Genomic DNA, 56,106 nt, shown 5'->3' with positions numbered 1-56,106 from the left:
TGCGATTCGGCTGTCGAACGGTCGGTGGTATCATGTATCTATCACGCGCGACAATACGACATCACGAGTACTGCGAATCGAGTAAACGACCTCAGACGCTGCAGGCCGAGCGTTTTCCTGGTTCCCGTAGCTGTCTACTCACACTCCCTTCGTGGCAAGCGCGGTGGACGTGGTTGAACGGCTCACCAACCTCGGCCGAGACAGACGCACTGACTGAACCCGTGGGAGGGGTCTTAGAGGGCGGTAATCAGACTGGATTTCGCCGAGGGGCGCCGTCTCGAGCCCCTGCCAGACTCACCGTCGCCTTCCGGTCGGCGCGATCGAAATACTGTCACTATACTATCGCTCGTCAGTTTAAACCACACTCCGGGAAGCACTTGCTTGAACGTTACTCGGAGCTTCGTGACGAGTATTCCAGAGCTGAGGGATTCGGAAAGGGTATCTCCGACGTGGAACTTGCCCTCGATAGTTCTTTAGAACAGACCGTCTACGTCCGCTTCTCGAGCCTGTCGCCTTCCGACGTGAGCCGTGAGTCGTTTGAAGACGATCCCCCGATGCTCCGCCTCACGGACGAAATCGAACAACAGCGTGATGAATCGGCTGCCGTCTGCGCCATCCTGGAGGTCCTGTCGTGCGTACGCACACGCTTGTTCGACGGGTTCCTCTTCGTAACCGAATTCCTCGGCAAGGACGACCGCCGCTATCGCCGTCGGCTCGAATCCAATATCCGCCAGCCTCGGCGCAGTGCCCTCATGTTCGATCCGCGTCGGCGGCCGTCGCTCGATTACTTCGGGATCGGCTGCAAGTCGAGATAACGACGACCGTACCGGCTCGAGTTGGAGATCGCGATAGTCAGCGGGCAGGTCCGCGAGATACTCTCCGGCGCTCTCGGCCAACCCGACTGCGCCCTGCCAGTTTCGCTCACGAGCGTGATAGACCGCAGCGCTGTACTGAATGAGGCCGTGGAGCAATCGCTCGTCGTCAGTGCCGGACTCGAGGTCGAGCCAATGGTCCTCCCAGGCGTCGTGGGCCGCGTGATAGTGGCCGTCGTTGAATATAGCGACGCCTGCTTTGAGCCGATCGCGCATACTCATCGTTCGGCCTCGAGACCCGAGAACGTGACGAAACCGACGATCATTGGAGAGGCTCTCGGGCACACCCGGGCCGTTCTGGCAGTAAACGACGCCGCGTAGCGGTCACGCGTCATCGACGGGTCCACTTCCTGCAGGCCTGCAGACGAAGGTAGATACGACGTCTCGATTCGAACGCGACGACCGAGAAGGAGCGACTACCGTATGGTGGTACTCGAGGGAGCGTACGTATCAGTATGGATCGGCTTCGGTGCTTCGGCCCGGCCTTCGGGATCGTACGCGGCCCCTACGATCCGTCGCCCGATCTATCCGGCACGGGCCCTACCCCTCGAAACCATCCTCAAATAGAAAGACTCCGTCCCGCTGGACGACAGTCCCGTCGATCTCGAGACGAGAATCTTCGCTCACGTCTGTGATCAGATCGACGTGAACGGCCGATTCGTTGCCGGTCTCTCCGGTGGGGAGACAGGCGTCGTATGCTCGACCGAGCGCCAGGTGAACGGTATCACCCATTTTCTCGTCGAAGAGAATGTTGTCGGTGTGCCGGTCGATACCGCGGTTCATTCCGATCCCGAGTTCACCCAGTCGGCGTGCGCCGTCGTCGGTTTCGAGGACGGCATCGAGTACCTCTTCGCCTCGTTCAGCTTCGAAGTCGACGACTTCGCCCGCTTCGAACTCGAGACGGACGTTTCGAACCGATTCGCCCCGAATCGTCATGGGTACGTCGAAGGTCACCGCACCGGCGGCGGCCTCGGGGGCGGTGAAGACTTCCCCGCTGGGCAGGTTGTGGGAGTCGTACGCGACAGACGCCGCGCTGTTGACCGCCGTGCGACCGTCGATCCGCATCCGCAGGTCGGTGTCGTTCGACACGAGGCGCACCTCGTCGCCGTCGTCGAGCAAGGTTTTGAGCTGGGCCATCTCCTCGGCCAGGGACTCCCAGTCACGAAGGATCGCGTCGTATGCGAACTCCCGGTACTCCTCGTAGGCCATACCGGCCTGCTGAGCGAGCGAGCGTGTCGGGTGCACCGTCGACACCCATCGCGTCCCCAACCGGGTCTCACGAATCTCCGTTCTGGCACTATCATACGCCTGTCGCTGCTTTCCGGGGATATCGGCCGTTGCACTCGTGTTTCGCCCCCCGCCAAGCGAGAGATAGACGTCTGCGTTTTCGATTAAGCCGAGTTCGTGGGCCGGATCCGTATCGAAGTCGCCATCGTGGCCACGGAGATACGCCCGCATAATCTCACCCGAACTGTAGGTCGCGAGCAGATTCGCACCGCGCTCACCGAGTTTCTCCGCCACTGCGACCGCCAGTTCGTGGGCATCCGGTCCCACGGAGCAGACGACGTTGTCGCCAGCCTCGACGCGAGCGCTCCAGTCGACAAGCACCGCGGCATGATCGCGTACTCGTTCGTCCATATTCGTCACTCTCGAGCGGGCTACTAAACGCTCCTCGTTCGATGTGCAACGGGAACGACCAACGACGACTGCAACCCGGGACGGAAATCAAACGAACGGAGCATCTTCGGCCGTGAGGCCCTCTCGAGAGCGCACGAGCGCGACGATGGCGTACACGATCGGCGTGTCGAGGACGGCAATCACGAGTTTCAGCAGGTACTGTCCCACGATGAGCGAGAGAATGACGTTCGTGGGAAGAACGACACCGACACCGAGAACGGCGGGTGCGATAGCGAACGCGACCGCGACGAAGATGACGGTATCTATCGCCTGGCTGCTCGCCGTCGACGCGATGTTACGAAGCCAGAGCATCTCGGCACCAGTGCGCGCTCGTATGCGGTGGAAGACGATCACATCCCAGTTCTGGCTGACGATATAGGCGAGTAGGCTTCCAACGACGACGTTCGTCGACGCGCCAAGCGCCGTGGAAAACGCATCGGGGTCGACGCTCGAGTCGGCCGCCGGTGCGGCGATCGTCGACCAGACGAGCGCGAGGACGACGAAGTTCAGTACGAATCCAACGTTGACGACGATCTGGGCGGCACGCCTGCCGTACAGTTCGGTATAACAGTCGCTCGCGAGAAAGGTAAGCGCGTAGGCGAGTGCCGCACCGGGAAGCGCGAGTTGCGTCCCGGTGATCGGGAACGCGAACGGAAGTTCGAATGCGAGCACTTTCGACGCGGTCAACTGTGCAGTCACCAGCGCCGTCACGAAGAGCCCGATCAACGCAACCTGCGCTATCGTCGGTACGTTGCGGATCTGTGCCTCGGACATACCACGGCGTATCCATTGTACCCACCTAAACGGTACTATTTGGAGATTGCCTGGGTATGAATAGCGCCCGTACAAGATATTCGAGAGCGAGGATTCACGACTGTCACTCTCGATCCGACTCACTCGACCAGCGGTACGATCAGCCGTTCTGGACGAACGGTCGGTTAGAGTCGGTTCTAGAGCGCCAATGTCGGCCGTCTCTCGGCTGGTTTCCCCATCGACGACACACCCCTGACCGGCAGTAAGGTGGCAGTGGTGCTGTCTCGAGGGCGTAACAGGCGAAGTTCGTCGCTCGAATATCTCGGTGAAATAGAAAAATCGGACTCGTTGTTTCAACGATTTGTGGCGCCCCATTGTCGTATTTTGCACGCCGGATATTTTGTTTCGACAATCGATCTATAGCAAAACTGTTATACGTATCGGTGGTCTCTCTTGAGATGCAATGGCGAAAGGAAACGTTGATTTCTTCAACGACACAGGCGGCTACGGTTTCATTTCGACGGACGACGCGGACGATGACGTATTCTTCCACATGGAAGACGTTGGCGGTCCGGACCTCGAAGAAGGCACAGACATCGAATTCGACATCGAACAGGCCCCAAAAGGCCCCCGCGCCACCAACGTCACCCGCCTGTAATACGGCTTTTTACGTTCGGTAACGGGTTTCACATTCGAATTTCATTCTTCGGAACACTATCACTGTCAGTGGCAACCAGTATCTGTAGTCGACATCGTTCGCTCCGAAACCGAACTGCAAACGATAACTCTCAACGCTGAGTCAGTTCATTTCAACCAATACGTTCCGTGACGATTTATTAGTCAAATCAGTAAGATTCGCCATCCGGTTATCTACAGAAATGCGGTCGAACGAGGGCGAAAACCGGTTACTGTAACCTCTGATTACTCCGCGAAATGTGAGACAGTGACAGATCGTGTTCAATTAGCCCCACTAAACGCATGGGAAACGGTTGATACGAAATCGATAACAAATAGTCGTGTTCCCGTTCGTGCACCTGAATACAACAATGGACGATCTGACAGGGTTTCAACGAGACCTGCTGTACGTGATCGCAGGAGCCGATCAACCGTCGGGCCAAGACGTAAAGGACGAAGTCGAAACGTACTACAACAGCGAGATAAATCACGGTCGATTGTATCCCAATCTCGACACCCTCGTCAACAAAGAACTCGTCGAAAAAGGCCAACTCGATCGGCGAACGAACTATTACATGATCAGCGATCAGGGTCAACAGGCTATCGAGCAACGACGAGAGTGGGAACAACAGTACGTCGACTAACCGCGAGCTCGTTATGCGATGGCCCTCCTGCCGGCAAGACATCCCGCACTGCAGAGACGCAACTGAACGCACGTTCCCAACCCGCGAGCGGTCACTTGCCGGTCCCTCAAACTGGACTCGCTCTTTGAAATAAGCATCCTGATCACTGGTTTTGGGGTGAGCGATCATCTCAAAACCCCGCATGGAATTTCGCATCCAGACAGCACCCACACCATCGTGCCGACCCGGTCCTCCGTTCAGACCTGTAACCTCGAGTCGTAGCCACAAGCGGAGTCGACGCCCCCCGGGAGATGCCCCGACCTCCACAGCGATGGCAGCGTGTTCGCTACCGGCACCGAAATGGCTTCGTCGGTATGTAGAGGAAAAGCACACTGGTTCGAATGATAGAGCACATACCTCGAAAGCCGAGACCAGGGTCGGGAATCGACCAAGAACATTGCGTGCAGCCAATACATTCCAGTTGAAATTGTGTGAAATGATGTGGTTGGTTACGGGAGATGTACCCGCCGACCGTGTCCGCAGTCGTTCTTTCGACGTTCGGGAGCCACGCGAATGCAGCCGATGTTACGGGTCTCCTGGGTCAGTACGCATGTGCAATGGATGAGAGAACGGCGGAATCGCCACGGTCGGGGGAGGAGCGATTTTCGTCAATTTCGATCTCTTCAGCTACCAGCCGAAACAAAGCGTCTCTCTCCTGTGTTCGGGTTTTCCGTCTCATCGGTCAGAGCTACGTCCGTTGAAGTGAGGACAGCGGCTTCCGAACAAGTGGGGGGAACTGGGCGGCAACAATATCGGCAGGGAGCCGTTCTACATCATCACCTACGCCGATTCGCGGTGCCTCTGGCTTGCGATGCTGTTGGTTGTCGGCGACGGTGAATTCGCGATCCGCACGGGTACGATACTTAGCGATCAGCGGCTGTGCCAGTTGCCGGACCTCCCGCTTTCTGGGACCGATTGTACGCAGGCCATCGTTGTCGACTTCGGAGGGGGGTCGGCGCTGCCACAGCGCTACTGGTCGGTGACTCGGTTGGGCTCACTCTGGCCGAACGTCTCGTGACCGTGTCGTTCGTCTCCGCAGCAACCGCAATCTCGCTCGGAGCCTTGCTTACTTCGGGTGTCGATACTCCGTTATTGGCGTTTGCAGCCTTACCGCCCCTCGTGATTCGCGCGCTCGTCTTCGCCTCTCCTCACGGTGCCGTTCTCATCGTTCCCGCCATCTCTTTTGGACCCGGTTTCGCGGCTGGAACGATGGTCGATTCACTGGTCGCGCGAATTGGTCGTGGATCACAGATGAGCGGCTACCGAACACAACCAAGATGAATGTGAGCGCCGGTGACAAATCTCCGTCGACCCATGGTCACCTGCGTGAGACGTTCTGGTCCGATTCGCTCGGCCTGTCGTCTTCGGACCGGGCACGTCGTCTTACTTGTCGGGATTGTAGAGTGATCGATGAGCGCCGAACCCATGTCCACGTCACTCCCTACCAGGTCGAGCAAGCGGGATGGCGGTGACTGTGACTCATCCCGTCCCTTGTTACGGACGTGTTACCGTGCTCTATTACACCCGTGTACATCGGTTGGATTCCCGACGGAAGGCTAGGGATGATCGCCCGATCATCGGCAAAGTGTGCCGTTTGAATAGCTGTAGTATCTTATTGAAACAATAGTAATCAATAGATACAGAAAATAGATACAGGAGGCATGCGGGAGAAGAAAATAATCGTTCCGATATGTGTCGTTATAGTTGTCGCTGGAATCGCAGCGGTACCGCTGTCAGCAGTCGCTCAGGATGGTCCCCCAGCGGGAGAAGCCCAACTCTTCGAATCGATGAAAACGGAATACGTGGTGACAGCAGATGGGGAATTCAAAACGGTGGAAATAGAGTACGAATTAGATGCCGAAACGTACGAACTCATGAAAATAGGCGTTCGCAGCAACGGCTACGACAACGTATCTGCTGCGATAGCCGCTAATTTCTCTGAAAAGGGAGAAGAAATAGTGAAAGCCGAGGACAAACGGATTGAGGGCGGCTACGTTATCGAAATCGGCTTCGGTACTGCGGACCCGTCCCACTACGATTGGAACGTGACGACAACGGGCGATACGATAGCCGCTCACAAGGACACCCCATTCGATCCCGCTGCAGTAGGCGGGCTTGACGAATACGAAACGGTCGTCCATATGCCCACTGAGATAGCGCAAACGAATGGGGAGGTAAGTAATGGAACGACAGTCACGTGGAATTTTAGCGACGGGCCACCTGATAATTTGTCAGTCAAATCGGCTATAGAATCCGACGCCGATTCAGGGTCCGACACCGGTGGTGATTCGAACTCATCAAACTCGAGTAGTGATGACGCCAACGATAGGATTCCCGGCTTCGGAATTATCGGCGCAATAGCGGGAATAGCCACATTGCTCGCACTCGGCCAGCGACGGCAGTAAACCACACTGATAGTCACTACTCGAACACCGATTCGATCGAATAGTCTCGAATCGACGGAACGCAGCGTCTCCCTCTTCGATCGCCAGCGCGCCAAGAATTCGTTCCACAACTTCGCTCGTAGCACTCTATTGGCCCTGATGGATTCGAACCGCCGTCGCGGCGAAGTCGATCCCTGATTCGAATCCGCAGGGTTCCAGTCCGCGAGACGCTTGAATGCTCGTCTCGCTCCATGGCCCTGACGGGGAACGTCCAGAAAGTTCGAGGTTTTCAGCCAGCTGTTAGTGCATGCGAGAAGCGTTTAGACCGGCGTTTAGAGATTTCCGTCTCGGGTCTTCGGTGAGAGAACCATGACAGACGAGCTCGAACCCCTCGCGCCAGCAGCAGCGATGCAAATGGACCTCGATGAGCGACGCCACGAACTTGCGGACGCGACGATACAATCGCAACGGTACCGTCTCAGGCAGTTCGTCCAGTGGTGTGAACAGGATGGCATCAATAATCTCACCGAATTTAGCGGGCGAGACATCCACCGGTTCCGTGTGAAACGACGAAACGAGGACGGGCTCGCAACAGCCAGCATGAAGGGCTAGCTGGCAACCCTGAGAATGTTCCTCCGCTTCTGTGGGACAATCGATGCAGTCGAACCAGGACTCGACGAGAAGATTATCCTCCCGACAACAACCGAGGATGATACTCGAACAGAATTGCTGAATCCTGAGCGTGCCCAGCAGATACTGACAGTTCTCGACCAATATCGCTACGCGCGCTGAGAACATGCGCTGATGGAAGTCCTCTGGCACACTGGCCTGCGCATTGGAGCAGCCATCGGACTTGATAAAAACGGCTACATCGCCGACGAGCAGTATCTCTGCCCTGTTCATCGACCTGAGGAAGGCACCGCGCTCAAGAATGGTCGAAAGAGCGAACGGCTCGCTGCACTGAGTGACCCAGTCTGCGAGGTGTTAGATGACTGGTTGTCGGTCAATCATCCAGGAGTCGTTGATCAGTATGACCGTGAACCGTTGTTTGCGACGAAAATCGATCGGTTGAGCCGGACCCGTGGTTGGACGATCGTCGACCAGTACGCGCGCCCGTGCGTGTACACCGATAGTTGCCCTCACGACCGGGATAGTTGCCCTCACGACCGGGACTTCGACAATTGCGACGCGATGCCTACCGAGCACTCATATGCATGTCCTTCCTCGTTGCCGGCTCCGACGCGGAACAGCGTCGTTTTGCCCGATCCGTTCGGCCCTAGAACGACGTTGAACCCCGGATCAAATCTCATTGAGAGTCCGTCCAGTGCCGTCACGTCGCCGTAAGCGAGTTGAACGTCGTCGATTTCGATCGTAGCCATGGTTACAGTCCCTCCATCATTGGGTTGCGGTTGTGCTTTCGGCGAGGTGCATTCGCGCTCATCGGTTCTCTCCTCTGAGTTGTGCTATGCCCGGTATCTCACCGCGAGCGAGAGATTCCCGACCGAAGTACGCCACAATAGCGAGGGCGACGAGTAGTTGGACCCCCAGTTGTGTTGCCGTGACTGTTGCGACGGCGGTCTCATCGATGACGCCATCGACGACGAGTACATCCGGTGCCAGTGGGAGGAGCACGTCAGCGGTGTTCACCATGGCGTGGAGGACCATCACGATAAGCACGCTGCCCGTGTTATTGTAGGCCCATCCAAGAATAACCGACAACAGGATGATACCAGCAAACCACCCGACCTGATTTGCGATCGTGAATCCGGAGTGGGGTGTGACGGGAATGAGAAAGTATGGGAGATGCCAGACAGCCCAGACCACGCCGATGATGAGACTCGCCGTCAGCGCACTGTACCGATCGTTCAGATAAGGTTGTGCAAACCCTCGCCACCCTGGTTCCTCATTCAACCCACCGCTGACCGTGAGTCCGAAGAGGAAGATAATGGGGATAAGAACGGGTGACTGGAGGGGGTGATCGAGATCGACCGGACCGCCGATAGCCATGAGAACGACTGTGGTGACCGCGACGATAGCAACCGGTAGCCCAAAGGCGGCGACCCACCAGGGCCAGCCGACTCGCCAGTGAACGATCTGGCGTGCCCAGGCCCTGACGTCGTCGCCCCGCAACCACGTTACCATTGCTGCGCTCACCGGTGGCCCGAAACTGCCAATGACGACGAGAATCCAAGCGGTCCAGCTCGCTTCCATGAACACGGCCGGTGCCGAAACAATCCACGTGTAGGCGTATGCGCCGACGAAGAACGCTGCGACTGGATGCGCTTCGATCCATGGTATCTGACTGCTCATTATGCCGAAGATAGTGTAGACTACGCTGATAAATATATCGAATTTTTAACAGTTGGTCAGCCATATCACGTTACTGTGTTTGAGTTCATTTATTGACGCGAAAGGATAGGGATCGCACCGAAAACACTTCCTCAGCATGCTTCCTGCTATTGACAGTGGGTCAGGAGATTTCGAACGTCGAGGACGCGTTTTCCGTGTGAGGGAACCGCCTCCGGGTTCAGATATTGGAGGCGCTCGCGGACGACTCCGACCAGGAACCGTTGTCGTTCACGGAACTGTACGAGGCGGTCGATAGCTCAAACACGTCACAGTTATCCTACCATTTGAAGGAACTCACTGGTCGGTACGTACAGCAGACTGATGAGGGATATGTCATTTCTAACGACGGTCGTCGTATCGTCCAATCGGTCAAAGCGGGTGAATACACGCTTCATCCAGAATTCGAACCCGTAGAAGTTTCGACTCATGCCCGTTTTGTGATGGAACGTCGGCAGAAGCGACGTCCAATGGACAACTCGCCACGATAGACTGTCTTTCGTGTGGAAATACAGTCCTGCGATACGATTTACGGCCTGGACACGTGGCGGACCGGAATTCCCTCCAGGCGTTGAAAGCAGCCGACCGACAGATGCGTGCAGAAGTCAGTTCAGCGCTTGACGGCGTCTGTCAACGTTGTGGCGGGTCTTCGATATTGAAATTCCTCTCGGGATCAGAAGCCGAACCTGTAGCGGTACTCGTCGTCTGTGATTGCCAGCAGTGTGGGACAAGACTTTCCGCACCAATAGAGATCGCATTTCTCCGCCACCCCGAGGTGGGTTCTCGGTACTGGGATAACAGTGTACAGGTAACGACTACGCCCATATGGGAAATGCTTCCAGCGCTCTCCGATTAGAACATCGAACTGGACGAATCAGACGTCGTTACCGTAGTGATCCCGGTGGAAGAACAACTCCGATTCAGCGTACGGTGCGACGATCAGGTTCAGACTAGTTTGATGAATGCCGTTAGTCGGGGGCAACCAATCCCCCAGTAGAATTATTTGCGAAACCCCGCCAACGAGGGTCGGCACGATTCGCCCCGTGTAGTTTGCGATCGAGAATTCCTGTGGCATATAACACGGTATCGGCGGCTCTGGCACCTTCCACCGGCATCAATTCACGAAGCTCCGATTCACGGTATCCCGTACTCGTTCGTCCTCTATGCTCGCTCTCGGCTACTCGAACAGGTGTTACGCGTTCCACACCGCTTCGATTCGCTAGTGTGGTGTACTGTGTCACAAATCGTCTACGACTCACACGAGGTGGCCGGCTTTGCGTTCATCGTACTCGCCGAAATCGTCGGATAGCATGTGTCTGTTCACCGGGCCACGTGTCGGTGTGAGAAAGACGATCGTTCCCAATGGCGTAGAATTGACTCCTATACTTACCATTGCACGCGACAAGTAATACGTCAAATATGAAACTCCTGCACAAATTCGAGCGTACAACTGACGAAATGTCTGACCAATCAACGGACGAAAAAGAGCCAATTAGTGATTCGAAATCACGCCGAACCAAGTTCCTCCAGGGAGTAGTTGTCTTCGTCGTGATGTTTGTCACGCTCTGGCGGCTACTGTCCAGCGGTAGAGAACACACGGAATGACTGCCATGGAGAAGAACGTCGGCGGAACGGATCGAACGATTCGAATCACTGTCGGCCTCGTTCTAGTCGTAACGATGATAGCGACGATTGCCTTCGGAGACCCACTCGGCGAACCTACGCAAGGAATCGTTGCCGCCGTCCTGCTACTCGTCGCCTTCGTACTGTTGGGGACAGCGGGTGCTGAAAAGTGTCCGGCGAACCGTGCACTGGGTCGGAACACCTACGACGAACGTAGTCCCGAAGACCGACCGTGACAGACGGCCAGAATACCGCTCCATCGATGAGAACGCGGTATCGACGTTTTCCCGGAATTATCAGTAGATACGTCAATAACGAGAACGTCTTCGTGAGAGCCGTCGCGTTCTGGGGACTCTGTGCAATCGTATTTTTCGTCACGTGGACCGGCAGCTATCACCTCCTCCCGGAAGGACTCCTGCGAGGTACGTCGCTGGCCTACTTCACCCCCGTCGAAACCGGCGATGCCGAAAGGGCGTTCCTGCGGATCTTTGCGTGGAATCTCTTCATTGCCGGCGGAATTACCGTCATAGCCAATATGTTCCGGTCGGTGAACACGCCACTGGGATATCTGGTGGTCCTGGTCAGTACCGTGAACGGCGCGCTCGTCTGGGGGACTGGATCGCTCGCACTCGGAACCGGACGGATCGAACCATCGCTGGCGACGGTACTGGGGCGGAGCGGAACTTTCGAATTGTCCGCGTTCGTGCTCATCGCAGTCGCCACGAGAGAAGTGATGATCTGGCACCAGCGATCGCCGCCCCGGTGGCGTGAGGATTTCGAGCGCGTCCGTTCCCCGAGGGACTGGACCGTTTCTCGCCGTGAACTCGTCGTTCTCGTAGCAGGTATCGCACTCCTCGCGGTCGCGAACTTCCGCGAAGCCAGCCAGATTGTCGCGGTCACGGGTTACTGACAGTAGAGAGTAACGTATGATGAGCTACGAAGAGATGGGGATACGAGACCGATGAACAGACACGAACTCATTGACGTTGCGACGATCTCGATGAGTGGGCTACTCGTGCGAAATTCCATGTTCTTTTCGCGGTCACTCTCCAGCGCTCCGATTGGTGATGTCGTCAGTGGTACCGCGATCGATATCGAAGGCGTTCGAACCGGGAGTGTTCAGGAAGTATCTGCATCCACTCCAGTTGGGACGTTTCAGGCGGCATATCTCGTCGCTCAGTGGCGAGGACCAGACGTACCGACTCTCCTGTACCATCACGGAAGCGGCGAACAGCCGTTCGACTTCGGGCGATTCAGTTCAAACTCGTTCCGTCGTCTCTTTGGGACAAACGCCGACCCAGACGTCAACCTGATTGCCCTCCGAGCCCCGTTTCACGACCGCTCGAACAGGGAGTACATACGAGCGATGCGCGACCTCGAAAACTTCGTTGGGATGCTCGCTACGTCGGCTGCGCTCATCGAGGCACTGGCCGATCGATTGCGAGAGGCTGGCTGCCCTGCTATCCTTGCCGCGGGTATCAGCCTCGGTGGCTGGGCTGTCAATCTCCATCGCACCTACTGTGCGGGTATCGATCGGCACATCCCGATGTTTGCGGGGGCACGACTTGGAGAAATGTTCGTATCGTCAATCTATCGGAAAATGGCAGCTGAACCGGCGCTAACCAACCCGGAAGTACTTCGCAACGTCCTCGACTTTGAGGACCGCTTCACCGACGCCGATTCCGACGACTGTGATCCGCTACTCGCTCGCTACGATCGGATCATCGAGTTCGAGAAGCAACGATCAGCATACGACGGGATCGATATTGCGGTTGTGGAGAAAGGCCACGTCACCGGCTCACTCGCCACTGCCGCACTACGGACTCACATCCAGCGATCGATTGCCGAGGTGTGAGTGAGTCCTCGAAGACCACTGTTTCGTCTCTCACACCCACGGAGACAGCGGGCGTCCAGTCATAATACGTTCGTCTGCGATGATTCTGTCGTGGACGACGCAAAGCGCAGTAATGAACACCGCAGCACCGATGCCAGCGACGCCGACGGGAGCGGTTGCGAGGTTTCCGGCTCCCGTGAGGTAGACCAGCGACAGTGCTCCCAGTCCGTTGAACGATCCATGAAGGACGGTCGCAGCGAGTACGGATCGAGCGCGGAGGGTCAAGTACGTGTAGATCGGCGTCATCGCAATCGTCGCGGCAGTCATTACGAACACACCCGCAAGCGGTGCGTCGGGAAAGTTGTGGCCCTGAAGGATGATCGGCGCGTGCCAAATGCCCCAGACCGCGCCTGTGAATAGGGAAAATTTCCAGAATCCGAGCGGAGCGAGTTCCGTGAGTAGTAGCCCGCGCCATCCGAGTTCCTCGCCCAGCGCCGCGAGGGCGTTGATCGTCAAACCCGCGACGAGACCCTGAACGACGAAGAGAACAGCAGGTGGAACAGGCACCGTTTCCAGTTGCGCGACCGTCTCGGCGGCTTGTTCCTGTGGTAACCCCAACTCAAGCAGATACGCTGTGTAATCCGTGGTAAACGACACACCCGGAAAGGCGGTTCCGACACCTATCGTGGCGGCAACGAGAGCAACCGGCGTTACCCACGCGAGTCCGACCCATCGAAGCCGTCCCAGAGCGAGTCCACACCCCTTCCGAATAGACTCACCGTACCGGAGTTGTGTTCCGATCGCAGCGAACGCCGGTGCCCACATGACCACCACGACCACCAACACGAGTCCGGCGAACGTCCTGAGTTCAATCCCAACGAGGGAGAGGACGATGGCACCGGTCCAGGCGATACCGAACGCAAGCGCGAGAAAGAGCCCTACTTTTCGAGTGTGTATTCTGGACTCGCTCGTTCCCCGGTCAGGAGTCGCATGAGAATCCATATCCCTCCCTTTGCGTCGGATATCTTAAGGGTGGGTCACAGTCCTTCGCTCACGACTCCGACGAACCGAGCGGTTGGGAGCGCAATTACCTGTCGATACAATATTGTATCACAGAAATCGAGGAAACGGATAGGATGGTCGTTTCGCTCTTTATGGGCTGGCGTCACGGTCTCTTCGCTAATCGGCCGGTCGATCCGGGCCTCGTTGAGCCACATCTGCCAGAACACCTGATACTCGACACCGACGATGGGCAGGCGTGGGTGTCGGTAGAACTCGGAGTCCCCCGACTGGGGATATGAGTAACGGCTGGGTGGCACAGCCCGGAGTCATCCTGTTCGACCGCGAGAGCGGACGGTTCACACCGAAAGAGCAGGGAGGCTGCAAACCGTAATATCTCACCGCTCGGGACTCCTCCGCCTTCAGGCGGCGGAGGATGTCAAACGCACGTCTATTCCTTGCCTGTGACCCTCAGTATCACTCCGGAAGCGATACCGGTTCGAACTCCTGGAGTCCGAAGTACGTCAGTATGACAGCCCCCAGTCCGGTCAGAAGAAGCCCACCCGCGATCAGATCCCCGAGGATCGGAATCGCTCCGATTACCTGTAAGACCACCATGACAACAACGACTCCGAAACCGGTCGCCAGACCGACTCGTGGGGTGTTCAACTGTTGACCAGCCAGATATCCCAGTGCGATGATTCCGTAAGCAACTGTAACCAATCCTACCAGAAGACCGAGTATGCTCACGGGGAGGAGGATCAGGGTGAACGCCATGAAGACGAACACGGAGAGGAACGTTACGGAGAGGAGTGCGCCCACGGTGAGGCTGATCAGTGGATGATCTTGCGCGGCTGCCCCGACAGTATCGAGCAGTAGTTCATGTTTTCGGGAGAGCCACGTTCCTCCGAGCGCTAGTATCAACGTCGTCAGCACGAACGGCGTATACGCGGCGATCGGGCCGGGTTCAGAGGATTCAAACGCGACAGTGGTCCGCTCGGTAATGGTTGCCTCGGTGGACAGTTCTTCGCTCCCACTAATGTGCTGGAGTTCTCCACCAATCGTTGCACCGTCCTCGACGACGAGTGATCCGGAGAGTTGTGTTACGTCACCTTCGATTGTTCCATTGACCCGGAACTCGCCGCCGATAACGTAGACCGGACCGGACACCGCTTCGTCGGCCGGCACCGTGACCGTCGCATCCCCGACGATCAACGCGCCCCGGTGTTCGGTTATCTCGTGGTCGCCCTCAATAACGAATTCGGTGGTTTCGACGTCTGCTCCACCCGCCGAAATCATGAGCAGCGCGATTATCAAAAGCGGGATGAGTTCCAGATTCATGGCGTCAGCCCCCCACGAGCCAATTCAACCATCCGATGCACGTATAGCAGCACTGGCAGTGTGACGACGAACAGCAGTGCCAGCGCGTTCACGTACGTCAGATGGCTCAGCAATGAGAGTCCGATCCCCTCGGAGTACAGCGCTAGCGAGGTACTCAAGAAGGTCGCCAGCCACCCTGCGATTCCGACACCGAGGGCCGTGTGCGTGCCGATCGTCTCGGGCGTGGAGAGATCCGGCCAGAGTGCGAAGTTGAGCGTCGTGTAGAAACTGACGGCGAGCACGTAGAACATCGGCAGTACCAGTGGTGGGGTATCACCCGCTCCAAACTGGATATGGAAGACATACAGGAGGTGCGTGAACGCGAACAGGCCGAACACCCAGAGGAACAGCCAGTTTCGATCGAAATTCGTGTAGATGACGCCAGCGGCGAGCGCCCCGACAACGTGCAAGACAGCGATAAACAACCGGACACTCAGGTCGGGAGATTGCCAGGACGTGTAGATGTACAGCGTCGTCTCGATAATCCGGAGAAAGCCCAGGCTATCGATGAAGAAGACGCCGAACATCAGTAGAACAGGGCCCCAGAATGCGAAACTCGCCGTTCGGACCGATATCGGTCGGCAGAATCGGCCAGTTCCGAACGCATCGCGTTCGTGTTGACTGGCGAGGGTATCGACGAATCGGAATCGCTTGACTGAGAGAATGGCGAGAACGAGGACAGCTGGAACCATCATCGCGCTCATGACGAGACTAAACTCGTCGATTCGCCACTCGATCGGATACAGGGCCGCGACGAAGAACGACAATCCCGCCACGACGGCAGCGACGTATCCGCGGTCCCTCACAGGAACGAAATCGAGCATGAAACTGAAGGACACTGGAATTCCGACGCCGAGTGCAATCGAACAGACGATCACCCAGAGCACGAACAATTCGATCGTACTCACGTGTGGGGCAGCGACCGTCAGAATCAGTTGAGTGAGAACAATCAGAAAGAGCAACCGGAACTTCACGTACAGGTCAGTGCTCCATCCACGCCGGTCCATCAGGACGCCGCTGACGACGGCTGCGACGAGGGTGAGCAGCGCAAGTATGGCCATCACTATCGACACGTCTCCGGGGGGCATACCGATCTTCTGTGTTCCGAGATCGGTCAGTCCCAGTTGGACGAACGTGAGGTTGTAATAGTACCCTGCCGTGAGCGCAGATACGTAGATCAGATATCCAGTGATGGGAACCCACTCGCGCTCACGGGCGAACTCGAAAAGTTTCATAGGGTGCTGTACTCCACAATCTGGCATAAATATTGTCTCCGATTCTACATATTGGCAGGAATGTAACTCAAATATGTTTGAGGCTCTCTGAAGTATCGTTATAGGCAGTAGCAGAATTCACCACATTCTTATGTGTCTGAGCGATTACTTGTGAGTATATTGCCATTATCGCTATTTCAGTTACATACCGAACAGGTATCCATCAGTCGGATCCGCAGACTCGCCGGTACGATCCCAGCTGCAAGGAGGAGCCATGCGACGCCACGTTACTCGCTCAGTTCTGATTCACTGACAGCCGGCGACGGTACACCGAGACATCCCTCGACGAATGCAGCGACATCGGCAGCGAACGCTTCCACTTCGACCCAGTCTGTGAATTCACCGTCTCCGGATGCGTCCGCCTCGGGCATCTCGGAGATCATTCGCCTGGCAATCTGTTTCATCATCAGTCGCTTGAGAAAGCCGCACTTCGAGTACGGAAGCGCGCCGCCGAAGAGGCCGATCCGGTCGGGCTGGCGGTCCGTGTCCTCGAGGAACGTGTCGACGTATTCCGCCGCTTGCGCACGGCCCGCTTCGGTCGAATATCCGTACTGATACTATCAACTCGAATCTCGATTTCGACGCGACCGGTCGTATCGGGGTGACGAAGCTATATCGGTGAGTCTCGTCGGTACGTGCGTATGAACCATAGAGAACGACTCTCGGCAATCGGTGATCGAATTCAGGACCATGCGGGCGTCACCCAGGTGTACGGCGATCCCGTCGAACACGACGGGAAAACGATCGTTCCCGTCGCAAAGGTAGCGTATGGATTCGGGGGCGGATACGAATCGGAGGGCCGCGAGGACGTCGATACTGCAGGCGAGAACCGAGACGCCGGCGAGGGAGGCGGGATGGGCGGCGGTGTCTGGGCTACTCCGATCGGTGTCGTGGAAATAACGAACCAGGAGACCCGGTTCATACCGTTCGGTGACACACGCAAGCGTGCGGTAGTGGCTGGTCTGTGTTTCGTTTTCGGGTATGTACTCGGTCGGAAGTGAGGATCGGCGTCGCTACTGTGTTCGGTAGGTACTGGGGAGAGAGAAGGTCCTGTGGACCGCCGATTTCGTTTATCATCGAATATGATCTACTACTGCCAAGCGAGGGAGAAGAGAACAATGAACCGCAGAAAAAGCACGTTGATCACTGAACCGGAAGCGGGTGAGACAGGATTCAGTAAGACGGTACCCGGAAACGGGGCTGCCTTCACGAACGGAACTATCGCACGATGAACGAACCATCACGGTTCACGATCGGTACGACGACCGTCTCTGTCGCAAACCCGTGGCTGTTCTTTGGCGTGACATTCCTCATAACGTGGAGCTTCTGGCTGTCGGCTATCGTCCTTGAGGTGAGCTTTTCCAGCGCTGCAGGGCTCGTGTTGCTACTAACGGGGCTCGTTGGCCCCGGGATTGCGGGCATCGGGTTCGTGTACCTCGTCTACGACGACCGCGGGCGATCGGATTTCTGGAGTCGCATCACGCAGGTTCGCCGAATCGGCAGCCGGTGGTTTCTGGTACTTCTTCTGCTCCCACTGGCCGTGACGACCGTAGCTGCAGTGGTAGATCTGCTATTGGGTGGTCCAGGCGCAACGTGGGGCGAAGGGGTACAGGAATTTGGCGGAAATCCACTTGCAATCCTGCCAGCGCTATTCTTTGCGTCGCTCCCGCCCATCCTCGAAGAGTTAGGATGGCGAGGCTATGCACTGGACCGGCTTCAGCTGAACTGGTCTGCGTTGAATGCCAGTGTGATCTTGGGAGCGGTGTGGGCGGTCTGGCACCTCCCGCTGTTCTTTATCGAAGGAACATTTCAGCGTGAGATGGTTGGATTCGGAACGCTGGGATTCTGGCTGTTCATGGTCGGGACTGTAGCCCTCTCGGTGGCGTTCACGTGGGTCTACAACCACACGTCGCGCAGCATTCTCGGCATCATCCTGATGCACGGGTGGGTCAATTTCGTCTCCGAAACGATCGAGGTTGCGGACGTAATCTATTACTCTCACTGGGTGCTGCTCGCAGTTCTGCTTACAGCAATCTGGGGAGCGAAGACCCTGACAAATGCTGAAGAAGTGCCACGACCACCGCTTCCTCTCGACCGATAGCGCAGCTCCGATTGTGTTCACTCCTCCCTGTTTTGGCCGTCCAGCGGATGAAGCAATTACCGAGAACCGGCTCGCCGAACGCGGTGTAACACCGTCTTAACGGATCGCAGTGACTATGATTACGGGACGATTTCCATCTGAACGGACTGTCGGCCGGAGCTGTAACTCTCTGCGGATTGCAGTAGAGCTACTATATGTTCTCTGGGATCGAACGAACACTCAGTGACCAGACCATGACTCGGAGTACCGCGTATAGCCAGGCCGCTGGTGAAATCCATGGAACGGCGTTAGATAACCGGAAACGGGCAGGTGCTTTCTTCGTCGCACTCGCCGCCCAGTTTATAACGGTCATCATGCTTGCAGCAGCGATGGCCCCGGGCTACGACTTCGGTGGGGCTGCCATCAGTGACCTCGGCGTCATCGCCGAGACCGCGCTCGTGTTCAATATCTCGCTCACCATCGCAGGCCTGTTCAACCTCCTCGGCGGGTTCTACTTCTACCGGACCCACGGAAAACGCTGGCTCTTCGCTATCTTCGCACTCGCCGGTATTGGTGCGATCGGCGCCGGCGTCTTCCCGCTCGATACCGGCGGCCTCCACTCGCTGTTCGCGCTCCTCGCATTCGTGTTCTTCAACGTGCAGGCCCTCGGGACTGCGACTCGACTCTCCGGGGTAATGCGTGCGATATCGATACTCGCCGGTGGTATTGGACTCGTGTTCGTCGTGCTCATGGCGGTGGGTGATGCCGGCAATACGGCGGCGTTTGGCCCCATCGGCCACGGGGGGACCGAACGAATGATCGTCTACCCAGTGATGCTCTGGCTGGTAGCCTTCGGTGGCTCCCTGCTCGGGAGTCCTGACCGACCTGTTGCAACCGCACATCGAGGCGAGTGAGCGACAGTCCAATGGACTCCGTTTCGCGCCGGGACGTTCTGGGTGGACTCGCGGTCAGTGCTGCCGTCTTCTCGACACCCGTAACTGCTAGCACGGATACTACGAGTAGGGCCGTTGCCCAGCCTGAAACAGGGCCGCTCACCGATCCGAACGCTTTCGAGTCGTTTCTCGATGGTCTCGTACGTGCGCAACTGGACGCTCACGAGATTCCAGGGGCGACAGTCGCTGTCGTCGATGGCAATTCGGAGTTTGCAAAGGGATACGGCGTCAGTGACAGTCGTTCAGAGACACCGGTTCGTGCCGATGAAACGCTCTTTCGTATCGGTTCGGTGTCGAAACTGCTCACCTGGACAGCCGTGATGCAGGGCGTCGAACGTGGGCGGCTCGATCTCGACGCCGATGTAAACCAGTATCTCAATGAAATCGACGTTCCCGGGACGGACGAGCAACCGGTCACACTCGACCATCTCGGGACGCAGACACCCGGGTTCGAGGATCGGGTCCACGGGACGTTCGTCTTAGACGAAACCGACCTCCAACCACTGGAGCAGGCCCTTGTCGAAGAGCAACCTGCTCGCGTCCGTCCACCGGGACAATTTACTGCATACTCGAACTACGGCGCTGGCCTCTCCGGTCACATCGCGGCAACCACCGCTGGGATGTCGTTCGAGAACTACGTTGCCGCGGAAATTTTTGATCCGCTCTCCATGAATCGGAGCACGTTCGCCCAGCCGGTTCCAGACGGTCTCCGGGCAGATCTTGCAAAGGGATACACAGCCACAGAGGACGGGTTCCGAGAAGGCGACTTCGAATTCGTTGGTATGGCGCCTACAGGTGCAATGAGTGCGACCGCGGCCGACATGGCACGATTCGTCCGGGTACATCTTCAGGGCGGAACAATCGATGATGATCGGATACTCGAACCGGAAACGATCGCGGAGATGCACCGCCGTCGGTTCACCAACGACGAACGAGTGAACGGAATGTGCTTCGGTTTCTATGAGATGAGTCGTCACGGTGTCCGGGTGATTGGTCACGCCGGGGATACACAATTGTTTCACAGCCTCCTCTTTCTTGTTCCCGAACGCGACGTGGGGGTGTTCGTTTCGTACAACAGTAGAGGCGGGAGCAATGCCAGAGAGGAGTTCATAGACGAATTTATAGAGCGGTACTTTGACACGGAAGATCCGTCGGTGGCGGTTCCGGATAGCATACCAACGCGAGGAACCGACCTCGAAGGGACGTACAGAACACTCAGGGTTCCGTCTACGACCTCAGAGAAGTTCATCGGCGTCACCGAGTCCGTCTCCGTCTCTCTCGACGATCACGGACGGCTGGTAACGACACACGGCGAGGAGACGAAGCGATGGGGTGAAGCGGAACCTCTCTACTTCCATGAAATCGACGGTCCCGACCAACTCGCTTTTCGTGAAACCGAGGGACACATCACACACCTGTTTCTCGGGAGTCGTCCAGCGTCAGCGTACGAACGACTTCCGATACGAGAACAACCACGGGTTCACGGTGCGATCGTTGCTTTCTGTGTGGTGGTCTTCATGACGGCCGCTGTTGGATGGTCGGGAGCAGCCAGTTGGCGCTGGTATCGTGGTGCGAAACGATCCAGGGTGGACTCCCCACTCCGATTTGCACAGTGGACAGGCGGCATAGCTGGTACCTGTTTCCTCCTGTTTATCATCGGTTTCGCAGGAGCGCTGGCGATGCGACCGACTGCGTTTCTGTCCGGTGACCGGCTACTGTTTCGGCTCCTCACGATCCCCTCACTTGTCGGGGCAGTAGCGAGCGTTTTGACGGTGGTATTCGCCGGTATCGCCATACGGAACCGGGAATGGGGATGCTGGACGCGGGTTCACTACACAGTGGTCGCGCTCGCTGCAATCGTGTTTACATGGCTGCTCTGGTACTGGAATCTTCTCTGGTACCAGCTGTGACTGCCGGATAACTGCTATCTGTTTCTTCCTGTTTGTAATCGGTTTCGCGGGAGGGAATGGTGATGCGACCAACTGTGTTTCTTTATGGAGACCGGCGCACGACATGTGTGGTCCGCGTGAGTCGATCCCGCTCGAGGCGAGCGAACCACTTCGGCGCGCTCGTCGAGAAACGGATGGCCGAGAAGCGACGGTTCGATCTCGACCGCTCGAGCTGGCACGATGCCACCTTCGGGAACGGGACGCCCGTCGAGATCAAATCGACGATGCACGAACACGCCGACGGACAGCCGGGTAACTGGAACGTCTATCAGAGTATCACGAGGAACTCCGCCGTCACGACGGCTGGTATTGCTTCGTCGTCTACAAGCCACACGGCTGCTCCGGTCTCACGATCCTTCGGGACAAGATGGTCCGCTCGAGCGATCTTCCACTACTCAGTCTTCCACTACTCAGGTGGCATGGTGATGGCGATCATCGAGGCACGGCACAGGCAAAGATCTCGATCAGTTCGATAGTGTAACGAGACGGATTGGTGACGGTTCAGACGAGATCTTGCGGTCGCTCTGCACCGTGCTCTCTCAGTTCACCATCGAACGAAACGAGAGTGGCGTCGACGGCATCGGCTGCAGCAAGGATGAGAGCATCCATCGGGTAGAGAAGTGTTTCGTTCTGTAGCTGATTGGCGGCGACCATGTCTGAGGCGTCGGGGAACGTCACGGTAGCTCGGGAACTGATCCGCTGCTCGATCTGTTCGACGCGTTCACGTTCGATGGCTTTCTTTTTCGTCAGAACGCTCCGAAGCTCCATGAGATTCAGAACGGACGTGTACGTCTCGTCGAACTCGTTGAGAACACGAACGGCCGTCTCGGACCGTTCCGTGTCTTTCGTGACCGCCGCGACGATAACGTTCGTATCGAGAAAGATCTTCATAGCCGTTCGCGGACGTCACGGACCTCTTCGACGGCGTCGACCTCGACGTCGACAGCGAGCTCGTTGAGCGCGTCGCCCAGCGGAACCGCCTCATCGTCCTCCGGATCGCCAGCCATGAATTCGGCGAAGTCGTCAGTAGTGAGGCTCATGGTCCACTATTACGGGCCCCTCCGCAAAAGCCTGCTGATGGTGTGAGTCACTACTCGGTCTCGGTAACGATCTCGGTGTCGACCTCGACGCTTACCGCTCGCGTCGACAGCGTCTCAGCGATCTCCCGACGCTGCTCGAGCGTAAGATCGTCGCGCTCGAGGACCTGGTGAAGAGCCTGTACGAAGTGGGGAACGTCGTCACAGGCACTCACAATAGCTTTCGTCTTGTTGCAGTCGTCGAAGTCGGCGGCTCGTTCGATCGCATCTCGTCGATACGCGTCGTCGCCGTCAGTTCGGATTCGCACGCTCGTACACACGACCCCCGAAATCCTCGTTTTTTCGACTCACTGGACGGCCGATTTCGGCCTGAAATCGGCGGTACGTGTCGGCCGGCCAGAGAAGAACGGCGGGTTCGGTGATGGGTCACCTCGAGATCTGCCCACGACGTCTCCCGTCTCGTGTGCATATTCGGGAATCGGATTCTGTCGACGTGCAACCTCTAGGGGGAGTGTCTGCACGTAACTCCCTCAGACGACAGGCGGGAGTGAGTGATAAAATCTGAAACTATCTACATTTGATCTGTGATCCTGTAGACCCGTTAGAATTAAGCCACTTGCATATCACCTTGGTTACCAACAGACGGCCAACTTAAGATTTCTAACTTATCGCCACAATGTCATCTAATAAATTAGTTGCGTATTGGATACAATTGAAGGAAAGAGGATCAGATAAAAATTATTGGGATTTGTCTGAATTAAGGGATCATGAGGTGGGGCTCTATTATGGTTCAATCGTAGATATTTTTGAGGACGTTTGTAGGTGCTACACGGATTATACATACGTGGATGAAGCAAATGATGAAACATTTACTGTAGAATTTTACGAAAGGTCAGGGAATCTGATTGAAGGTCAATATTTAAAAGGAGATTCTGGCGTCATCGCAAACCATTTCGATAAAAGAAAAGGTAGTAGAGAGTATGAAGCGCGGACGACGGATATCTCCGAAGAGATTCCATTCTACTTTTTATTTTACCTTCCAAGCAATAACACAGACCGCGCTCTGCTTATTTTACGGGAGTTTGAAAATAAGGGTGTAAAACGAATTGCCACAGACCGATTTCAAAAAATCCTCCAAGGCGTCACCCAGTCTGGGATCTACGAGGATTCTAGAGCAGTTACTGAAGATTATTGGTCAGCAATCCAAAGAGCCGATCGCATAAAGAAAATTCGATTGAAAGGGAAGTCGAAGTTAAGATCTATTGATGAGGTTGATGGCGAGAGTGCAAATGTACAAAATATCAATAGAGAATTTGTGTTGCGTCCTCAAACGACTACCTTTCTTCCAGAGGTGCTTAAACCTCTTTTCAACAAAGAAATAAAATATGCGGGGATTGAATTAGATGAGTTTGATGAAAAGAAAATAACTATAGAGCAAGGAGGCTCTGAACTGACTTTCTCTGCTGTTAACCCTCGAGTAGATATGCGAATGATTCTAAATAACACAGACGTAGACATCATTGGTGGTCATCCCACACCAGAAACAATTTCTGTGAAAGCTAGAGAGTTTGCGAACTACATCTTGGATGAGTACGATGATTTGCACATCAGCGATGAAACAATTCTGCATGGTGACTATGAATATGAATATGGAGAAGTAGATGATAGTAGGGGCCGAGATGACCGAAAGACTACTATTTCTGACTTTCAGTGAAAAGTCTCATGAATCTTAACGAATATTTCGGCTTGGTGAACATCACCCCTATAATCAGAAACCACTATTCGAATATTATCAAAGATTCACCCGCTGCTTGGATGGATCTTCTCATTCTTCTGGGCCTTCCAGCAGCAACGGTATTATTGGTCCCATATTACACCGCGACTGTGAACTTTATTATATTAGTTGTTACAGCCCTAACGATACTTTTTGGTTTTACGTTTAATGCAGCAATTCTCTTATCAGGTACCAATACATCAAAGCTTCCTCATGAAGAAAAGAAAGCGATTGAGATTACTAAAAGTAGTTCACTTTATGCGCTTCTAATTTCCTTCATAACTCTCTTGTATTCTTTTATCGTATACTTGTCAATAGACTTTGGTAGCAGTTCCTTTCACAGTATAGAATTAATGTCTGGATTTCTATATTATTTGTTAGCCCATTATCTATTGAATCTCTTGGTGATATTGAGAAACCTGTCCGTTTTGGTGGACAAAGGCATAGTGAATTGAAATTCAGGCCCCAAATTATCCAACTCTGTTAAACTAAGTATAGCTTTCAAACATATGGGTAGTGATACATCTGGCTGTCTTCGGCAGAGAAGTCGTTTCTGACCATCGCTGGGACACCCCTATTTCATATGGATCAACTGGAACGCCGCTGTGTGGAGGCGGGGGCGGGGTGGTGTAATTTTTCGTTTCAGTCCCTTTGGGGACACCCGTCAAGGGGGTTTCGCGCAAAGCGCGAAACGACCCCGCAGGCGTTGCGGTGCGATCGCGGCGATCGCCGTAGCTACCACAAGCGAATACAAACGGAGTTGTGAAAATCAGCTACAGATGAAAGTAGGGTTGTAGAAAAGAAACGTAGGGGAAGTGTTGCCACTACGTGGACCGGTTCAGCGGTCGGCGACAGCACCGACGAACCCGGTTTCCGTTCCGCCGCCTGGTGTCTTCCAGGTCAACTCGGCTCCTCGAAGGACCGTCGGATCATTCCCCGATCGGGACCACTTTTCGAGAGCTTCACTCGCCAGTGTCTGGACGTTCTCGAAGCTGTCCGACTTCAGCCTCGAGAGAATCGTATCAATTCGCATCCGCCGGGGTTCGCCCTGGTCGTCGAACGAGAGTTCGGCGCCGTTCTTCGCGAGCCACTTCTGAAACGGCGACGACTCCGCAACGTGATCGGCCAAGCCCATGATATGCTGCATCCGATCTGCATAGCTCTCGATCGCGTACTCGGCCGACTCGACGAGTGCGCGTAGTTCCTCGCGGTACTTCCGGGTACGGAACGACACATCGCCCTGGTCGAGTTCGAGGACATCGCCGAGATCGGAGATCGCTCGGTAGATCGTCGCAGGATGTTTCCCCAGCTGGTCGGCGAGATCGTCGACTGTCGCGCCACCGTCGGTCGCAACTCGTTCGGTGACGTCGAGGGCAGTCTCGCCCATGTCCCGAAGCGTTGTCATCAACAGGTGATCCGATTTCGCCTCGAGCAGTTGCTCGTGCGCCGCTCGCTTCACGTAGAACCGACCGCGAGTCGACCGGCCACCGTTGCTCGTCTCGATCTGGCAGCCTTTGATCTCGATCGGAACGTCCGACTCGACGAGAACGATCCCGTAGAACGGCAGTGACCGACTCGCTTCGAGGACAGCCGTCGTCCTGGCGTCGTGCCAGGTAGCCGTCCGATCACCAACGTACTCGAGTTCGTCGACAACCTGGACGATCTCGGCCTCGAGGGCGTCGCCGCTAGCTTTCGGACTCTCGAGCGCCGATGCTCGAGAACTCATAGTGGTCCCTCCCGCGCGTCGCGGACGATTCGCGTACAGTCAGCACACAGTCGTCGGAGCGCGTCGATTCGATCACCGCACCGCTCGCACTCGTCTGATTTGACGAGGCAGTTCATCGTGAATCACTCCCCTTAGAGTCGGTATCCGAATCCACTGCTCTCGACGCTGGAACTATATCACATGGCCGACCACAGAGGGTAAATGACCGACACGCTCCGCTTTCAGTGTCAGAACTGCGGAGAGGTGGTAATGCGAAATTCGCGTACTTGCCCCAGATGCGGAGATAGCGTAATGCAGCCTGTCGAAACTTCTGAGCCAGGGACCAAGAAACACGAGATACGGACAGACGACTTTGACCTTGACCAGGCGCTTTCGCGATTAGATACACCTGATCAAACTCAAAGAGAAGAATCGACGAGCGAAGAGACCGCTGTGGATGATTCAGATGACAAATCCTCAGATGATGAAAATAGCTTATTTGATCGGCTGAAGTCGCTTTTTTGAGCCCAAATTCTTCCCTTGAACTGGCCAGCTGATGTCCAGAACTAGGCCAGTTATAATCGATCGAGGATTGTCCACCACCTGCTCGAATTTCCTGGTTTTCGAGCGCCTGCCGAACGTCCGCGTCCGTCGCTTGATAGGCCGGATGGGCTATGGGCGTTCGACTCTCGACGTCGTACAGTCTCCTCGCAGGCACGACCCCGTCCTTACGCATCGATCTCACCCCCGTGACGGCCGGGCGACGTTTCCGGATCAGGAACCGCAACGTCGACGCCAGCAGCGGAGCCACGGCTCAGACGAGCGGACGAATCACAGTCACCACAGCGATGGGCTCGATCATCATCGTCACCAAAGACGCGGCGGAACCGGTCGGTAACGTGGGCTCCGCAGTGCTGACATGTAGATTTGTCGACAGACTACCATGGCGAGACCGTCACGCCGACCACCTCGTTTCGGCTACTAGTTTCGCAAGACGGCGTCGACCCGGAACCAGTGACTGGTTCGACTCCGGTTGAGAGTGGTGTGACTCGAAAAGTGAGTATAAGCCCCTCGAGTAACTCAAGCCCCCCTTATCGGCCGAATCCGTTTCGGCCACACTTCGGGTAGTAAGCGGATGGGCCCTGACGGATTCGAACCGCGGTCGCGGCGAAGCCGCTTCCTGATTCGAATCCGCAGGGTTCCAGTCCGCGAGACTCGTGAATACTCGTCTCGCTCCATGGGCCCTGACGGATTCGAACCATCGACCACTCGGTTATGAGCCGAGCGCTCTCACCAGACTGAGCTAAGGGCCCTCAATCGGGAAAAATCGCGCGCAGTAATTAACACTTGCTGTCCGGTACGCCCGCGAGAAAGCCGAGACGGTTGGAGTCGCTACGCGATTAGCGCCTCGAGTTCGTCGTCGGTCAACGCTGCCTCCAGTTCGGCTTCGTCGTGGGACTCGAGGATCGCCTCGCGTTCCTCTTCATCGAGTTCGGTCGCGATTTCGAAGTGATGACACATGGCATTCGAACGCACGCGATGGAACCCAAAAAATCCTGGTTCAGGGCAGGTGACTGCTCGGCCCGAAGCCGTGGCCGAACGAGTCGATTAGTCCGTTTGATAATCGGCGAGCGTCTGGTCGTCGGTTCCGGTGCGATGGCGCGTCGCGAGCCCCGCGAGGTGTGGCGTCTCGGGGACGATCAACTCTTCACAGGCCGTTTCGCACGCGCTTTGGCTTCCGGGAAGACAAAAAACCGGCGTATCGACGGCGATACCTGCCGTCGCACGGGAGGCTATCGCTCGTGTTCCGACTTCGTCCCACGAAAGCGAGCGGAAGCGTTCGCCAAAGCCCGGTAACTCGCGCTCGAACAGCGACGAGGTCGCCTCCGGCGAAACGTCGTCGGCGGTGACGCCCGTGCCACCCGTGGTACACACGACATCGATATCCCTTCGCGCGACTAGCCTCCTGACGGCGGTCCGGATCGCCGAGTAATCGTCCCGGACCAGCAATCGCTCCTGTACTTCGTGGCCGTCAGCTTCGAACGCCTCCTGGATCGTGTCGCCACCCGGATCGTCGGGATCCGGTTTGGCTGCGCGCGAACTCGAGACGGTCACGATCCCGACGTAGAGCGGATCTACGATGTCGTGGCCGTGATGGTCGGTACTCCGACGATCGTCGCTGTCGCTTGGCATGTGATCACGTCGGTGCCGGACGACGTTAATCCCTCCCCCGAATCGGCGACCGTAGACGGACGGTATGCTCGGCGACTGGACGCCGCTGGTCGCGAATATAGCCGCGGTTACGTTCGAACGACGGGACGGTTCTCGCGAGACAAGAGTTCCGTAAAAGCGCCGAAGCCAGGACTCGAACCTGGGACAACCTCGTATCTGCGGCGAACAGGACAGGCCTGCATCACCGTAACAGCGAGGTGCTCTACCATCTGAGCTACTTCGGCTCGTCCTGTGATAGCCGGGTTGATTTGATAGGGCTTTCGTTTTCGCTTCCCGTGGTTCGATACTCTTTCACGCGGGGCGCGAGTACCCCCATTCGATGAGTGAGGAGGACGACGACAGTGGCGAACGCGATCCGAGTGGTCGACCACGGGCCAACGACGGTGTCGACCACGGTTCGACGTGCAGCCAGCGCGATTCTCGCGCTGACGGACGAGACGGGTCGTCGGATGGAGACACGGATCACTCCCTCGAGCGGATCGTCGCCGAGATTCGAGCCGAAGTGACCCCCGACGCAGACGAACGGTCACATCTCCGTGAGATTGCAGAGCGACTCATCGACCGAGCCGAACGCGCCGCGACCGACCGCTGTGCCGACGCTGACGTCTTGCAGGTCGGCTCTACGGCAAGAAACACCTGGATTAGCGGCGATCGGGATATCGACATCTTCGTGCGCTTCCCGCCGGATCTCGACCGCGAAACGCTTGAGACGTACGGCCTCGAGGTCGGCCACGCGACCCTCCCCGAGGGCCACGAGGAGTACGCCGAACACCCCTACGTGAAAGGAACGGTCGAGGGATTCGACGTCGACGTCGTCCCCTGCTTTCGGCTCGAGTCTGCCACGGAAATCCGTTCGGCCGTCGACCGAACGCCGTTCCACACCCGGTATCTTCAGGCGCGACTCGACGACGACCTCGCAGGGGACATTCGAGTTACGAAACAGTTCCTTACGGGAATCGGGGTCTACGGCAGCGACCTCCGGACGCGGGGTTTCAGCGGTTACCTCACCGAGTTACTCGTCTGCGAGTACGGCGGCTTCCGACCGTTTCTCGAGGCCGCTGCCGATTGGCAGCCCCCGGTCGAACTCGACCCGGAAGATCACGGCCGCGCACGCGAGACGGCAACTCCATCTCGAAACGAGAAGGTCGGCACCACCGACCTCCCGTTCGACGATCCGCTGATCGTCATCGATCCCACCGATCCCGAGCGCAACGTCGCCGCAGTCTGTTCGCCAGACAACGTCGCTCGCCTCCAGCACTACGCTCGCGAGTTCTTGACGACCCCACGCCCGGATATGTTCTGGCCCGACGAGCCTGATCCGTTGTCGAAATCCGACCTGCTCGCACACATCGAGCGCCGGAAAACCACCCCCGTTGCCGTCCGATTCACGTCTCCGGACCTCGTCGAAGACCAGCTCTACCCGCAACTCCGAAAATCGCTCGACGGTATCACGCGTGAACTTGACGGCCGTGGATTCGACGCCTTCCGAGGAACGACGTTCGCCGACGAAACTGCGGTCGTCTTTATCGAGCTTGCTGTCAGCGAACGACCTGCGCTCGAGCGCCACGAGGGGCCGCCGATTTCCGTTCGCGACCACGCCAAGGGGTTCTATTCCGCGTACGTCGACGATCCTGACGCCTACGGTCCCTTCATCGAGGGGGACCGCTACGTGACCGAACGCGACCGGGAGTTCACTACCGCCCGGGCGTTTCTCGAGAGCGACCGACTCTTCGATGTGGGTCTCGGCGCACACGTCGAGACGGCACTCGGGGACGGCTACGACGTGTTGACCGGCGAGGAGGTCACGGCACTGCTCGACGAATTCGCTGCAGAACTCGCAACGTACTTCGAACCCCGTCCCTGAGCCGACGCGGCCGACGCGGCCGACGAGTCCTATCTCTCGTCCAGTTCGACGTCGAGATCGTGCGCGTCGAGAACGTCGTCGAACGTTGGCTTCTCTCCCTCACCGGATTTGTCGTCGGGTTCGATCGGTTCGCGTCCGTCGAAGGTCTCGTGGACTAACGCGACGCTGTCGGCGAGGACGTCGAGTCCGTAGCCACCCTCGAGGACGAACGCCAGCGCGGCGTCGGTCTCGTTGGCGAGCGTTCGCATTCGATCGGACATCAGCGCGTACGCCTCCGTCGAGAGCCTGATTCGCGATATTGGATCGTGGCGGTGGGCGTCGAAGCCAGCACTGATCAACAGCAGATCGGGATCGAAGTCAGTAATCGCGGCGGCGATGGGCCCGTCGATCGCGGCTAGATATTCGTAATCGCCGGCTCCGGCTTGCATCGGTACGTTCATCGTCGTCTCTTCGCCGTCGTCTTCGCCAGTTTCGTCGACGGCGCCGGTGCCGGGATACAGCCCCTTCTCGTGAATCGAGGTGAAGAATACGTCACCCCTGTCGTAGAAGAGGTCCTGCGTCCCGTTGCCGTGGTGGACGTCCCAGTCGACGATGGCGACCCGATCGACGTCGTACGCGTCGTGATCGAGCGCGTACTGGGCCGCGACGGCGACGTTGTTGACGAAGCAAAATCCCATGGCATCGTCGAAGACGGCGTGGTGGCCTGGCGGTCGACCGATCGAAAACGGCGTTTCACGGCCCGATGCCCCCTCGAGCGATTCCTCGGCGGCCCAACAAGCCAGGCCGGCACTGTGACGGGCTGCGTCCCACGTCTCCGTGACGGCGGCAGTGTCGGGATCCCAGCTCCCACCGCCCTGTACACAGAACTCACGGACCGACTCGAGATACTCCCGGTCGTGAACGGACGCCAATGTTTCGAGGTCACAGGGGTCGGCCTCGACGTACTCGACGCCGTGTTTCTTCTTCAGCCGTTCCCGGATCGCCCGTAGCCGGTCCGGCGACTCGGGGTGGCGCGAACCGGGATCGTGTGCGAGACAGGTCTCGCTGTAGCCGAACTGCATTTGCTCACTCGAACAACGAGAAGTACGTCTCGATATCGTCGTCGGTGATCGTTCGCCGATCGGCGTGGTGTGCGAGGATCGTCGCCGCTCGGGCGACGTTGTCCGCATAATCCTCGAGAATGTCGGCGAGGGCAATGCGGGCATCCATCGCGACGCGATACCGATTGTCGATCTCCAGTCTGGCGATCCGGTCGACCGGTGCGACCGGCAACTCGAGGTCGTCTTTGTCGACGACCGTCTCGACACCGAAGTCTTCCGCCATCAACGTTTTGCGGCCGTCTGCTGTTGCTTCCTCGGCCGCATCGATTGCGAGTTCGCTCCCGTGTTTCTGAATCCGCGTTGCGAGTTCCTTCGACGCGTCGGCACTCACACGAAGATCGCCCGCGTTTCGCCGGATGATCGTATCAACCGGGGCGAACGGGAGTTCGACGTTCATATCATGATAGGCGAAGCTGACTCCCTTAACGCTTTTCCTAGGCGGGCGACGAGGTTGCTCGCGGTATCAGAACACGTCGTTTGCTTCGAGGCGGCCGTCGCGGACGACTCCTCGTGCAGTTACTTCCTCACCGAGACCGACGTCGGCGTCGGTCGCGACGCTCATGGTTTTCTCGCCGTCGTCGAGCACGATCGGATCGCCGGCCTGTACCACTACCCCGGTGAATTCGAACGTTTCGCCGTCTGCCGGGTCATCCGTACTGTCGTCGGCGCTGACCGAGTCCCCGTCTTTCTCGTCCTCACCGACGTCATCCGTGTCCTCGCCGGCTCCGGTATCACCAGCGAACGCCGATAACCCGGCGTTCTCGTCGCTCGAGTCGCTGCCACTCTCACCAGCGTTCGTACTACTGGAATCGGATTCAAGGACCGTAATCGTCGATTGCCAGCCGGCGGAGGCCTCGAGGTCATCTTGCCAGCCGTCCTGGATCTCGACGTCGCCGAGGGCGACTTCGTCGCCCGGTCCAAGATCGATGTCGGCTTTCTCGCCCCAGAGTGCGACGCGAATGTCGTCAGTCGCGTCCTGAACGCGAATATTTCGGACCTGTCCTTCGGAGCCGTCGTCACGGTCGAACGTTCGCTTCGGGTCGGCCGAACGGACGACTCCCGCGATGTCGACCGTCTGGTCGATCTCGAGATCCTCGATTGACGTGCTTTCCGGGACGTACTCGACCTCCTCGTCGACTTCCTCGACGGCGCCGCGGTTGCCCACGTGAAGTTCGAGGGTTCCGTCACGTTCTTTCACGTACCCGTCGATCACCTCGACTGTAGTTCCAACTTCCAATTTCGTTGCTTGATCGGCTCGCTCGTCCCAGAGTGTAACGCGGATGCGGCCGGTCGGATCGCCGAGAACGAGGTTCGAAACCTTCCCCTCGGAACCGTCGTCTCGGTCGAAGGTCCGGACGCTATCAGTGTCCAAAAGCACTCCGACGAGATTGACGTTCGAGAGACCGAGCGAGAGCTCCTCGACGGTATGCGTATCGGAAATCGTAACGTCGATCTCCGTCTCGTCGTCGGGTTCCACGTCGTCGACGCTCACTTCGACACCGCTGAACCCTTCCTTCGGTCGGCCTTTGATGCGCAAAACCTGTCCTTCCTCGAGTTCCTCGATAGCCGCTTCGGCGTGATCGTCCCAGAATGCCGCCCGCACAGAACCTGTTTCGTCCGCGACCTCGACGTTGACGACCTGGCCGTCCTCGTCTTCGCTGTCGCGCTCGAACGTACGCACCTCACCGATCGACGTTACTTTGGCGACGAACTTGGCTTCCTCCATTCCGGGCTCGATGTCGGCGATGCCACCGACCTCGCTCTCGCCGATCTCGTGAGCGACGAGCATTGCCGCCGTCTCCTCGTCCGCGAGTCCCCCCATTTGCTCGACTTTCGCCTCGACGGCCTCGCGAAACTCCTCGAGGGAGACGTCGGCCTCGAGGTCCTCGTATACGCCCTCGATGTCGCTCATTCTATGCTCGTGCATGGGTAGCCCCCGCATAAGCGTTATCCATTCGCCGCCTCGACGTCGTTCGACGTCCGTCGCACGGACCGATCGGATCGGTCGGATCGATCGTCACCGGCCTCGCAGGATCAGTACGCCGAAACAGCGCGCCGAGGGGCCTCGAGCGGTAATTCATACCCGCTGCTGGCCACTCCTTCGTATATAAATGTCAGCGTGGGCGCCGCGGTGGATCGGCCCGAGAGCAACCACAGAGCACTCACGGCTACCAGTTCCGTGGACGGGTACGCCCAAGGTCGAGTCGATACCGGGCCCGAATCCTCCGATAGTAGTCGTTGAAACGACTCACCCACCGCTCGCACTGCTGCGGTCAGCGAATACTTGCTGTCCGCAAATTCGCGAGCGAGGTGTGCAATGACGTTCAACGACTACGACAGTGTCGACGGCTACAGAAATCGACGGGCGGCAGCCGGGCCCTTTCGAAAGGGCTTTAATGTCCACGCGGCTACGATGAGTTGAGTCCTGATAGGGTAGTGGACTATCCTCTTGGCTTGCGGAGCCAGGGACCGGAGTTCAAATCTCCGTCAGGACGTTCACTTCGATCACGACCTGACGTGCTCCACGCTCGCTACCGCTCGCGTGGAACTCCGTCAGGACGTTTCTGCTGACACCAAACCGCGAGCGGAGCGAGCGGCTGGTGTCGGCGAAACTCCCTGGAGATTTGAACAGACGAGTTGCAGCCCGGAACGGCCGACCGAAGCGAGGCAGCACGCCCGGAACATCTTGGCGTGTTCAAATCTCCGTCAGGACGTTCACTTCGATCACGACCTGACGTGCTCCACGCTCGCTACCGCTCGCGTGGAACTCCGTCAGGACGTTTTCCCAGACACAACGATCGGTGAGCCGAGCGAGCCGTCCGTATCTGGGAAACGGACTCGAGGAGATTCCTGAAGAGAGATAGAGAGTCCACGGTGGTCGCTGATTCCGATGCGTCGAAGGGGATCGTATCGACGACATTTCGCTATCAGTGACAGCGCAATCGCCAGCTCTCTCCCGTTGGTAGAATGTTGCAAAAATAGAACGACACCAGCGCATCAGTTCCACGTGTGAAACTTCTTATTTCAATGATACTGATAGTGATCACATAACTCTGGGAGAACATGCGTAGTAATACGAGACGGCAATTTCTGATAGGATGTACAACGGCCGTCGCAGCCAGCGGGGTGCTTTCGGGAGCGAACGAAGCGGGTGCGTCAGTCGACGGTAAGAAAGAAACGGGCGGACTACAATCGGAACCCCCCGAAGCGGCCACTGGCTGGTCGACGATGCGTGGAGATTGCGGGCGTACAGCCGCTGTCGGGACCGTCGATGGGTTCGATGAAGGATACGAGTTCGACGCGCTCGAGACCGACTGGAGGACCGACGCCGAAGCGCTCCCCGTCGTCGTCGACGGAACAGCCTACCTATCTGACGAGGGGACAGTACAGGCGCTCAACGCAGCAGATGGCACGCTCGAGTGGCGCAGTGAAGACGTAGCCACCGATGGCCAGCCGACGGCGGCGTACGGCAACGTTTACGTCAGCGGTGACGATACCGTGGCCGCCCTCGACGCTGCAACCGGGGACGTTCGCTGGCAGACCGCGGTCGCTAGCGCCGACGGCGCCGCGATCGAATCTCCGACGGTTGCGTTCGGTATCGTCTACGCGTTCGCCGGAGGGAGCCTGACTGCGGTCGATTGTGAGACAGGCACCGTCGAATGGGTGCGTGAGTCCATTTCGGTTTCGGACGGCGACCCGTGGACAACGCAAACTGCCGCGAGTCGCGCACTCGAGAGCTGTGTAGTTGCCGCTGACGACTGCATCTTTTCGATCGCCGAGGAAGGGACTATCGCCTGTCTCAACCCGCTGACGGGCGAGTGCGAACTGGCTATCGAGACGGACTATTACTATCTGTACGATCTCGTCGCGACCGAAAACAAAGTATTCGTCAGAACGGAATCCGAAGTTGTCGCCGCCTACGATTCATCGACCGGTGAGCGCGACGAGATCTGGCACGGCGGTATTCGACGGGTGGCCGTCCGCGAGGACGTGCTGCTCTTTGCCACTCGCTACAAACTCATCGCGGTCGACCTCGAGACCGGTGACGAGCGGTGGTCCATCGGGAAGTACTCCCACGCGATTGGCGATCCCGTAATCGCACACGACACGGTGCTCGTCAGCGTCGGATTGCAGGGCGGACAGTACGAAAATTCGCTCGTTGCGTTCGACATCGAGAGTGGAGTGGAACAGTGGAGCTATTCTCGGTCGGAGAGCGCCAACGTCGGTGAGCGGTGTGCGGTCGCCGACCGAACCATCTACATCGACGACGATGGACTGACCGCAATCCGGGCCTCTCCGGACGATCGCGAAGACGGTACCGAGGGAAACGAACGAACGCGAAACTGCGGTAGCGAGGCTGAAAGCGAAGTCACGGGAAGGAAGGACGACACCGGCTTCGAATACCGACAGCGTCGAAACCAACGTTCGAGACCGTATCGTCGTTCTGAACGGGTATAGAACTGGGTGAGAGGAGTAAGCCCCCTTCTGTTCGGCCCGGCATTCGGCTGAGCATCCACACCGTCCACGGCTTCGCCGTGGGGTGTTCAGGCTACCACGGTGTGGACTTGCACCGGTGAGGATTCGCCGTTCCATCGTTCCTCGGCCGTCTAGAGGTGGTCGATCGACGGATTCGAACCGTGATCGGTCGACCTGCCTGCTCGGCGACTCACGTCATACGCACGCTGAGTCACCCGATCCCTCTGCGGGTTAGCTCCCCTTCCTCGCGGTCGGGTTCGCACGCGTCATCGGTCGGGCCGAGACGTGTCGTTTCTGTTCCAGAGCCAGCGGTCTCCCGCTCCGGACTTGCGCCCGGTCACCTGCCCAAACAGGTGGGGGGACTTTCCTCGCGGACAGTAGGCTCCCCAGAAGGGGCACCTACGGTACCTGGTGGCCGCGCCGTTGCCAGCGAGACCATCGCGGCAGCCGGGCTCTCTCTCCCAATTATAATTGGAGCCTCTGGAGAATAAGTCCCCCGGTCGCGGATACTCGGCTTTCGAACTCGGTGAATCGGGCCTCTGACCACGCCGCGACGCCCCTCCGCGCCCCGTTCTCGCTCCATGGACTCACATATAAAATATGAAAATAGTGTATATGGTAAGAAAGAAATATAGACCTAAACGTAATTATTATATATTACGTATGGGGGGCATTGGCATGGGGTTCGGTAGCACGGATAGTGGAGAGGAACCGGGTGGACCGACGCGACGGCGAGTTCTCAGGGCAGCCTCGGCTGGATCGGCCGGCCTGGCCGGACTGGTGGGAGCGAGCAGTTCCGTATCGGCAGGTAATATCAAAGATTGCACTAACTGGCCCAACTCGCCAACGGCGTATCCGACGATCGATTTGACACGAGAACGACCAGAGCCAGTGGAACTGGACGGGGACGAGCTCTGTCTCTACGTCCATGGCTGGAACGGAAGGCAATCCAGCGACGACCAGACGTACGCGCTCGATATGGCACTTCAGGAGGCGGGCTACGACGTGCCGATGACGGCTGCTTCATGGGCGTCGGATACGCTCAACTTCTGGGACGCAGAGAGCAACGCCGACGACGCGGGCGTTCGTCTCGGTCGCTGCCTTCGCAGAACATTTCAGGGGCGGACGGATACGAGGTTGCGACTCATCGGCCACTCCCTGGGGACCCGCGTGATACTCGAGGCCCTCTCAGAACTCGACGGTGACGTCGTCCTCGATACCGTCTCGCTGGTCGGAGCTGCTGTCGAGGATACGTCGGTCTGTAACGACGGCCGGTTCTCGGACGGAATACGGAATTCCGCCGACGAAGTCTACAGCTACCGTTCCGAAGACGACACCGTCGTCTGTACGCTCTACGACTTCAGCACGTTCGAAAACGGGCTCGGCTGTGAAGGCTCGGACTGCGGCGGCTGGTGGTCCACCGGGTCAACTCCGGACAACTACTACGAGGTCGACGTCACGGAATCGGTGCCACAGCACTGCGATTACTTCAATCCCGACCGGACGGTCGGGTGCGTGAATCAGCTCACCGACGACTTCACCGCCACCGACTGACGGGCCAGTCGTAGTGCACGGACAGAACGCTGCGTCGCTGAACGACCGAGGCGTGATCCCACAACAGATCGACTGCCCGTCTCACCCAGGACAGCAAAGCCGTCATCCAATTCTCGGGCAGACGGTGGACAAATTTAATCGCTCATTACCGTTGTCACTGCCTCTCGAGTCGAATGGAAGCGTTTTAGGATGACGATCCCCATGTACATCTGTATGTCCCAGCGACAGGGCGTCGACCTCTCCTACGAAGACGGTGCGCGCGCCGTCGAACTTGCGCGCGAAGCCGTCGAATCTTACGTACGACACGGGCAACGAGAACAACCGGGAAGCATGCGTGAAGCCTTCTACGAGCGAACCGGCGCGTTCGTCCGCCTCGAATCAACCCGCGGCCGAGGAAGCCTGAGAGGCTGCGCAGGCGGCTACCGTTCGGGTGATCAGCTCGGCCACGTCATCGTCGACGCGGCGATCGAGGCCGCGAGCGAGGATTCCTGTGGCTCCGAAGTGAGTCCCTCGGAGCTACCGAATCTCACGGTCTCGGTCTGTACGGTCAAGAACGTCGTTCTAACCGATGATCCGTTGGCCGACCTCGAAATCGGCACTCACGGTGTCGCCATCGACGGCGGGGAAGGCGGCTGGCTCTATCCAACGGTGCCGGTCGAAAACGACTGGAGCGCCCGCGAATATCTCGATCGAACGTGTCGAAAGGCCAAACTTTCACCAGGAGCCTGGCAGAACGACGACGTCGTCGTCACGCTGTTCGAGGGCCAAGTCTTCCGTGAGCGCAAGGCCGACGGCAGCATCGAACAGGTATAACTGGAATCCCCTTCTTCCGACGAGTCGTCCCTCGAGAGCCGTCCCTGTCGCAGGAGAGCTGATCCGGGCGTCCCTTCACCATCACGGGTACGGTTACTCTCATGGTCGTGAGACAATTCGAATTCTCGACCATCGATCCGAGTTGATCGTTCGCCACAGCAGCGACGGACGAAGTACGCCAGAATGCGATCAGATCGACGAGAGAAACGAGCGGTACTGACAGTGCGGCGGACTACAATATGTGGGCCACGTATAGAACCCAGAAATCCCGGAAACGAAGACGGTCTGATCGATAGTTCAGTCGCGACGTCGACGTGTGTCGGCAGGGTCGGGTTACTGGCCAACCCCGACGACCTCGGCGTCCTCGAGACACCGGTCGGTCGCCGCATCGAGATCGAACGATCGGACGATCTCGCCGTCGCGTATTAGCGGCTCGAACAGCGGTTCGCCCTCAGTCGGCCCCTCATGGTCGGCGAGTGAGACGTGGTGGCCGCCTTCGGGGGTTCGATAGACGTCCTTGACGCCGGCGAGTTTGCCCCGTTTGGAAATCGGTTCGCCGTCGATTTCGACGATATCGAGGCTGAAATCCACCGATTCGGCCCCGGTGATGTGGCTGCCGACGCCGAAGCCGTCAGCGAACGCACACAGCGGGCGGATGGTGTCCGGATCGAGACCGCCGCTACAAAAGATGTCCACGTCCTCGTAGCCCCGGGCGTCAAGTTCCCAGCGAACTTCGCGGATGATGTGCTCGAAATCGCCGCGTCGGGAGCTCGTCGTATCGATCCGGACGCCGTCGAGGTCGTCACCGAGCGTCTCGGCGGCCAGTAGACTTTCGCTTTTCTCATCCCAGAAGGTGTCGACCAGCGCGATCCGCGGGACCGCCTCGGAGACGGCGTCATCGAACGCCGCCCAGGCGTCTGCCTGGTTGCCCGCGCCGAAGCAGAACATGAGCGCATGCGGCATCGTCCCGCTCGCCTCTCGGTCCAGAATGTCGCCTGCTGCAACGTGAGAAAAACCGTCTAAACCAGCCAGCAACGCCGCTCGTTCGACCGTCGTGGCGATCGATGGGTGAACGTGGCGGGCGCCGAACGACAGGACGAGAGAGTCTGGAGCCGCGAGTCGCGCCTCGAGTGCCGCCGTAGCGAATCCGCTGGGCTGGGAGAGAAACCCCAACAGCGACGTCTCGAGTTCGGCGAACTCGAGGTATCGACCCTCGATTCGAAGTACCGGACCACCGTCGAACAACTTGCCGTCGGGGAGCGCGTCGGCATCGAGATCCCGCCCTTCGAGCAGCGTTGCGACATCTTTCACACCAGTGAAGACGTCGAAATCGCCGGTCGAAAACTGATCCGCGGTTACTTCGGCGACGACGTGCGGATTCTTGTCCGCGAACTCGAGCGTGTCCCGAGTACGCTCGAAGTACGCGTCTGTCGCTTCCCCGTCGAGAATTGCCTCAGGGGAAACCGTTCCGAACGGATTTGACATATCGCCGGTTTTCCCCGGGAGGCAAAAAAGCTACCCGTCTACCGCCGCTCGAGTCGTCCCCGAGGTCCGCTGTGACGTCCCGGTTCTACCCGCGAAATCTCGAGGACTGCTGTATCCTTCCACTGCCTGCGGTTCGATATCGTCTTCAGATCGGGATGACGAAATGGGTGTAGCCGGTTCGAGGGCGGACGCTGTCTCGAGCGACCCGTTCTGTTCTGACACCGGCCCCGCGGCGTGGATCGCCGCAATGTCGTCGACCGACGGTGCGCCGACGATCTCGACCGTGTCGCTGGTCACGTCGATACGATACGCGCCAGCGAATTGCGTCCCGTCCGGAATTCGATACACGTCCCTCTCTGTAACCGCCGTGGATTCGACGATCTCTGCTCCGCGACGTGTGAGGAGCGTCCGATACGCGTCGGCGAACGCGGCCGCATCTGCCGGACTGTCCCAGGTGAGCCGCCAGACGTGTCCCGTTCTGTTTCGATTCGCCATATTTCGGTAGACCTGGACGGCGTCCCCGGCCCACCCGGCGGTCGCGGGGTGGGAATAGTTGTACGTCGCGAATTCGGACGTGCCCGCAGTGAGCGGGCGGTCGATCACACCGTTTGCCCACAGCGTCGCGAACAGGGTCGCCTCGCCGAGCGTCTCCGTGCGGGCTACGGGGGCACCACCGTTACTCCCGTCGGTTCCTTTCGTGATCGGGCGCCAATCGTCGCTCGAACGATCCGGGATCGCGACGTCGATCGGTTCCCTGTCGGGATAGTGGTCCGGATGGATCAACTGGGACGTGCTACGGGGCGGGTTTCCGTGAGCTCGATCGACCGAGTCCCAGCCGTCGCGCTCGTGAAGATCGGCGACGAACGGCGTCCCTTCCGCGTACGGCGCGTAGATCGAGAGGAAGAGCCCGACGTTGAACGGTCGATCGGAGAGCGTCTCGCCGGAAGCCGTCGGTCCCCGCCGTTCGGGCATGCACTGCCACTCCGCCCCGCATCGGCGATCGTACTGCCGAGAAACGTAGTTCGCCTCCCCTTCGATCAAGCCGTTCTCGGCACGAACGCCGTCTACGCGATCGCTCTCGCGGGCGATTCCGAACTGTTGATCCTGCAATGCGTGGGTCAGCTCGTGGACCAGAACCCACCTGTCGATTCGGATTCGGTCGGTGTCGTCGGAAACGATCACGACCCGGTCGTTCACGTAGTAGCCCTGGACGGAGTCACCGTAAAGATCGTCGAAGGCGCGCCCGACATCCGTCTCTCCGTCGACGACGAACGCGCCGCGCCAGAGTTCGTTCCTGAACGCTGATGCGTTCCCCTCGGTACCCGCCCGCCGGTTGCGGTACTCCGCTCGGCTCACTACCTCGAGTTCGACGTCACGGCTGAACTTCAACCCGCGTACGACCTCGATCCGAGCCATCGCACGGTACTTGACTGCCTCGAGCTGGTTTCGGGTGAGGCCGTTGCTCGTATCGAACGTGAAATCGTCACCGGACGCGTAGTCACCGACGTGCCCGAGTTCACGATCAGCGTCGAATCCGCCGGTGTCGCCGGGGAGGGCACACCCCGAGAGGACCACCAGGACGAGGACCGCGAGTAGTCTACCCCGTTTCATCGGTCTGCTGTTCGTCGAAATCGTACCGTAAACGACCTCCCGAGTCGTATTTGCGGTATTCAGTCACGGTTATCGTTCCGTCCGTGAGGGCCAGATCGAAACCGACCCTGATTTGGGACGATCCGAGAACGGCTGCCAAACAGGAAGAGAACGAGCGCGCCGATCGCGACGGACGGACCGAAGCCGGGAATCGTATCGGACTCGTCCGAATCGTCGTCCGCGGGGAACTCGAGGGAATCATCTCCGCTGGGTGCAGCGCCGGCCTCGACGGTCGACAGCTCGTCAGCGGACGGCGCACGGATGATCGTCGCCGTGGACCCGTTTAGCTCGACGTAGTACGCGCCCCCGTAGCCGCCGTCGTCGATCAGGAAGGTGTCCTGTCGATCGTCGGAGGCTTTGGCACCGTGTGACTCGAGCAGCTGGAGATAGCCGTCGACGAACTCCTGGGCGTCCGCAGCCGATTGCCACTCGGATCGCCAGACGTAGCCGGCTTGGCCGGCCGCCGACGGTGTACTCGCGTTGGCTGCGTCGTCGTTCGTGTAGACGACCAGTCGGTCCGCGATCCAGCCGTTCGTGACGGAGTGATCGTAGTCGTACCCCTGACTGCCGCCGTCGAGGAAGTCGCCCTGTTCGATCACCGGTTGTCGGCTCGATTCGAACGCGTCGGCGACGAACATCGCGACCATGCCCGTCTCACCGACGGTGTCGGCCGCCACCTGGCCGTCGACGGTGAGCTGTCGCCAGTCGCCACTCGAGCGGTCCGGAACCGAGACGTTCGCCGGTTCGCGTTCGGAACCGGGGTGGATCACGGCCGAGGTGGTCGTCGGCGGATCGTCGTAGGCTGCATTGACGGCCGACCACCCTCGATCCTGATCGCGGAGATAGTTGACGTAATCGGGGCCGTCGCTGTAGGGCTGATAGATGGTGAAGTAGATGCCCCAGTTGATATCGGCGGGAAGATTTCCGTTCTCGGAGCTTGGAGAGAGACAGCTCCAATCGAAGCGACACCGGCTTTTGTACTCGAGTTCGACCCGCTTTGCGTCACCTTCGACGAGTCCGTCGGTAGCCAGGTCCTCGTCCTGAGTCGATCCGTGGAGGCGGGACAGGTTGAACCGCTGGTCTTGAAGCGCGTGGACGAGTTCGTGACCGAGCGTCAACTCGTCGAGTTCGGGCGTCTCGGGGTTTTCGGAGACGATGACGATTTCGTCGGTTTCGGGATCGTAGTAGCCGGCGACGGCACCGCCGTACATCGATTCGGTCGCGTCTGTGGCTGCGGTGTTCCGATCGACCGTGAACAGGGCCTCGTACCCGACGTTCTGCTCGAGGCGTTCGGCCGCGGTCAGGTTCGCCAACCGGTCGCCGGTAGTCCGCCGGTACTCCGCACGGGTGACGACGTCGACGGACACCTCGTCTTCGAAGGTCAGATTTCGAATTCGCTCGACGCGAGCCATCGAACGGTAGACGACGGGGGCGAGCTCGTCTTCGGCCACGACCGCGTCGGACTGATCGTCGACGGGCAATTCGTCGTCGTACCAGTAGCCCGCGACGTAGCCGACGGTGTCCTCCGTCGTTGGATTCTCGGGACGATCGGTCCGTGCCTGATCGGCCGCTGGACCGGTCCCTGAGCCCGTGTCGATGGCCGTGGCCGCAGTTAACTCACTGGTCCCGGTGGCTGTCGACCCGGCGTCCGCGGTCATATCGACGGACTCCATGGCTGATCCGGTTGGGGTCGCAGCCGCGGTCGTCGCCAGTGCCGGTCCCGCGAGCCCGCCAGTTATCAGCACCGCAGCGAGCACGGCCGAAAAGAGGGCGACTGACGAGCGGGGGTGCGTCGATTGCATTTGGATTGGCTACCTATCCGTACGAATGGAAGTGCAAAAAGCGCGACGGTTGCACCGATCGAATACGAGGGGCCCGTGACGTGTCGCGTGACGGGCGATCGCGGCTGGTCCGTGGCGACCGCGAGCCCCTCACTCCCGATCGTCCGACAGAACGCGCCGGCCGAAAATCGCGCTCGCTATCGCAGCGGCGAGTCCGACGAACAGGGCGAGTGCGCGGCGGTGCATCGACGCCTGGAGCTGGTAGCTCCGGTCGCGAGCTCGTTCGTCGAACCGACCGTGAGCGCCGTAATCGACCGATACCGGTTCGTCGAGGTTGTTCTCCCGGTCGGGATCGGTCGGCTCGTCCGTCAGCTGTGCCTCGTAGCCACCGCGGGCGAGATAGTTGTCGAGACGACGTGGGATCAAACGATTGCCGAGGATCGCTTTCAGGGTCGACCGGCCGACCCACATTTCGTCCTTGCCGTTATCGATGGTCCAGAGGATCGCTCGAGCGGCGACTTCGGGCTGGTAGATCGGCGGCACGGGCTGGGGCTTGCGCGGCAACCTGCTTTTCGACCACTCGAACTGGGGCGTGTTCATCGCGGGCATCTGGACCATCGACAGCTGAACGTCACAGTCGTCGTGGATGAGCTCCGTCCGCACGGATTCGGTAAAACCCTGGATCGCGTGTTTCGCGCCGCAGTAGGCGGATTGGAGCGGAATGCCACGGTACGCCAGCGCCGAACCGACCTGCACGATCGTCCCGTCGTCGCGGGGCCGCATTCGGTCGAGCGCCGCCTGCGTCCCGTACACGTATCCCAGATACGTGACTTCTGTGACGCGGCGGTAGTCGTCGGAAGTCATCTCCGCGGCTGGCGAGAACACCGACACCATCGCGTTGTTCACCCAGACGTCGATCGGCCCGAACGCGTCCTCGACGGTCTCGGCTGCGGCTTCGACGGCGTCGGGATCGGAGACGTCGGTCGGAACGACGACCGCCTCGCCGCCGGCTCGCTCGACGTCCTTCCGCGCATCCTCGAGACCGTCCTCGCCTCTCGCGAGGAGTCCGATCTTCGCGCCGCGTTCGGCGAACGCGCGAGCGGTTGCTCGCCCGACGCCGGCCGATGCACCGGTGACGACGACGACTTCGGAGTTGGCTTCTGACATCGTTAGCTACTGAGGGGGTTCAGTCGGTCGACCGTCTCGAAGGTTGCATAGCGCTCCCAGCCGCCGTAACGGTCCTCGATCGGGCCACGCGGGACGCTAAGAAGCACCAGGAGGACGCCGGCGACGACGGCGTTGATCGCGGCTATCGTCGGAACTCCGGCGGCCAGCCACGGGGCGACGGCGATCCACACGGCCAGCGGGAGGTTGAGGAACCTGATCGCGCGAGCGGGTTCGGCGGTCGCGATCACGGTAAACGAGACGGCGAGCGAGCCGACCAGATGGCTGCTGTCGGCCATGAAACCGGTCGTCCCGAAGACGGTCGGCGAGAGCATGAGCCACGCGCCGAGCGCCATCGCGGCCACCAGCGTCAACGGGATCGAGACGCCCCAGAACGGCTCGCTCGCTGGTGAATCGTCGATTTCGCGCATCGCGCTCTCACCGACGCCGGCCTCGTCTTCGGGGAACGTCCCGCCCATCCAGAAAGCGGTCCAGAGTGAGTCACCCTGGCGCATCAGTCTGACGAGGTACTGCCCCATCGCGACGACCTCGTCGACGGTCAGCGAGATCATCCAGAGCATGCCAAACGCCGACAGCAGACAGAGCGTACACCACGTTCCGACCATGATCGGCTGCATGATGACCAGAAGCACCTGAACGAAGCCAAGGGGTATCACGACGACGCCGAAGAAAGCGACCATCCACGGCATCGTGCGCCATCGCCGCCGATCGCCCATGAAACCCATCAGCGCCTCGACCGAGTAGGCGACCGCGCCGAGTCCGGCATCGGAAACCGGGAACGCCTTCGACACCTTCGATGTGAGGATCTGTTCGGAGCCGGTACCGTATATCGGGTCCCAGACGCTGCCGATGTACCCCAGCTGAAACGCCGCCATGTACCACGAGGCGAAAAAGCCGAAAATTCCGAGCGCGATCAGCGGCGCGCGCTGCGCGCCGGTCGACGGATTGTACGACCAACCCGGCGGGACGGTCGGCCCGTCCATCTCCGAGCGCATCACGATGAGGACCGAGAAGGTGATCACCATGGTGCCCACGAGCGCGTGGTTGGCGTACGCGGCGGCCGACGGCGCCCAGAACGCGATCGGCGCGAACACCAGCCAGAGACCGACGAACCCGTTGGCGTAATTGGCGTACCCGCTCTCGCGATAGATCGTGAGGCCGGCGAGCGCGATAAGGACGAGGCCGCTGACGACGCTGTTCCAGATCAGCGGCGCGCTCCCGTAGTCGAGTGCTGGTACAGTCGCGATGAGCCAGATACCCAATGAGACGATGGCATACTGGGGCCAGATTTCTTTCGTCGGGTGGGCGAGCATCATCGTGCCCGGACGCATCGATCCGTCGTCGCCACCGTCCCGGCTCTCGCCGTCGGTTTCGTTGTCGGCTCCATCGTGTTCGTCGCCGCCCCGGCCATCCGTCCGCGAGTCGCGTTCTCGCGCGTCGGCCGTCACGGCGGTCCGTTCGTCGGTCGCGTCGTCGTGTCTGTCGTCACTCATAGTCATTCACTTCGTGTCGGTCTGCCGTCGGACGATTTCCTGGTCTGCGGCGACGTCGGCGATCGATTCGTCGCGGCCCAGCGGGGCCGGCGAAGCCGGCGGACCGTCGATCGAGTCGTCCGCGTCGGCGAGGGAGAGTGCCCCGTTAATGAGCCCGATGTGGCTGTACGCTTGCGGGTAGTTGCCGCGCTGCTCGCCGGTTTCGGGATCGACCGCCTCGGCCAGGAGCCCCAGCGGGCTTGCGTACTCGAGAATGGACTCGAAACGGTCGGCCGCCTCGTCGGTCCGCCCGGACAGTGCGAGCGCGGTGACGAGCCATAGCGAGCTAACGACGAACGGACTCCCAGTGCCGGGGAGGCCGTCGTTGCCCTCGTAGCGCCGAACGAGTCCGTCGTCGGTCGCCAGCCGGGCCAGCGTCGCATCAATCGTTCCCTGAACGCGATGGTCGTCAGGCGGGAGGAAGCCGACGACCGAGACGAGCAGGTTCGCCGCGTCGAGCGTATCGTCGTCGCCGAACGACCGCACGAAACTGGTCGTCCGCTCGCTGAATCCCCGGTCGAGGATCGCCTCTCGGACCTCCGCTCGGCACGTCCGCCACCGCTCGAGGGGTGCGTCGACGTCGTCGGCCGCCTCGGCGAGGTCGATGCCGCGGTCCAGCGCCGTCCAGCACATGAGCTTCGAGTAGACGAACTGCTCGTGGTCGGTGCGCATCTCCCAGATGCCGGCGTCGGGTTCGTCCCACCCCTCGCAAACGTAATCGATGAGGTCGCACATCACCGCCCAATCGTCGGTCGTCACCGCCTCGCCGTACCGAACGCTCTCGTATATCGCGAGGATCAACTCGCCGTAGACGTCGAGCTGGTGTTGCTTCCGGGCTGCGTTGCCGATTCGCACGGGGGCGGATTCACGGTATCCCTCGAGGTGATCGAGGATGCGTTCGTCGAGATCGCTCCCGCCGTGGAGTCCGTAGACCGGCGGAACCGACCCGGGGTCGTGATGCCGGCAATGGTCGAGACACAGTTGAAAGTACGACCGGGCCTCCTCGAGGTGACCCAGTTCGGAGAGCGCGCGGACGGTGAAGGCTGCGTCGCGGATCCAGTTGAATCGATAGTCCCAGTTGCGGACGCCGCCGAGGTCCTCCGGCAGCGAGGTCGTCGGAGCCGCACACACCGCGCCGGTATCCCCGTGGAGGAGAAGCTTGAGCACGAGCGACGAACGGATCGCGAGGTCGTGCCACGGACCGCCGACCGGACAGTCCGTCTCGTCGCAGTCGTGGGTCCACTCCCGCCAGTAATCGACGACGCCTTCGAGGGTTTCCCGATGCTTTGACGGCTCGAGTGGAATCGCCTCGTCGTAACCGAGAACCAGCCAGCGCGTCTCGCCGGGCTCGAGCGTTACCGTTCCGGACGCTTCGCGGCCGTCCGCCGACGGTGCGAGCGACACATCGCTCGAGAGGACGGCCCGCTCGTCGTCTCCGACCGCGACGACGCCGTCGGCGACGGGTTCGATCTCGGGGACGTCTCGCGCGTAGTCGAAGCGCGGTTCGAACGCGACTTCGAGTTCGAGCGGACCGGTCTCGCAGTCCAGTTTCCGGTAGACGGCCGGTGGGAGGTCCGTCGAACCGGTGGCATCGTCGACGGGCATGAAGTCCGTCACTGTCGCACTTCCGCCGGCAGATTGGAACGTCGTCTCGAGGACGTTCGTCCGGTCGCGATACCGCTGGACGGAGTCGAACGACTGTGCGGGACGGACGGCGAAGTGTCCGCCGCGGTCGGCGTCAAGCAGTGCGGCGAAGACGCTCGGGGACTCGACGTGTGGGAACGGACACCAGTCGATCGAGCCGTCACGGCCAACCAGGGCAATCGCGTTCCTATCGCCGATCGCGCCGTATTCGTCGAGGCGTTTGTACTGCATGGGCAACAGATGTGCTATGTGAGTATGTCGCCGCACTCACAGGGCGGGTATCAACAGGTGACTGATGTTTTGTCGCTGGATCAGGTTCCCATTTGGGCAGTCATACGAAGGGGAGTCGGGGGCGACGGTAGCCGCGATAACCGCGTCGTTTCCGGTACTGCCCGCGGGGCCAACGCCCGAGACGACGGCGATTCACAGCACCGCCGCCTCGAGACCGTACCAGAGCAGCGATCGGGCGTTCAGGCCGACGCCATGTTCCGGCAGGTCTCCGCACAATCGCGGAGGACGTCCGCACAGACCTGGCAGTGCTCGGCGTCGTGTCGCTCGCATTCATCCGCGCATTCCTCGCAGGCGTCGGCGGTGATCCCGGCGAGATCCGTTCTGAAAGCGGAATCGCGAGCCATGAAGCGCGCGTGTTTCTCCGCAAGGTCGGCGACATCCCGGCAGAGCCGCAGACACTCGGCCATCTCTTCGCCCTCGTCGGCGCACTCGTCGGCACACCACTCGCAGGCCTGTACGCATTCGAAGCAACTGTCGATGCACTCCTGCATCGCTTCGTTCTCGCTGACGTGATCGATCTGTGTCAGTGCCATAGCGGTCGATCGGTGGGCTCGGTGTAGTTTTGTTATCCACTCCCCACGACGCGTCGGCCAAACGGTGAGGACGTTTCTCGAGGCAGCCAATCGGGACACGACTGATCAGCGAGGACCGTTACACAGGATTTACCGGTGGACTGAACGGCGGGTTTCGACCGCGATGAACCGGAACCGGCATCGTTCGATACAGTAATACGGAATTGCGGCGCAATCCGGTCGCCGATGCGGCGGTGAAATCCCATGCCGCAGCGTAATGACTCTCGGAGCCAAAGCCCGCATCGTGACTCACTCCGTCATCCACCTCATCGGTATCCCCTTCGCGATCTCTGCCGGGACCGGGGCCGGCGTACTCGCGCTCCTTTCCTGGGAGATTTTTCGGAACTCGCCCTTCGGAACGGCGATCGCGATCCTTTCGCTCGGGATGGTCGCACTGACGATATACCACGCGACGCTGCTCGTTACCGGCCCGGAGCCGCTGGCCCTCCACGTGCTTCGAAGCACGGTGAACACGACTATCGCAGTTTTTCTCGGGTTGTTGATACTCCGGCACCGACAGCTTCACCGCAATCGATCGAGTGGGGATCTGTCGTGAACGGACTGACGCCCTTCGCCAGCTACAATCTGGTGATCGGTATCGTCGTCGCCCTGGAACTTCTGTACTTCCTCTCGCTCGAACTGTCTGTAACGGCGTACCGTCGGATCGTTCTCCTCACCGTCGGCGGACTGGTTCTGGCCGTGATCGGCGGACCGGTCGCCGAACTGGTGGCACCGTCGCTCGTCCACTGGGTCCACGGGACAGCCGCCCTGCTGGTCGTCTTTGGTCTCTACGATCCCGTGGCGAACGACGTACGGACGACGGAGTGGGCGCGCGCGTTGCTGAGTGAACCGTCCCGGATTCGAGAACCGGCCGAGTGGATGACACCGATGGACGACGAGATTCTCGCCACGTTCCACGGCACGGGCCTCGTCCTGACACCGGCCATCGTCGCCTTCAACACCGGCTTCAGCCGGAAGGAGGTAAACCGTCGCCTGATCGAACTCGAGTCACACGGGCTCGTGGAGAAAGTCGAACGAGGCAAGTACGGGCTAACGCGGCGCGGTGAACGCTATCTCCAGGGACAACTCAGAACCAGCCCCGCGGCGGACGACAAAGCGGGAGTTCCTCGTTAGCCCCAACGCGTCGAGTGAGGGTGGTCGACGAGTGCACGCCGTTCGTCCGGGTCGTTCGAGGACCGATATGGTGTTCCAGCATGCCGGCTTGTGCCCATCAGTTGGCGGATACGACCACGACCGCCCGGCGATCACCGGAGCATGTCCTCGAGCGGTCGTCTGGGTGTTCGCGTCGAATCCGACTCGGCGTATCCGAGTCGAAAGAGGTGCAGGGGTATCGACTCTGTGAGACCCGCTATAGCTGTAAGCTCCTCACTGAACGCTGGTACCTCCAGAATTTGACTCATCGGGTGGACCGCGAGGCCCTCGATCGTCGCCAGCAGCGCGATCCGTTCGAACGTCTGTCCGACTCTGAGGCGGGACTCGAGGGTATCCCTCTCGGCTGTCACGACGGCGATAGCAGGTGCGCTCGTGAGCAACGTGGAGTCCTTCTGGCCCTCGCGTTCGCCGATGTCGAGGTGCCGAACCGCCAACTGTCCGATCCGGGCTGTGAGCCAGTTCGCTCCGAGCGCGCCGGACCCGATCCAGCGGCCGAGTTCGGCCCGGTAGTCCGGGTTTGCGAACTGTCGCTCGTCGGCCCGGGTTTGCAGGGCCGCAATGTCCGAGCGGACCGACGAGTCGGTGACGAACTCGATCCCGATCTGCTCACCGGTCACGCACGTTTCGAACCGGTCGAAAAGGGTCTGCGGAATAGCGCGATCCGTAAAGGGTCGGTGATTGGTCCGACGCTCGGTAATCGCGTCGAACAGGACAGGGTCACGCGAAGACGAATTATCCGAGGTCGGCTCGACCGTGACCGTTGCCGCGTGGTGGTATGGTTCAGCACCTGCTCGTTTGGTCGCTCCCGGCACGGTCTGCCCGTCCGGGTCTTCGCCGTCCCGCTGGCCGCCATTGTCGGGTGCGTACTCGACCGAATAGCCGAGTCCAAAATGCTCAATTGCGACGAGCAGGTTCTCCAGCGCACAGCCGACACTCACGTCCAGTTCGCGACCGTCTGGATCGGCGATAGAGAGTCGTCGAGACTCGTCGGCGTAGATCCGTATTTCCCCGTCCACAACGGCAAACGTCCACGGTTGGGAGTTGTGACTCGAGGGCGCCAGAATAGCGTACCGAAGCAGGAACGCCGCTTGATCCGCCAGCGCCGCGTCTGCCGGGAATTCGTCCGAATCCGGCTCCCGTCTGGTTTGGGTGGTCATTCTCCTCCGTATGTATGCTCGCTCCCAGGCGCAATAATCCCAGAGGACGGATTCCGGGGACGATGAGAAACGAAGCGGATTCACGTAACCGTCCGGATTCCGATCGCAGACTCGCGTACCCACTTCGATCGATACCCACTCACAGCCGTTCTGACTGTTGCCGGATCGGGAACGACTCGTCCCCGATCGACAATGCGATCGTCGTCGGCTTTCCCGACACCGTGGACCAGGAACCTGGCGCGAACGTTTTTACGGTTCCGTCCGTAGGACCGTTTAGCTATGCGCCTCGAGCCAGATCGAACCGCTGTGGTGGTCGTCGACATGCAAAACGGGTTCTGTCACCCGGACGGCTCGCTGTACGCGCCGGGCAGCGAGGACGTTATCGAACCGATCGCAGCCCTGGTCGACCGAGCTCGGGAGGCCGGAACGCAGGTCATCTTTACCCGTGATGTCCACACGCCCGAACAGTTCGAGGAGGCCCACTATTACGACGAGTTCGAGCAGTGGGGCGAACACGTTCTCGAGGGATCGTGGGAGGCCGAAATCGTCGACGAGCTTCCCGTCGAGGACGCAGACCACGTCGTCGAAAAACACACCTACGACGCCTTCTACAACACCGAACTCGAAGGGTGGTTGAACGCTCACGGAATCAAAACCCTCGTTATCTGTGGTACCCTCGCGAACGTCTGCGTCCTCCACACAGGCGGCAGCGCGGGAATTCGGGACTTCCGCCCGATACTGGTCGAAGATTGCATCGGTGCGATCGAAGACGACCACCACGAGTACGCCCTCGAACACGCCGCGTGGCTGTTCGGAGAGGTCGAACCGAGCGAAACCATCACGTTCGCGTGACGTATCCGCACGTCTTTCCCGACGATTCGTCGCGTCAGCTCCAACGGGTCGTCACGGCGACGGTACAGTCGCCTCTCGCGGGACGAGTGAGGAGACCGCGACCCGGAACGGAGACCGGAGAGGGCCCCGTATGAACGAACGACAGTTGCGGTCGGCGTACGTGCTGGGAATAGCGGCCAGTGCGTACGCGCTCTGGTACTTCGTCGCGTCGAGCGCGAATCTGCTCGCTGCCGGGTTCGGCCTCGTGACGGTACTCCTTTTGATACGTCTTCGGAGACTGATCGCCGACTCGTGACCATCACGACGCCAGCGCACCTGATCGTCGCTTACCCGTGTCGGAACACTCGATAGGCTCCCTGGCCGGTCGCCACGGCCTTCGTCTCCCCGTCCGGTGTCGTGCTTTCGACGGTGATCTCGCTGACTCCGACGCTCTGTCCAACTCGGATCACGTTCGCCGTCGCCGTGAGATCACCCGTTGCCGGGCGGAGATAGTTGACGTTCAGGTTGATCGTCGCACTGCCGACGCTGAACGGGTCTTCGTCTTCGATCGCCGTCCACAGCGAGAAGCCGCCGACGGTATCGATGAGAGTCGCGGCGACGCCACCGTGGAGATCCGGTCGGCGGTCGTCCGGTGCGTTCGGACGGACGTTGGTCAATTTGTCGTCGTACGGAATAGCGAGGGTCATCGTTCCGTCGCCGATGTGCTCGACCGTCGTACCGAGCCAGGAGAGGAACTCCTGGTTCTCGTCGAGGAAGTGCTGAAGGACGCTCTCGATGTCGCCGTACTCCTCGATCAGGGCCTGCATTTCCTCGGTCATATGCTGGCGTCAGCCACCGATCGTCTTTACGACTCCGTTTCTCGGTGTATCCGTTCTCGAGGATTCATCTGTGTCCGGACCGTCGTGTTGACACCGTCCTCCACAGCAGATCACCCGTTCATCGGAGAGTCCCGTTTTCGAGGTGAGATCGATGAGTGATAACGACCCCGAATACGGTACCGATGTCCGTGATCACCCAGACCAGTACGAAATCGGCCGCGGCGAATCGGACGTGTTTAAGATCGAACCGTACAAAAGCGAACTCCTCCCGCTGAGGTCGTACGCGGACGCTCAAGCGGTCGCGAGTCTGCGACGGCGATCTGCGAACAGTACGAACGCTACCGCGAGGACGACGAGTTTCCGGGGATGGACATGGCCCGAAAGTACCTTCAGATGGGGTATACACGCGCGATGCGCTACGCGAAGTACCCCGGCGAAAAAAGAACGACGAGGACGGCAAGGAGCGCGACCCTCAGCCCTGGGCCGACCCGGACGAACGGGCCGCTGCCATGATTACCGAGACGTACTGGGACAACGTTCGTGACGACGCCTATCAGCAGGCCAAAGCAGCCCATCGCGAACGCCGGTGAACGAACGTGATCACCGAAGAGTCGGTCCCACAGACAGAAGGGCGCTGTGGCAAATTTCGGGCCCGTCGGTCGGACGTTCCACCGTCCCCACGGCTCCCCGCTACGTCCGGTTTCGACGGCGGCGTTTACGGGAAAAGCCGGCTGCCACGTGACGAAAATCAGCGCCCGTTGATCGAGGGATCGGTCAGGCGACCTCGCTCGAGCGAACGCGAACGCGAATTCGCTCCCCGGTTTCGAACGAGCGATCCGGGCAGATCAATTTCGCGCCGAAATCGCCGTCCCGAGCGCAGAACAGCGACAGTCCGGTGATCGGCTCGTCGTTTGCCGTAACGGTCACGTCGTCCCACGCGACCGTCCGGCCGTCGACCACGCCAAGTCGGTCGCCGTTTAACGAAACCACGGGTTCGCAGCGGCTCTCCGGTTCTCCGTCTCGATCGAGTATCCCACCTCCCTCGTAGTGGGGCAATCCCCCGTCTACGACGCCACCGCCGTCGATCCGCACACCGACGAAACTCGTTCCCGGGTCGGGATGGGCGGGCGCGTTCAGCACCGCGTAGGTGTCACCGCTCGAGACGACCTGGCCGGTCCCGTCCCACGCGAGCGAACGGATCGAACAGTCGAGTTCGATCGGCAGCGATCCCGACGCACGATAGGGATTCTGATCGGGTTCGCGGAAGCCGACGTGGAGGTGATTGTCGACCCACGGTGCGAAAAACCCCGCTCGGACGAGGCGACCCAGGGAGTCACCGCAAGCGACTCGGTCGCCGGCCTCGACCGCCGGCTCGACATGGAGGACGCGGGCCGTCAATCCCTCGACCGGGCCGGGGCCATCGCAGTCGATCAGAATCAGATGGTCGTGGTCGGGTGCGTAGGGTTTCGGCGGCGCACGGACGGTTCGAGTCTCGCGGACGGAGCCGGCGACCGGGCTCGGCGCGACAGTGGTCCGGCCATCGACCTGCGTTCCGGGATACAGATCGATCGCACGGCCACCGTCGTGGGCCGGATACGGGGAGTTGTACAGCGAGAACCGCTCATACTGCGCTAACGTGTCTTCTGAAAGGGTGACAGCCATCGATTACCGTGATATGGGTGACGGGAGTGTTTAGGTGCATCGCGTTCGACGGTCCACTATGCGCGTGTTTCGCGGCCGAGCAGCGACGATCGCGGCCGACCGCGACGTGAATCACCGATTGCTGTCCGTCGCCGCCGGCGGCGAGTGCGCCGTCCGCGTCTGGATACCCCACCGCCAGATTGCGTTCGGCCGGCGAGATACCCGACTCGATGGGTACCGCCGCGCTCGCGAGGCTGCACGGGAGCACGGGTTTCCCCCGGTCGAACGCGACGTTGGTGGTCGAGCAGTCGCGTACGACGGCGAGACGACGCTGGCGTTCGCTCGCGCCGAACCGACCGACGATTTCCGAACCGGAACAGCCGACCGATACGATCGGGCCACTGTCGACATCGAGGAAGCGCTCCGATCGGTCGACCTCGAGCCGATCCGCGGGGAGCCGGACGATTCGTTCTGTCCCGGAACGCACTCGTTGTCGGTCGCTGACGAAACCGATGGCGGACGACCGCGAAAACTCGTTGGCATCGCTCAGCGCGTTCAGCAGGACGCTGCGCTCGTTGCCGGCATCGTTCTCGTGGCCGACCGCGAGAGACTGACGGACGTTCTCGAGGGAGTCTATCGGACCCTCGGAATATCGTTCGATCCGGCATCCGTCGGGACTGTCGAAGACGCAGGTGGGCAGCCCGGTCCCGCGACCGTTCGGACTGCGCTCGAAGACGCGCTGATCGGCGATGCACAGACAACGGTGACGAACGTCAGGTAACGTTTTTCCGCTCCGCGTTGTCCGCCTCGAGTATGACGTCACGAACGCAACCGGAGGGGACCCGATGACGGCGGATCGTTCGGAAACGCCTGACGAGGCGGCAAACGCCGACCGTTCGAACTCGACCGACTCGCTGTGGGGCGACCTCGTTCAGGATTCGAGGGCCATCGCCGAGGAGTACCGCGAGGACGGTTGGGACGCCGTCGTTCTCGAGCCGACCGATGTCTCGCCGGTCGACGAAGACGCACGAATCGGACTGGACGTCTCGGTCTCCGACGAGGAGTACGACGCCGTCGCGGAACGCATCGAGGAGGGAGCGGTGACGATCACGGCGGCCGACGTCTACTACCGCCCGCTCGCGGAGGACGGTGGTGACCGACGCGTCGCGCTTGCGGTCGAGCGAGACGATGACAGCGAAACGGCGATCGTAATCCCGATTTCGTACGACGTCGCGAACGTCCGATCCGTCTTCGAAACCGCACTCGTCGAGGAGGAACTGCTGATTCACGTCCTGTCGAACCCGGACGACGGCTGGGTGAGCTTCTCCCACGACGATCCGTCGCTCTTTCTCGAGGAGTCCGACGTGCAGGCGTGGAACGCGCAACGAGAGAGTGGCAAGTGAGAGGCACGAAGATCAGACGGAAAAACAGCGACTGAGATAATTTACTCGCCCGTACGAAACGACAGGTCAAGCGACGGTGCCGAGTGAGTAAGCGAACCCATCGAAATCACGTCGACGCCCGTCGCGGCGTACTCCGGAACGTCTGCGACGGTGATGCCGCCGCTGGCTTCGGCCAGCACGCCCCCGTAGTCGGCGAGTTCGCCGACCGCCGCCCGCGTCTCCTCGGGCGTCATGTTGTCGAGGAGGACGACGTCCGCACCCGCCTCGGCCGCTCTGGGCGCGTCCGAAACGGTCTCGACTTCCACGTCGATCTTCGTCGCGAACGACGTCCGCTCCCGAAAGTGGGCGACCGCGTTCTCGAGGCCCATCTCCTCGATGTGATTGTCTTTGACCATCACCATGTGGGAGAGATCAAGCCGATGGGTGTCACCGCCACCCGCGACGACGGCGCGTTTCTCGATGCCGCGCAGACCGGGCGTGGTCTTTCTCGTCGCGGCGATGGCCACGTCGTCCGATTCGGTCCGCGCGTTCTCGACCGCCTCTCGCGTTCGCGTCGCGATTCCCGAGGCGTGGCCCGCGAGGTTGACAGCGACGCGCTCACCGCGGAGGACCGCGCGAGCCGAGCCGTCGACGCGGAGCAGTTCGTCACCGGCTTCGACGTCGGTACCGTCTTCGAGTCGGTCGGACGCGGTTACGTCGAGGTAGTCGAAGACGGCCGCAGCAACCTCGAGGCCGGCGACGGTCCCCGATTCTTTGGCAACGAGTCGGCCGATCGTCTCCCCGGGAACCTGATTGCTGACGTCGTGGTGGCCGACGTCCTCGCGCAGCCACCGTTCGATTTGTGCGTCGGTGATCATACAGCCGTGACCTCCGGTGGGGCCCCGG

Annotated in this window: 53 protein-coding genes, 3 tRNA genes, 1 other RNA gene and 7 pseudogenes; 30 read left to right on the top strand and 34 right to left on the bottom strand. The window is 59.6% G+C overall.

Features of this window, described 5'->3' with window-relative positions:
* Positions 1-341 precede the first annotated feature (341 nt).
* Positions 342-437: pseudogene (locus HYG82_RS44730) on the top strand (IS200/IS605 family transposase); the annotation flags it as partial.
* 36 nt (positions 438-473) lie between these two features.
* Here HYG82_RS44730 and HYG82_RS39170 read toward each other — a convergent pair.
* The 3 genes from HYG82_RS39170 to HYG82_RS39160 all read right to left on the bottom strand — a co-directional run bounded on the left by HYG82_RS39170 (position 474) and on the right by HYG82_RS39160 (position 3,323).
* Complete coding sequence (locus HYG82_RS39170) at positions 474-1,088, bottom strand: DUF309 domain-containing protein (protein ID WP_179264634.1); 615 nt, start codon at positions 1,086-1,088, stop codon at positions 474-476.
* A gap of 324 nt (positions 1,089-1,412) precedes the next feature.
* On the bottom strand, positions 1,413-2,510 hold the full coding sequence (locus HYG82_RS39165; RefSeq protein WP_179263311.1) for an aminopeptidase: 1,098 nt from the start codon (positions 2,508-2,510) through the stop codon (positions 1,413-1,415).
* An 87-nt stretch (positions 2,511-2,597) separates the two neighbouring features.
* Positions 2,598-3,323, bottom strand: a complete 726-nt coding sequence (locus tag HYG82_RS39160) for a queuosine precursor transporter (protein ID WP_179263309.1) — start codon at positions 3,321-3,323, stop codon at positions 2,598-2,600.
* A 442-nt stretch (positions 3,324-3,765) separates the two neighbouring features.
* Here HYG82_RS39160 and HYG82_RS39155 point away from each other — a divergent pair, with 442 nt between their 5' ends.
* From HYG82_RS39155 to HYG82_RS44725, 4 genes and pseudogenes are all read left to right on the top strand, one after another.
* Entirely contained in the window at positions 3,766-3,960 is a 195-nt protein-coding gene (locus HYG82_RS39155) for a cold-shock protein (protein ID WP_006087767.1), read from the top strand.
* Positions 3,961-4,348: 388 nt separating this feature from the next.
* On the top strand, positions 4,349-4,621 hold the full coding sequence (locus HYG82_RS39150; RefSeq protein ID WP_179263307.1) for a PadR family transcriptional regulator: 273 nt from the start codon (positions 4,349-4,351) through the stop codon (positions 4,619-4,621).
* 1,700 nt (positions 4,622-6,321) lie between these two features.
* The gene (locus HYG82_RS39145; RefSeq protein WP_179263305.1) at positions 6,322-7,065 is read left to right on the top strand and encodes an LppM family (lipo)protein; all 744 of its coding nucleotides are present in this window, start codon (positions 6,322-6,324) and stop codon (positions 7,063-7,065) included.
* A 348-nt stretch (positions 7,066-7,413) separates the two neighbouring features.
* Positions 7,414-8,301: pseudogene (locus tag HYG82_RS44725) on the top strand (tyrosine-type recombinase/integrase); the annotation flags it as partial.
* Here the strand turns inward: HYG82_RS44725 and HYG82_RS39130 are convergent.
* Entirely contained in the window at positions 8,205-8,423 is a 219-nt protein-coding gene (locus HYG82_RS39130) for an AAA family ATPase (RefSeq protein ID WP_235217749.1), read from the bottom strand. The pseudogene HYG82_RS44725 and the gene HYG82_RS39130 overlap by 97 nt on opposite strands.
* 58 nt (positions 8,424-8,481) lie before the next feature.
* Positions 8,482-9,354: a CPBP family intramembrane glutamic endopeptidase gene (locus tag HYG82_RS39125; protein WP_179263303.1), complete on the bottom strand. Its 873-nt coding sequence runs from the start codon at positions 9,352-9,354 to the stop codon at positions 8,482-8,484.
* A gap of 212 nt (positions 9,355-9,566) precedes the next feature.
* On the opposite strand from HYG82_RS39125, the pseudogene HYG82_RS44720 reads away from it, so the two are divergent.
* Both HYG82_RS44720 and HYG82_RS44715 read left to right on the top strand, forming a co-directional pair.
* Positions 9,567-9,881: pseudogene (locus tag HYG82_RS44720) on the top strand (DUF7347 domain-containing protein); the annotation flags it as partial.
* On the top strand, positions 9,776-10,246 hold the full coding sequence (locus tag HYG82_RS44715) for a DUF7351 domain-containing protein (RefSeq protein WP_425495425.1): 471 nt from the start codon (positions 9,776-9,778) through the stop codon (positions 10,244-10,246). The pseudogene HYG82_RS44720 and the gene HYG82_RS44715, both read left to right, overlap by 106 nt.
* Positions 10,247-10,645: 399 nt before the next feature.
* Here the strand turns inward: HYG82_RS44715 and HYG82_RS39120 are convergent, their stop codons facing one another.
* Positions 10,646-10,783, bottom strand: a complete 138-nt coding sequence (locus HYG82_RS39120) for a hypothetical protein (RefSeq protein WP_179263301.1) — start codon at positions 10,781-10,783, stop codon at positions 10,646-10,648.
* Between the two features lie 217 nt (positions 10,784-11,000).
* Between HYG82_RS39120 and HYG82_RS39115 the strand changes: the two genes are divergently transcribed.
* The 3 genes from HYG82_RS39115 to HYG82_RS39105 all read left to right on the top strand — a co-directional run bounded on the left by HYG82_RS39115 (position 11,001) and on the right by HYG82_RS39105 (position 12,868).
* On the top strand, positions 11,001-11,249 hold the full coding sequence (locus tag HYG82_RS39115) for a YgaP family membrane protein (protein WP_179264632.1): 249 nt from the start codon (positions 11,001-11,003) through the stop codon (positions 11,247-11,249).
* 92 nt (positions 11,250-11,341) lie between these two features.
* Positions 11,342-11,923: a hypothetical protein gene (locus HYG82_RS39110; RefSeq protein WP_218834187.1), complete on the top strand. Its 582-nt coding sequence runs from the start codon at positions 11,342-11,344 to the stop codon at positions 11,921-11,923.
* Positions 11,924-11,974: 51 nt separating this feature from the next.
* Positions 11,975-12,868: an alpha/beta hydrolase gene (locus HYG82_RS39105; protein WP_179263297.1), complete on the top strand. Its 894-nt coding sequence runs from the start codon at positions 11,975-11,977 to the stop codon at positions 12,866-12,868.
* A 30-nt stretch (positions 12,869-12,898) separates the two neighbouring features.
* On the opposite strand, the gene HYG82_RS39100 is transcribed toward HYG82_RS39105, so the two are convergent.
* Positions 12,899-13,849 carry a CPBP family intramembrane glutamic endopeptidase gene (locus tag HYG82_RS39100; protein ID WP_179263295.1) on the bottom strand — a complete coding sequence of 317 codons (951 nt, stop codon included), beginning with the start codon at positions 13,847-13,849 and terminating at the stop codon, positions 12,899-12,901.
* 134 nt (positions 13,850-13,983) lie between these two features.
* Between HYG82_RS39100 and HYG82_RS39095 the strand changes: the two genes are divergently transcribed.
* On the top strand, positions 13,984-14,148 hold the full coding sequence (locus HYG82_RS39095; protein WP_179263293.1) for a DUF2071 domain-containing protein: 165 nt from the start codon (positions 13,984-13,986) through the stop codon (positions 14,146-14,148).
* 175 nt (positions 14,149-14,323) lie between these two features.
* Here the strand turns inward: HYG82_RS39095 and HYG82_RS39090 are convergent, their stop codons facing one another.
* From HYG82_RS39090 to HYG82_RS39080, 3 genes and pseudogenes are all read right to left on the bottom strand, one after another.
* Positions 14,324-15,187: a DUF8173 domain-containing protein gene (locus HYG82_RS39090; RefSeq protein ID WP_179263291.1), complete on the bottom strand. Its 864-nt coding sequence runs from the start codon at positions 15,185-15,187 to the stop codon at positions 14,324-14,326.
* Positions 15,184-16,461: an MFS transporter gene (locus HYG82_RS39085; protein WP_179263289.1), complete on the bottom strand. Its 1,278-nt coding sequence runs from the start codon at positions 16,459-16,461 to the stop codon at positions 15,184-15,186. Before HYG82_RS39085 ends, HYG82_RS39090 begins: the two co-directional genes overlap by 4 nt.
* A 266-nt stretch (positions 16,462-16,727) precedes the next feature.
* Positions 16,728-17,042: pseudogene (locus tag HYG82_RS39080) on the bottom strand (flavodoxin domain-containing protein); the annotation flags it as partial.
* Positions 17,043-17,141: 99 nt separating this feature from the next.
* Between HYG82_RS39080 and HYG82_RS39075 the strand changes: the two are divergent.
* From HYG82_RS39075 to HYG82_RS39055, 5 genes and pseudogenes are all read left to right on the top strand, one after another.
* Positions 17,142-17,501, top strand: coding sequence for a GerW family sporulation protein (locus HYG82_RS39075; protein ID WP_179263287.1), 360 nt, complete (start codon positions 17,142-17,144; stop codon positions 17,499-17,501).
* Between the two features lie 227 nt (positions 17,502-17,728).
* Positions 17,729-18,601: a CPBP family intramembrane glutamic endopeptidase gene (locus HYG82_RS39070; RefSeq protein ID WP_179263285.1), complete on the top strand. Its 873-nt coding sequence runs from the start codon at positions 17,729-17,731 to the stop codon at positions 18,599-18,601.
* A gap of 233 nt (positions 18,602-18,834) precedes the next feature.
* Positions 18,835-19,494 (top strand): DUF998 domain-containing protein, encoded by a 660-nt coding sequence (locus HYG82_RS39065; RefSeq protein WP_179263283.1) that lies wholly within the window; start codon positions 18,835-18,837, stop codon positions 19,492-19,494.
* Positions 19,491-21,443, top strand: coding sequence for a serine hydrolase domain-containing protein (locus HYG82_RS39060; protein ID WP_235217748.1), 1,953 nt, complete (start codon positions 19,491-19,493; stop codon positions 21,441-21,443). Before HYG82_RS39065 ends, HYG82_RS39060 begins: the two co-directional genes overlap by 4 nt.
* A 173-nt stretch (positions 21,444-21,616) precedes the next feature.
* A pseudogene (locus HYG82_RS39055) lies at positions 21,617-21,963 on the top strand (PD-(D/E)XK family putative nuclease).
* Positions 21,964-21,983: 20 nt separating this feature from the next.
* Here the strand turns inward: HYG82_RS39055 and HYG82_RS39050 are convergent.
* From HYG82_RS39050 to HYG82_RS39040, 3 genes are read right to left on the bottom strand one after another with little or no spacing between them, the layout of a single operon-like run.
* Positions 21,984-22,373, bottom strand: a complete 390-nt coding sequence (locus HYG82_RS39050; protein WP_179263279.1) for a type II toxin-antitoxin system VapC family toxin — start codon at positions 22,371-22,373, stop codon at positions 21,984-21,986.
* Positions 22,370-22,522, bottom strand: a complete 153-nt coding sequence (locus tag HYG82_RS39045) for a hypothetical protein (RefSeq protein WP_179263277.1) — start codon at positions 22,520-22,522, stop codon at positions 22,370-22,372. Before HYG82_RS39045 ends, HYG82_RS39050 begins: the two co-directional genes overlap by 4 nt.
* 50 nt (positions 22,523-22,572) lie before the next feature.
* Positions 22,573-22,827 (bottom strand): DUF7692 domain-containing protein, encoded by a 255-nt coding sequence (locus tag HYG82_RS39040; RefSeq protein ID WP_179263275.1) that lies wholly within the window; start codon positions 22,825-22,827, stop codon positions 22,573-22,575.
* Between the two features lie 368 nt (positions 22,828-23,195).
* Here HYG82_RS39040 and HYG82_RS39035 point away from each other — a divergent pair, with 368 nt between their 5' ends.
* Positions 23,196-24,233, top strand: a complete 1,038-nt coding sequence (locus HYG82_RS39035; RefSeq protein WP_179263273.1) for a hypothetical protein — start codon at positions 23,196-23,198, stop codon at positions 24,231-24,233.
* An 898-nt stretch (positions 24,234-25,131) separates the two neighbouring features.
* On the opposite strand, the gene HYG82_RS44510 is transcribed toward HYG82_RS39035, so the two are convergent.
* Positions 25,132-26,019 (bottom strand): PD-(D/E)XK family putative nuclease, encoded by an 888-nt coding sequence (locus HYG82_RS44510; protein ID WP_484549565.1) that lies wholly within the window; start codon positions 26,017-26,019, stop codon positions 25,132-25,134.
* Between the two features lie 291 nt (positions 26,020-26,310).
* Here HYG82_RS44510 and HYG82_RS39025 point away from each other — a divergent pair, with 291 nt between their 5' ends.
* The gene (locus tag HYG82_RS39025) at positions 26,311-26,523 is read left to right on the top strand and encodes a hypothetical protein (RefSeq protein WP_179263271.1); all 213 of its coding nucleotides are present in this window, start codon (positions 26,311-26,313) and stop codon (positions 26,521-26,523) included.
* 203 nt (positions 26,524-26,726) lie between these two features.
* On the opposite strand, the pseudogene HYG82_RS39020 reads toward HYG82_RS39025, so the two are convergent.
* The 5 genes and pseudogenes from HYG82_RS39020 to HYG82_RS39005 all read right to left on the bottom strand — a co-directional run bounded on the left by HYG82_RS39020 (position 26,727) and on the right by HYG82_RS39005 (position 28,454).
* Positions 26,727-26,966: pseudogene (locus HYG82_RS39020) on the bottom strand (DUF7563 family protein).
* A 270-nt stretch (positions 26,967-27,236) separates the two neighbouring features.
* Positions 27,237-27,311 (bottom strand) — tRNA-Ile (locus tag HYG82_RS39015).
* Between the two features lie 79 nt (positions 27,312-27,390).
* The gene (locus tag HYG82_RS44370; protein WP_284145008.1) at positions 27,391-27,519 is read right to left on the bottom strand and encodes a hypothetical protein; all 129 of its coding nucleotides are present in this window, start codon (positions 27,517-27,519) and stop codon (positions 27,391-27,393) included.
* Between the two features lie 87 nt (positions 27,520-27,606).
* The gene (locus tag HYG82_RS39010; protein ID WP_179263269.1) at positions 27,607-28,191 is read right to left on the bottom strand and encodes a MogA/MoaB family molybdenum cofactor biosynthesis protein; all 585 of its coding nucleotides are present in this window, start codon (positions 28,189-28,191) and stop codon (positions 27,607-27,609) included.
* Between the two features lie 157 nt (positions 28,192-28,348).
* Positions 28,349-28,454 (bottom strand) — tRNA-Asn (locus HYG82_RS39005).
* 95 nt (positions 28,455-28,549) lie between these two features.
* On the opposite strand from HYG82_RS39005, the gene cca reads away from it, so the two are divergent.
* A complete protein-coding gene (cca, locus tag HYG82_RS39000) occupies positions 28,550-30,094 on the top strand; it encodes a CCA tRNA nucleotidyltransferase (RefSeq protein ID WP_179263267.1) in 1,545 nt (514 codons plus the stop codon).
* A 29-nt stretch (positions 30,095-30,123) separates the two neighbouring features.
* Here the strand turns inward: cca and HYG82_RS38995 are convergent, their stop codons facing one another.
* The 3 genes from HYG82_RS38995 to HYG82_RS38985 form a co-directional block, all read right to left on the bottom strand.
* Positions 30,124-31,155, bottom strand: coding sequence for a histone deacetylase family protein (locus tag HYG82_RS38995; RefSeq protein ID WP_179263265.1), 1,032 nt, complete (start codon positions 31,153-31,155; stop codon positions 30,124-30,126).
* Between the two features lie 4 nt (positions 31,156-31,159).
* Entirely contained in the window at positions 31,160-31,591 is a 432-nt protein-coding gene (locus tag HYG82_RS38990; RefSeq protein ID WP_179263263.1) for a histone family protein, read from the bottom strand.
* A gap of 66 nt (positions 31,592-31,657) precedes the next feature.
* Entirely contained in the window at positions 31,658-33,106 is a 1,449-nt protein-coding gene (locus HYG82_RS38985; protein ID WP_179263261.1) for a single-stranded DNA binding protein, read from the bottom strand.
* A 510-nt stretch (positions 33,107-33,616) separates the two neighbouring features.
* Here HYG82_RS38985 and HYG82_RS38980 point away from each other — a divergent pair.
* Positions 33,617-33,689, top strand: a tRNA-Arg gene (locus HYG82_RS38980).
* A 568-nt stretch (positions 33,690-34,257) separates the two neighbouring features.
* Positions 34,258-35,652: a PQQ-binding-like beta-propeller repeat protein gene (locus HYG82_RS38975; RefSeq protein WP_179263259.1), complete on the top strand. Its 1,395-nt coding sequence runs from the start codon at positions 34,258-34,260 to the stop codon at positions 35,650-35,652.
* Between the two features lie 4 nt (positions 35,653-35,656).
* Here the strand turns inward: HYG82_RS38975 and rnpB are convergent.
* Positions 35,657-36,133, bottom strand: an RNA gene (gene rnpB, locus HYG82_RS38970) — RNase P RNA component.
* 428 nt (positions 36,134-36,561) lie between these two features.
* Here rnpB and HYG82_RS38965 point away from each other — a divergent pair.
* Both HYG82_RS38965 and HYG82_RS38960 read left to right on the top strand, forming a co-directional pair.
* Positions 36,562-37,224 carry an esterase/lipase family protein gene (locus HYG82_RS38965; protein ID WP_235217747.1) on the top strand — a complete coding sequence of 221 codons (663 nt, stop codon included), beginning with the start codon at positions 36,562-36,564 and terminating at the stop codon, positions 37,222-37,224.
* A 213-nt stretch (positions 37,225-37,437) separates the two neighbouring features.
* On the top strand, positions 37,438-38,037 hold the full coding sequence (locus tag HYG82_RS38960) for a TIGR00296 family protein (protein ID WP_179263257.1): 600 nt from the start codon (positions 37,438-37,440) through the stop codon (positions 38,035-38,037).
* A 333-nt stretch (positions 38,038-38,370) separates the two neighbouring features.
* Here HYG82_RS38960 and HYG82_RS38955 read toward each other — a convergent pair whose 3' ends face one another.
* The 7 genes from HYG82_RS38955 to HYG82_RS38925 form a co-directional block, all read right to left on the bottom strand.
* On the bottom strand, positions 38,371-39,522 hold the full coding sequence (locus tag HYG82_RS38955; RefSeq protein WP_179263255.1) for a nicotinate phosphoribosyltransferase: 1,152 nt from the start codon (positions 39,520-39,522) through the stop codon (positions 38,371-38,373).
* 30 nt (positions 39,523-39,552) lie between these two features.
* Positions 39,553-41,133 carry an Hvo_1808 family surface protein gene (locus HYG82_RS38950; RefSeq protein ID WP_218834186.1) on the bottom strand — a complete coding sequence of 527 codons (1,581 nt, stop codon included), beginning with the start codon at positions 41,131-41,133 and terminating at the stop codon, positions 39,553-39,555.
* A gap of 59 nt (positions 41,134-41,192) precedes the next feature.
* Complete coding sequence (locus HYG82_RS38945; protein ID WP_179263253.1) at positions 41,193-42,974, bottom strand: Hvo_1808 family surface protein; 1,782 nt, start codon at positions 42,972-42,974, stop codon at positions 41,193-41,195.
* 129 nt (positions 42,975-43,103) lie between these two features.
* On the bottom strand, positions 43,104-44,120 hold the full coding sequence (locus HYG82_RS38940; protein WP_179263251.1) for an SDR family oxidoreductase: 1,017 nt from the start codon (positions 44,118-44,120) through the stop codon (positions 43,104-43,106).
* Between the two features lie 2 nt (positions 44,121-44,122).
* Positions 44,123-45,631, bottom strand: a complete 1,509-nt coding sequence (locus HYG82_RS38935) for a vitamin K epoxide reductase family protein (protein ID WP_179263249.1) — start codon at positions 45,629-45,631, stop codon at positions 44,123-44,125.
* A 6-nt stretch (positions 45,632-45,637) separates the two neighbouring features.
* Positions 45,638-47,545 (bottom strand): glycoside hydrolase family 15 protein, encoded by a 1,908-nt coding sequence (locus tag HYG82_RS38930; RefSeq protein ID WP_179263247.1) that lies wholly within the window; start codon positions 47,543-47,545, stop codon positions 45,638-45,640.
* Positions 47,546-47,784: 239 nt separating this feature from the next.
* Positions 47,785-48,138, bottom strand: a complete 354-nt coding sequence (locus HYG82_RS38925; RefSeq protein ID WP_179263245.1) for a four-helix bundle copper-binding protein — start codon at positions 48,136-48,138, stop codon at positions 47,785-47,787.
* A gap of 256 nt (positions 48,139-48,394) precedes the next feature.
* Here HYG82_RS38925 and HYG82_RS38920 point away from each other — a divergent pair, with 256 nt between their 5' ends.
* Both HYG82_RS38920 and HYG82_RS38915 read left to right on the top strand, forming a co-directional pair.
* Positions 48,395-48,733, top strand: coding sequence for a hypothetical protein (locus HYG82_RS38920; protein ID WP_235217746.1), 339 nt, complete (start codon positions 48,395-48,397; stop codon positions 48,731-48,733).
* On the top strand, positions 48,730-49,311 hold the full coding sequence (locus HYG82_RS38915; RefSeq protein ID WP_179263243.1) for an ArsR family transcriptional regulator: 582 nt from the start codon (positions 48,730-48,732) through the stop codon (positions 49,309-49,311). Before HYG82_RS38920 ends, HYG82_RS38915 begins: the two co-directional genes overlap by 4 nt.
* A 131-nt stretch (positions 49,312-49,442) precedes the next feature.
* On the opposite strand, the gene HYG82_RS38910 is transcribed toward HYG82_RS38915, so the two are convergent.
* On the bottom strand, positions 49,443-50,507 hold the full coding sequence (locus tag HYG82_RS38910) for an Acg family FMN-binding oxidoreductase (protein ID WP_179263241.1): 1,065 nt from the start codon (positions 50,505-50,507) through the stop codon (positions 49,443-49,445).
* Between the two features lie 279 nt (positions 50,508-50,786).
* On the opposite strand from HYG82_RS38910, the gene HYG82_RS38905 reads away from it, so the two are divergent.
* Together HYG82_RS38905 and HYG82_RS38900 are read left to right on the top strand one after the other, a co-directional pair.
* Positions 50,787-51,359 (top strand): cysteine hydrolase family protein, encoded by a 573-nt coding sequence (locus tag HYG82_RS38905; RefSeq protein WP_179263239.1) that lies wholly within the window; start codon positions 50,787-50,789, stop codon positions 51,357-51,359.
* Positions 51,360-51,489: 130 nt separating this feature from the next.
* Positions 51,490-51,654 (top strand): hypothetical protein, encoded by a 165-nt coding sequence (locus tag HYG82_RS38900; RefSeq protein WP_179263237.1) that lies wholly within the window; start codon positions 51,490-51,492, stop codon positions 51,652-51,654.
* Positions 51,655-51,685: 31 nt separating this feature from the next.
* On the opposite strand, the gene HYG82_RS38895 is transcribed toward HYG82_RS38900, so the two are convergent.
* Entirely contained in the window at positions 51,686-52,177 is a 492-nt protein-coding gene (locus HYG82_RS38895; protein WP_179263235.1) for a PaaI family thioesterase, read from the bottom strand.
* Between the two features lie 151 nt (positions 52,178-52,328).
* Between HYG82_RS38895 and HYG82_RS38890 the strand changes: the two are divergent.
* A pseudogene (locus HYG82_RS38890) lies at positions 52,329-52,767 on the top strand (DUF4385 family protein).
* Between the two features lie 184 nt (positions 52,768-52,951).
* On the opposite strand, the gene HYG82_RS38885 reads toward HYG82_RS38890, so the two are convergent.
* A complete protein-coding gene (locus HYG82_RS38885; protein WP_179263233.1) occupies positions 52,952-53,839 on the bottom strand; it encodes a DUF8155 domain-containing protein in 888 nt (295 codons plus the stop codon).
* A gap of 58 nt (positions 53,840-53,897) precedes the next feature.
* On the opposite strand from HYG82_RS38885, the gene HYG82_RS38880 reads away from it, so the two are divergent.
* Together HYG82_RS38880 and HYG82_RS38875 are read left to right on the top strand one after the other, a co-directional pair.
* Positions 53,898-54,599: a lipoate--protein ligase family protein gene (locus tag HYG82_RS38880; protein WP_179263231.1), complete on the top strand. Its 702-nt coding sequence runs from the start codon at positions 53,898-53,900 to the stop codon at positions 54,597-54,599.
* A gap of 64 nt (positions 54,600-54,663) precedes the next feature.
* Entirely contained in the window at positions 54,664-55,221 is a 558-nt protein-coding gene (locus HYG82_RS38875; protein WP_179263229.1) for a DUF7529 family protein, read from the top strand.
* A 41-nt stretch (positions 55,222-55,262) separates the two neighbouring features.
* Here the strand turns inward: HYG82_RS38875 and nadC are convergent, their stop codons facing one another.
* Complete coding sequence (nadC, locus tag HYG82_RS38870; protein ID WP_179263227.1) at positions 55,263-56,078, bottom strand: carboxylating nicotinate-nucleotide diphosphorylase; 816 nt, start codon at positions 56,076-56,078, stop codon at positions 55,263-55,265.
* Between the last annotated feature and the right edge of the window lie 28 nt (positions 56,079-56,106).

The sequence above is a fragment of the Natrinema halophilum genome (assembly GCF_013402815.2).
Lineage (GTDB): Archaea > Halobacteriota > Halobacteria > Halobacteriales > Natrialbaceae > Natrinema > Natrinema halophilum.
The sequence above is the reverse complement of the archived record's forward strand: the minus strand, read 5'-3'. Positions and strand labels throughout refer to the sequence as shown.

Bases quoted from the DNA above. Each gene is read 5' to 3' on its own strand.
- HYG82_RS39170 (WP_179264634.1), bottom strand. From the start codon at position 1,088: ATGCGCGATCGGCTCAAAGCAGGCGTCGCTATATTCAACGACGGCCAC.
- HYG82_RS39165 (WP_179263311.1), bottom strand. From the start codon at position 2,510: ATGGACGAACGAGTACGCGATCATGCCGCGGTGCTTGTCGACTGGAGC.
- HYG82_RS39160 (WP_179263309.1), bottom strand. From the start codon at position 3,323: ATGTCCGAGGCACAGATCCGCAACGTACCGACGATAGCGCAGGTTGCG.
- HYG82_RS39155 (WP_006087767.1), top strand. From the start codon at position 3,766: ATGGCGAAAGGAAACGTTGATTTCTTCAACGACACAGGCGGCTACGGT.
- HYG82_RS39150 (WP_179263307.1), top strand. From the start codon at position 4,349: ATGGACGATCTGACAGGGTTTCAACGAGACCTGCTGTACGTGATCGCA.
- HYG82_RS39145 (WP_179263305.1), top strand. From the start codon at position 6,322: ATGCGGGAGAAGAAAATAATCGTTCCGATATGTGTCGTTATAGTTGTC.
- HYG82_RS39130 (WP_235217749.1), bottom strand. From the start codon at position 8,423: ATGGCTACGATCGAAATCGACGACGTTCAACTCGCTTACGGCGACGTG.
- HYG82_RS39125 (WP_179263303.1), bottom strand. From the start codon at position 9,354: ATGAGCAGTCAGATACCATGGATCGAAGCGCATCCAGTCGCAGCGTTC.
- HYG82_RS39120 (WP_179263301.1), bottom strand. From the start codon at position 10,783: ATGGTAAGTATAGGAGTCAATTCTACGCCATTGGGAACGATCGTCTTT.
- HYG82_RS39115 (WP_179264632.1), top strand. From the start codon at position 11,001: ATGGAGAAGAACGTCGGCGGAACGGATCGAACGATTCGAATCACTGTC.
- HYG82_RS39105 (WP_179263297.1), top strand. From the start codon at position 11,975: ATGAACAGACACGAACTCATTGACGTTGCGACGATCTCGATGAGTGGG.
- HYG82_RS39100 (WP_179263295.1), bottom strand. From the start codon at position 13,849: ATGGATTCTCATGCGACTCCTGACCGGGGAACGAGCGAGTCCAGAATA.
- HYG82_RS39095 (WP_179263293.1), top strand. From the start codon at position 13,984: ATGGTCGTTTCGCTCTTTATGGGCTGGCGTCACGGTCTCTTCGCTAAT.
- HYG82_RS39090 (WP_179263291.1), bottom strand. From the start codon at position 15,187: ATGAATCTGGAACTCATCCCGCTTTTGATAATCGCGCTGCTCATGATT.
- HYG82_RS39085 (WP_179263289.1), bottom strand. From the start codon at position 16,461: ATGAAACTTTTCGAGTTCGCCCGTGAGCGCGAGTGGGTTCCCATCACT.
- HYG82_RS39075 (WP_179263287.1), top strand. From the start codon at position 17,142: ATGAACCATAGAGAACGACTCTCGGCAATCGGTGATCGAATTCAGGAC.
- HYG82_RS39070 (WP_179263285.1), top strand. From the start codon at position 17,729: ATGAACGAACCATCACGGTTCACGATCGGTACGACGACCGTCTCTGTC.
- HYG82_RS39065 (WP_179263283.1), top strand. From the start codon at position 18,835: ATGACTCGGAGTACCGCGTATAGCCAGGCCGCTGGTGAAATCCATGGA.
- HYG82_RS39050 (WP_179263279.1), bottom strand. From the start codon at position 22,373: ATGAAGATCTTTCTCGATACGAACGTTATCGTCGCGGCGGTCACGAAA.
- HYG82_RS39045 (WP_179263277.1), bottom strand. From the start codon at position 22,522: ATGAGCCTCACTACTGACGACTTCGCCGAATTCATGGCTGGCGATCCG.
- HYG82_RS39035 (WP_179263273.1), top strand. From the start codon at position 23,196: ATGTCATCTAATAAATTAGTTGCGTATTGGATACAATTGAAGGAAAGA.
- HYG82_RS44510 (WP_484549565.1), bottom strand. From the start codon at position 26,019: ATGAGTTCTCGAGCATCGGCGCTCGAGAGTCCGAAAGCTAGCGGCGAC.
- HYG82_RS39025 (WP_179263271.1), top strand. From the start codon at position 26,311: ATGCAGCCTGTCGAAACTTCTGAGCCAGGGACCAAGAAACACGAGATA.
- HYG82_RS44370 (WP_284145008.1), bottom strand. From the start codon at position 27,519: ATGTGTCATCACTTCGAAATCGCGACCGAACTCGATGAAGAGGAACGC.
- HYG82_RS39010 (WP_179263269.1), bottom strand. From the start codon at position 28,191: ATGCCAAGCGACAGCGACGATCGTCGGAGTACCGACCATCACGGCCAC.
- cca (WP_179263267.1), top strand. From the start codon at position 28,550: ATGAGTGAGGAGGACGACGACAGTGGCGAACGCGATCCGAGTGGTCGA.
- HYG82_RS38995 (WP_179263265.1), bottom strand. From the start codon at position 31,155: ATGCAGTTCGGCTACAGCGAGACCTGTCTCGCACACGATCCCGGTTCG.
- HYG82_RS38990 (WP_179263263.1), bottom strand. From the start codon at position 31,591: ATGAACGTCGAACTCCCGTTCGCCCCGGTTGATACGATCATCCGGCGA.
- HYG82_RS38985 (WP_179263261.1), bottom strand. From the start codon at position 33,106: ATGAGCGACATCGAGGGCGTATACGAGGACCTCGAGGCCGACGTCTCC.
- HYG82_RS38975 (WP_179263259.1), top strand. From the start codon at position 34,258: ATGCGTAGTAATACGAGACGGCAATTTCTGATAGGATGTACAACGGCC.
- HYG82_RS38960 (WP_179263257.1), top strand. From the start codon at position 37,438: ATGTCCCAGCGACAGGGCGTCGACCTCTCCTACGAAGACGGTGCGCGC.
- HYG82_RS38955 (WP_179263255.1), bottom strand. From the start codon at position 39,522: ATGTCAAATCCGTTCGGAACGGTTTCCCCTGAGGCAATTCTCGACGGG.
- HYG82_RS38950 (WP_218834186.1), bottom strand. From the start codon at position 41,133: ATGAAACGGGGTAGACTACTCGCGGTCCTCGTCCTGGTGGTCCTCTCG.
- HYG82_RS38945 (WP_179263253.1), bottom strand. From the start codon at position 42,974: ATGCAATCGACGCACCCCCGCTCGTCAGTCGCCCTCTTTTCGGCCGTG.
- HYG82_RS38940 (WP_179263251.1), bottom strand. From the start codon at position 44,120: ATGTCAGAAGCCAACTCCGAAGTCGTCGTCGTCACCGGTGCATCGGCC.
- HYG82_RS38935 (WP_179263249.1), bottom strand. From the start codon at position 45,631: ATGAGTGACGACAGACACGACGACGCGACCGACGAACGGACCGCCGTG.
- HYG82_RS38930 (WP_179263247.1), bottom strand. From the start codon at position 47,545: ATGCAGTACAAACGCCTCGACGAATACGGCGCGATCGGCGATAGGAAC.
- HYG82_RS38925 (WP_179263245.1), bottom strand. From the start codon at position 48,138: ATGGCACTGACACAGATCGATCACGTCAGCGAGAACGAAGCGATGCAG.
- HYG82_RS38920 (WP_235217746.1), top strand. From the start codon at position 48,395: ATGACTCTCGGAGCCAAAGCCCGCATCGTGACTCACTCCGTCATCCAC.
- HYG82_RS38910 (WP_179263241.1), bottom strand. From the start codon at position 50,507: ATGACCACCCAAACCAGACGGGAGCCGGATTCGGACGAATTCCCGGCA.
- HYG82_RS38905 (WP_179263239.1), top strand. From the start codon at position 50,787: ATGCGCCTCGAGCCAGATCGAACCGCTGTGGTGGTCGTCGACATGCAA.
- HYG82_RS38900 (WP_179263237.1), top strand. From the start codon at position 51,490: ATGAACGAACGACAGTTGCGGTCGGCGTACGTGCTGGGAATAGCGGCC.
- HYG82_RS38895 (WP_179263235.1), bottom strand. From the start codon at position 52,177: ATGACCGAGGAAATGCAGGCCCTGATCGAGGAGTACGGCGACATCGAG.
- HYG82_RS38885 (WP_179263233.1), bottom strand. From the start codon at position 53,839: ATGGCTGTCACCCTTTCAGAAGACACGTTAGCGCAGTATGAGCGGTTC.
- HYG82_RS38880 (WP_179263231.1), top strand. From the start codon at position 53,898: ATGCGCGTGTTTCGCGGCCGAGCAGCGACGATCGCGGCCGACCGCGAC.
- HYG82_RS38875 (WP_179263229.1), top strand. From the start codon at position 54,664: ATGACGGCGGATCGTTCGGAAACGCCTGACGAGGCGGCAAACGCCGAC.
- nadC (WP_179263227.1), bottom strand. From the start codon at position 56,078: ATGATCACCGACGCACAAATCGAACGGTGGCTGCGCGAGGACGTCGGC.